This window comes from Streptomyces sp. NPDC031466 (assembly GCF_055581265.1).
Genome location: NZ_JBVIJT010000008.1, coordinates 421,468 through 477,806, shown reverse-complemented (window position 1 = coordinate 477,806; position 56,339 = coordinate 421,468). Strand labels below are relative to the sequence as shown.

The window sequence follows — 56,339 nt, the reverse complement described above, 5'->3', positions numbered from 1 at the left end:
GGGGACGGGCCGGGTCACGTGCACCAGTTCGTCGTCCACCAGGTCACCGATGAGCACGCGGATCACACCGACGGGCAGGTCCAGTTCGGCCGCCAGTTCGGCGACGGACTGCGGCGCGTCCCGGCACAGCTCCACGATGTCCACGTGCTCCGGGGACAGCCTCTGGTCCGCCTCCGGATCGGCCGCGGCCCGCTCCCCGGCCATGACGACCGCGATCAGGTCGAGGCGGTGCTGGGCGGGGCTCGTGGTGCGACCGCGCGTCATGGCGTACGGGCGTACGACGGGGCCGGCGTCGTCGTCGAACCAGCGGGGCGTCTCCGGTGGCCCCGGCGTCTCCCGGGGCGCCGCCTGCCGTGGTGCCGTGCCCCGGGGCCGGGGCAGCCCCGGCACCCCCGCTCGTCCGGGTATCCCGCGCAGTGCCTTCGTTCTCTGCGTCCCTCGACCGTCGTGGCTCATGCCCTCCCACTACCCTCCCGCGGGCAGGTCCGTGCGCGGTGCCGTACCCAGATGCACACCCACCCTCTTGACCAGCAGCGTCATTTCGTAGGCCACCAGGCCGACGTCGGAGTCGGCTTCCGCGAGGACGGCGAGGCAGCTGCCGTCGCCCGCGGCCGTGACGAAGAGGAACGCGTCGTCGAGCTCGACCACGGTCTGGCGGACCCTGCCCGCCTCGAAGTGACGGCCCACGCCCTTGGCGAGGCTGTGGAACCCGGAGGCGACGGCGGCGAGGTGCTCGCTGTCCTCCCTCGTCAGGTTCTTGGACACGCCGGTGGGCAGGCCGTCGCCGGAGAGGACGAGCGCCTTGCGGATGCCGGCGACGCGCTGCACCAGGTCGTCCAGGAGCCAGTTCAGCTCACCCGGCCCCCCGCTCGTGGTGGTGTGTACGTCGGCCTTCGGTGCGGTCATCGACCGTTCCCCTCAGATGTCGTTCCTGGTGCTGTGCCGTCCGCGGCGTCGTCCCCGGCGGCGTTCTCGTCGCGGCCGCGCTGCCAGCCCCTCTGGAGGGAGGCCATGCGGCTGCGTACCTCTTCCGCGTCGCGCTCCTCCGGCCGGGTCCCGGCGCGGTCGGAGCGGCGGTCGGGGCCGTCCTTCAACTGCGGGGCGAGGCTGGCCTGCCGGACGCGGCGGGGCAGTCCGCCCGGGTCGGTCGTGGGGGCGTCCTCCCGGGTGCCGCGGCCCGGGGCGGCACCGCCCTGCGGGCCGGTTCGACGGGAGCGCCGGGGCAGTTCGGGCGCCGGGCCGGCGGCGGTGACGTCCTGGTGCGGCGGTGACAGGTCGGGCCAGGTGGGCCGCTGCCGGGGCACCGGGGGCCGCGGGGCGTCGTCCTCGGCCGCGGGGGCCAGGGGCCGGCCGTTGTCCTGCGGCCGGGTGTGCGTCACGGGGCGCCCGTGCGAGCTGACCAGCTTCGGGGTCCTGCGGCGCGGCAGCGGCCGGGGCCCCGCAAAGAGGCCGTCCTCGGCGAAGCGGCCGTCGGCGAGGTCGTCGCCGGGGCGGGCCGAGGACTCGGGCCGGGCCGGGGTCAGGTCGCGGCGGGTCGGTTCGGGCCGGCCCGTCTCGTGGTCGTCACGGGCCTGCTGGTGCTGTTCGCCGGGTGCGTCCGCCACCCGGCGGCGGGGGCGGAAGAGGTCGCCGCGCTCGCTGTCGTCGTCGCCGAGTGCCCCGGGGAAGGGGTCGAGGTCTCCCATGCCGACGGGCGCCTCCAGTTCCACCGGCCCGTCCAGCACGGAGGCGGGCAGACCGGGGAGCCGCACGGGCACCTGGGCCAGCGCCGCCGCGCGGTCGGCCGCCTCGTCCGTACTGGGCACGGTCTCCCTGGTCCGGGACCGGTCGAGGCGGAAACCGGCGCCGGCGGTGTCGGGCACGTCGTCGGTGAGGAGGCCCTCGGGGATGAAGACGACGGCGGTCGTGCCGCCGTACGGAGAGGGCTGGAGGGAGACGCGGACCCGCTGGCGCTGCGCGAGCCGGCTGACGACGAAGAGGCCGAGCCGGTCGGTGTCCGACAGTTCGAACTCGGGGGTCTCGGCGAGGCGGAGGTTCGCGTCGAGGAGGGCGTCGGCGGCCATGCCGAGTCCCCGGTCGTGGATCTCCAGGGTGAAGCCGTTGGCCACGTGCTCGCCGAGGACCTGCACGGCGGTGTGCGGGGGCGAGAACACCGTGGCGTTCTCCAGGAGTTCGGCCAGCAGGTGCGTGAGGTCGGCCACGGCCGGGCCGGTGACCGCGATGCGGGGCAGGCGGCGCACTTCGATGCGCTCGTAGTCCTCGACCTCGGCGACGGCGGCGCGCACGACGTCCATGAGTTGGACGGGCTTGCGCCACTGCCGTGACGGGGCGGCTCCGGAGAGGATCACCAGGCCTTCGGCGTGGCGCCGCATGCGGGTGGTCAGGTGGTCGAGCCGGAAGAGGTCGGCCAGTTCGTCGGTGTCCTCGGTCCTGCGCTCCATGGCGTCCAGGAGCGTGAGCTGCTTGTGCAGCAGGACCTGGCTGCGGCGGGCGAGGTTGACGAAGACCTCCGAGACACCGCGCCGCAGGTCCGCCTGTTTGACGGTGGCCTCGACGGCGGCGCGCTGCAGGGTGTTGAGGGCCTGCCCGACCTGTCCGATCTCGTCCTTGTCGTACGTGAGCCGGGGCGCCTCGGTCTCCACGTCGACCTGTTCGCCGGCCGCCAGGCGGCGCAGTACGCCGGGCAGGCGGACGCCGGACGCCTCGTGGGCCTCCAGCCGCAGCCGGCGCAGGTCGCGGATGAGACCGCGTCCGATGCGTACGGACATGAAGAGCGAGACCAGCAGCGCGAGCAGGCCGAGGACGCCGGCGAGGACGACGCGCACGACCACCCAGACGGCGGCAGGCTCGACGCGTTCCTGGAAGCGGTCGCTCGCCTCGACGTCGCGCTTGGCGAGGTCCTTGAGGGTGCGGCCCGCCGTCTCGTCCCAGTGTGCGGACGTCACCGCGTGCGGGGTGCCCGGCGCGGACTCGATGACGTCTTTCTCGGCCTTGCGCAGCTGGGTGGTCTCGGCGCCGTTCCAGTAGCGCTCGTAGCGGGCGCGTTCGTCCTCGGGCAGCGGCGGGAGGTTCACCTCGTACAGGAGGGTGCGCTGTGCCCTCAGCTCGGCGACCTGGCGGATCTCGTCCCGGGTGACGCGGCCGGAGACGAGTGCCGACGCGAGCAGCGCGTCCTCTCGTGCGAGCAGTTCACGCGCGCGTGCGACACCGATCAGCGCGCGGCCCTGCTGATCGAGGCCGGCGTCGTCGAGGCCGTTGAGGGTGGTGAGCAGGCTGAAGCAGGGGTCGATCAGCTTGGCGTACATCTTCAGGGCGCCCGCGCGGGTGACCGTGCCCTCTTCGACGGTGCGGCGCAGCGACTCGATGCCGTCGAAGGCGTCGAGGAGCGAGGCGAGCCGCTGCTGGGAGTTGCCGTCGATGCTGTCGCGGACGTCCTCGTCCTCGGCGTTCGCGCGGACCTCGGCGATCATGTCGTCGGTCACGTCACGGCTGCGGCGCAGGGCCGCGAGGGCGTCGGAGGCGCGTGGGTCGGCGAGGTGGACGAGGGTCTGGCGGCGCTCCTGCTGGAGCACGCGGACCGTGTCCTCGATGGGGTAGCCGATCTTGTCGACGATGTTGGCCGAGTCGAGCAGGGCGCTCGCCTCGCGGCCGGTGATGACGGTGGCGAAACCCCAGATCGCGGTCAGGGAAACCAGCGGCACGAGCAGCAGTGCCACGATCTTCCGGCGGATGGACTTCCCGCGAAAGCGCATGGCCTCCCCCAGATCGGCCCCTGCGGCCGTTGCACGGGCCAGGGGCACACATGTGCGTCAACAAACGGCGCGAGCCTACTACTGACCTCCGAGCAACTCGAAGACACATCCGAACGCTTTTCGGCCGTGACGAGAAAGGAGCGTCCCTAGTTGTCCCCCCATTACGGGAGATTGCGTCCCAGCATGTGGGGCATCGCGCCGGGCCTCATCGGCCGTACGTGGTACGCCAGTTGGCCGGAACTCTTCGCTTCGCGGAACCGGAGCGGGAATCTTTCCGATCTCTCGTTCGTCGGTCAGGGAGAGACGGTGAAGAGTGGTCGGACCGCGGGTGGGCCGAGGGGCGGGCGGCATAAAGGGCAGTAAACCGGGCAGCCACAGGTGAGTTGGGTCGAAGAGCGTCCCCGGAGGGTTGTTCGTGAAGGACCGCGAAGCGGCGGGGGGAGTGACGAGATGACGGGCACGGCGGAGCGCCACAGGGCGTCTGGGAGCGACGAGGCGGCATGGGCCGCGGCGCGGGGCGCCTCCCGGCAGGGGGCCGGGAGACCGAGTTCCGCGCCGAGCGGGCGCAGTTCCACCGGGCAGGTACGGCAGACCGTTGCCACACCGGCGCGGGAGCGGTCGGCGCCGCGCCCACCGTTGTGGGTGGAAGAGCCCGCTCGCAGACGGCGGTTGCCGGACCCGGTGCGGACGGCTGCCGTACGGGCCGTGATCATCGTGGCGGTCACCCTCGTGCAGGCGATGGTGGCCTTCCTCGCCGCCCTCGCGGGGTCCTGGCTCTCCTTCCCCATGGTCCTGAGCAGTGTGGCCAGCACGGTCGTGGCCACCTGGGGCGTCCTGGACGTGTGGGTGACCCGCCAGGTGTGGAACCAACGACACGGGGTGGTGTCCGTGCCCAGCAGTACGGCACGGCAGCTGCGGCGCGAGCGGCGCCGGGCCCGCCGCCAGGAACGGGCCGCGGAGCGCGGCAAGGTGCCCATACGGGTGCGCGTGCGCAGGCGCCAAGGGGCGGGGCAGCTGTCGCACCCGTGAGGAGTGGGGCGGCGGTTACGGGGTGGGCTCGGGGTCCGCAAGGTGTGGACGCCGGTCAGGGCGGGACCGGGACCCGTGAGGCGCCGCGCTGACGTGCCGGTGGCGAGGACCACGCCGTCGCTCCCCAGCGTCCGGCCGCCCTCCAGGACGACCGCGCGGTCGGCGGACGCTCATACGGGGCCCGCGGGCGCTTGTACGGGTCCTGCGGGCGCTTGTACGTGCCCTCTGGAATTCGTGCGCGGCCCGCGGCGGTTCTCACGCGGCTGATCCTTCCTCGGCGGTGGCCAGCCGCACGCGGATCATGCCGTCCTCGACGTATACCTGGTGGGTACGGACGGGACGGCGCGCGGGCGGGCAGGTGGGGCGCCCGGTGCGGAGGTCGAATACCGCGGCATGCAGGGGGCATTCCACCAGGCAGCCCTCCAGCCACCCCTCCGACAGGGAAGCGTCCTGGTGGCTGCACGTGTCGTCGATGGCGAACAGCTCGCCGTCGGCGTTGAACACCGCGACGGGCGGTGTGGTGTCGAGGCGGACGGACTCGCCCGCGGGGAGGTCTTCGAGGCGGCAGACGGAAATCATGGGCCCCCCTCTGGTGTCGTTCGGCCCGGTCCTCGCCCCTTCGGGGGCCAAGGCCCTTCGATAGCATGACGTTTCACATGGCGCACGAAGGAGCGCTGTACGCAACAGAGTCCGGTCGGGATGCCCGTCGCGTCAAGGGCTTCCCGAAGACGCGGCCTCAAAGGGCCGCGAGGTGGTGAGAGTCGACAATGAGCGGCACAGGGAAGCAGCCGAAGGCGGCCGCCGGCTCGGTGCAGTCCGTGGACCGCGCCGTGAGCGTCCTGGAGATCCTCGCGCGGCACGGTGAGGCCGGAGTGACGGATATCGCCGATGAGTTGGGCGTCCACAAGTCGACGGCCTTCCGGCTCCTCGGGGTGCTGGAGAACCGCGGCCTGGTCGGCCAGGCCAAGGACCGCGGGAAGTACTTCCTGGGCGCGGGCGTACTGCGCCTCGCGGGGGCGGCGGCCGTGCGCATGGACATCTCCCAGGAGGGCGGCCCGGTCTGCCGCGAACTCGCGGACGAGCTGGGCGAGACCGTCAACATCGCGGTCCTGGACGACGACGCCGCCGTCAACATCATGCAGGCCCGCGGGCCCGCCTCGGTGACCGCGCAGAACTGGCTCGGCCGCCGCACCCCGCTGCACGCCACGTCCAGCGGCAAGGTGCTGCTCGCACACCTGCCGACGACGCTGCGCGAGGGCCTGATCGCCCGCACACTGCCCCGCATGACCGAGCACACGGTGACCGGCGCGGTGGCGCTGCGCGGCGAGCTGGAGGCCGTGGTCGGGCAGGGCTTCGCCGTCGCCGTCGAGGAGTTGGAGGTGGGCCTCGCCGCCGTCGCGGCGCCGGTGCGGGCACACGACGGCAAGGTCATCGGGGCGCTCAGCACGTCGGGGCCGGTGTACCGGCTGACCGAGGACCGCCTGACCGAACTGGCCAAGCGGACGGTCGCGGCGTCCGTGGAGCTGTCCCGGCGGATGGGGTACGGCTTCTGACACCTGGGGCACGGCTTCGGACAGATGGGGCGCCGCCCCCTTGACGGCCTCTCGGTGGCGTTCCCAGTATGTCTCTCATAGCGCAACCGGTCGTGCAGTACGCAACAGGATCTGCCTTCGTACGCATCCACGCCACCGAGCCGTGCGCAACAGCAGAGGAGCCTGGCCGTGCCCCACGAGGTCCGTGCCGTCGTCGCCGTCAAGAAGGGCGCACCCGTCGAGGTGCGGACGATCGTCGTGCCAGATCCCGGTCCCGGAGAGGTGCTCGTCTCCGTGCAGGCCTGCGGGGTCTGCCACACGGATCTGCACTACCGGGAGGGCGCGATCACCGACGACTTCCCGTTCCTGCTCGGCCATGAGGCGGCCGGCACCGTCGAGGCGGTGGGCGCGGACGTCGTCGGCCTCGCCGCCGGCGACTATGTGGTGATCGCCTGGCGCGCCCCCTGCGGAGCGTGCCGTTCCTGTCGGCGCGGGCGCCCCTGGTACTGCTTCGACTCCCGCAACGCCGCCCGGCCGATGACCCTCCGGGACGGCACGCCGCTGAGCCCCGCCCTCGGCATCGGCGCCTTCGCCGAGAAGACGCTGGTCGCCGCCGGTCAGGCGGTGCGGGTCGATCCGGCGGCGCGCCCCGAGGCGGCGTGCCTGATCGGCTGCGGCGTGATGGCGGGGTACGGGGCGGCCGTGCACACCGGTGGGGTGGGCCGCGGCGACACCGTCGCGGTCATCGGCTGCGGTGGTGTCGGCGACGCCGCGATCGCCGGGGCGTCCCTGGCCGGGGCCCGGCGCGTCATCGCCGTCGACATCGACGACGCGAAGCTGGACGCGGCGACCCGCTTCGGCGCGACGCACACCGTCAACTCCCGCGGCACCGACCCCGTCGCGGCCGTCCACGAGCTGACCGGCGGTCACGGGGTGGACGTCGCCATCGACGCGGTCGGCACCGCGTCGACGTACAAGCAGGCCTTCTACATGCGCGATCACGCCGGTGTGCTGGTCCAGGTGGGGGTGCCCGACGCGGAGATGAGGGTCGATCTGCCGCTGATCGATCTCTTCTCGCGCGGCGGCGCCCTCAAGTCGTCCTGGTACGGCGACTGCCTGCCCGCGCGGGACTTCCCGATCCTCGTGGACCAATACCTCAGCCGCCGTCTCGACCTGGGCGGGTTCGTCTCCGAGACGATCTCCCTGGACGAGGTGGAGGCGGCCTTCGACCGGATGCGGCGCGGTGAGGTACTGCGCTCGGTGGTGGTCCTGTGAGCCGCTCCGCGGGCCGGGGGCCTCGTGTGGTCGTCATCGGCGCCGGAATCGTCGGCTGCTCGCTCGCCGACGAGCTGACCGCCCGCGGCTGGACCGATGTCACCGTGCTCGACCAGGGGCCGCTGCCCGCGCCCGGCGGCTCCACCTCCCACGCCCCCGGGCTGGTCTTCCGGACCGGACCGTCCAGAACGCTGACCGCGTTCGCGACGTACACGGTGGAGAAGTTCACCTCCCTCGAAGTGGACGGCCTTCCGTGTTTCCACCCCGTGGGCGGCCTCGAACTGGCCACCACGCCCGAGCGCTGGGCCGAGCTGCACCGCAGGGCCGGTCTCGCCGCCTCCTGGGGCGTCCGCGCCGAACTCGTCGGGCCCGCGCGCTGCAAGGAGCTGTGGCCGCTGGTGGACGAGAGCCGGCTGTACGGCGGTCTGTACACGCCGGACGACGGCTTGGCCCGCGCCGTTCCCGCCTGCCGTGCGCAGATGGCGCGGGCACGCGCGCGTGGAGCACGTTTTCTGGACCGCCACACCGTGACCGGCATCGAGCAGGACGGCGGCCGGGTCTCCGCCGTCGTCACCGACCGCGGCACCTTCCCGGCCGACCACGTCGTCTCGGCGGCCGGCTTCTGGGGCCCGGTCATCGGGCGGATGGCGGGCGTCGACGTGCCGCTGCTGCCGCTCGCCCACCAGTACGCGACCACCCGGCCCCTGCCCGAGCTGGCCGGGGCCAACGACCCGCGCACCGAGGCGTCGCGGCCGATCCTGCGCTTCCAGGACCGCGATCTGTACTTCCGGGAGCACATCGACCGCATCGGCATCGGCTCCTACGCCCATCGGCCGCTGCCCGTCGACCCGTTCGGCGTCCCCGCGTACGACGACGCCGAGAGCATGCCGTCGTCGTACCCCTTCACCGAGGAGGACTTCGCGCCCAGTTGGCAGGACTGCCGGTGGCTGCTTCCCGCGCTGGGGCGGACCGAGATCGAGGAGGGCTTCAACGGCGTCTTCTCCTTCACCCCGGACGGCATGCCGGTGCTCGGCGAGTCCCGTGCGCCGCGCGGCTTCTGGCTGGCCGAGGCGGTGTGGGTGACGCACTCCGCGGGCGCCGCCAGAGCGGTCGCCGAGTGGATGGTCGACGGACGCCCCTCCCTCGACCTGCACGAATGCGAGCTGACCCGCTTCGAGGACGCCCAGCGCTCCCCCGCGTACGTCGCCGAGCGGGCCGCCCGGCAGTTCGTGGAGGTCTATGACGTCATCCACCCGCTCCAACCGCCGGACGAGCCGCGTCCCCTACGGGTCAGCCCCTTCCACGCCCGCCAGCGGGAGCTGGGCGCCGTCTTCCTGGAGGGCGGCGGCTGGGAGCGCCCGCACTGGTACGAGGCGAACGCCCCCCTGGCCGAAGGGATCACGCTGCCCGCGCGCGACGCCTGGGCGGCACGCCACTGGTCCCCGACCGTGGCGGCCGAGGCCCGTGCCACCCGCGAGGGGGTGGCCCTGTACGACATGACACCCCTGCGCCGTCTGGAGGTCACCGGTCCCGGTGCGCTCGCCTTTCTCCAGCGCATGACCAGCAACAACCTTGCCAGGAGGCCCGGCGCCGTCACCTACACCCTCCTTCTCGACGAGGCGGGCGGCATCCGCTCCGACCTGACGGTGGCACGCCTCGCACCCGACCGTTTCCAGGTGGGCGCCAACTCCCCCGCCGACCTGGACCGGCTCCTTCGCCACGCCCCGGCCGACGTCCACCTCAGGGACATCACCTCGGGGACCTGCTGCATCGGTGTCTGGGGTCCCGCGGCCCGCGCGCTGGTCCAGCCGCTCACCCGCGACGACTTCTCGCACCTGGGGTTCGGCTACTTCAGGGCCAAGGAGACCTGGGTCGGGCACGTCCCGGTGACCGCGATGCGCCTGAGCTACGTCGGTGAGCTGGGCTGGGAGCTGTACACCACCGCCGACCTGGGGCTGCGCCTGTGGGACACGCTGTGGGAGGCGGGGCGGGCGCACGGGGTGGTCGCGGCCGGGCGGTCCGCCTTCAACAGTCTGCGCCTGGAGAAGGGGTACCGCGCGTGGGGCCACGACATGACCGCCGAACACAACCCCTACGAGGCGGGCCTCGGCTTCGCGGTCCGCATGGACAAGGGGGACTTCGTGGGCCGCGCCGCCCTGCAAGCGCTGGGTGAGCCTGCGCGAAGGCTCACGCCCCTGCTCCTCGACGACCCGGCCGCCGTCGTCCTCGGCAAAGAGCCCGTGTACGTCGACGGCGCCCCCGCCGGGTACGTCACGAGCGCCGCGTACGGCTACACCCTGGGCCGCTGCGTCGCGTACGCCTGGCTGCCGCCCCTGAGGGCCGGTACCGGCGTCGACATCGAGTACTTCGGCGAGAAAGTTCCCGCGACGGTCGCCGAGGAGCCCCTGTTCGACCCGGAGATGACCCGCATCCGCCGTTAACCGCCAGGAGGCGCCCGGTGTCCCCCACCTACGATGTGATCGTGATCGGCCTCGGCGGCATGGGCAGCGCCGCCGCCCACCACCTGTCCGCGCGCGGCGCCCGCGTCCTCGGCCTGGAGCGGTTCGGCCCCGCGCACCGGCGCGGGTCCAGCCACGGCGGCTCCCGCGTCACCCGGCAGTCCTACTTCGAGGACCCCGCGTACGTCCCGCTGCTGCTGCGCGCGTACGAACTGTACGACCGCCTCGAACGGGACACGGGCCGCGAGATCGCCACGCTGTGCGGCGGCGTGATGCTCGGCCGGCCCGACAGCCGCCCGGTCGCCGGCTCGCTGCTCTCCGCCGAACGGTGGGACCTGCCCCACGAGATGCTCGACGCGAAAGAGATCCGCCGCCGGTTCCCGACCCTCACCCCGGACGACGACGAGGTGGCGCTGTACGAGGCACGGGCGGGCCTGGTCCGCCCCGAGAGCACGGTGGCCGCCCACCTGGAGCTCGCCACGCGCGACGGCGCCGACCTGCGCTTCGAGGAGCCCCTGACGCGCTGGGAGCCCTGCCGGGGCGGCGTGCGCGTCCACACCGCCGAAGGCACGTACACGGCGGGCCATCTGGTGGTCTGCCCCGGCGCGTGGGCGCCGGAGCTGCTCACCGACCTGGGCGTGCCGTTCCGCGTCGAGCGGCAGGTCATGTACTGGTTCCAACCGGCCGGCGGCGTACGGCCCTTCCTGCCGGACCGGCATCCGATCTACATCTGGGAGGACGCGCGGGGCGTACAGGTGTACGGCTTCCCCGCGATCGACGGGCCCGAGCTGGGGGCCAAGGTGGCCTTCTTCCGCAAGGGCACGCCCTGTACGCCGCGGACCATCGAGCGGACGGTCCACGACCACGAGATCGCGGCGATGGCCGAGCAGGTGAGCCGGCTGGTCCCCGCGCTCCCCGGCCGCTTCCTGACGGCCGCCACCTGCATGTACTCCAACACTCCCGACGAGCACTTCGTCATCGCGCGCCATCCGGCGCACCCCGGGTCGGTCACCGTCGCCGCCGGGTTCTCCGGGCACGGCTTCAAGTTCGTGCCCGTGGTCGGCGAGATCGTCGCCGACCTGGCGCTGGACGGCACCACCGGGCAGCCCATCGAGCTGTTCGACCCCGCCCGGTTCGCCGCCGCGCCCGCCCGAGGAGTTCGAGCGCCTTCTTGAGGAGGACGACAACCGTGACGACGACCCCTTTGCCGCCGAGTCTCATCGCGACCCTCCCCGGCCGCTACTACACCGATCCGGAGATCTTCCGGCAGGAGCAGGAACGCGTCTTCGAAGCGCTCTGGTTCTGCGCGGTGCGCGCCGCCGATCTCGACGAGCCGGGCGCCTTCCGCACGGTGCGGGTCGGGCGGGAGAGCGTCCTGGTCACCCGCTCGCGCACCGGCGAACCGCGCGCCTTCCTCAACGTGTGCCGGCACCGCGGCGCCCGCCTGTGCGCCGAGGAGTCCGGGCAGGTCCGCCGCGCCCTCCAATGCCCGTACCACGCCTGGACGTACGACCTCGACGGCAGACTGATCGCCGCGCCCAACCTGGTCAGGATGCCGGACGTGGACCGTTCCGCGTACGGCCTGGTGAAGGTGGCCCTGCGGGAGTGGCTCGGCTACCTCTGGCTGTGCCTGGCCGAGGAACCGCCCTCCTTCGAGGAGAGCGTCGTCGGCGCGGTGGTCGAGCGGCTGGGCGACGCGGCCTCCATCGAGCGCTACGGCACCGAACGGCTCGCGCTCGGCCGGCGCGTCACGTACGACGTGCGCGCCAACTGGAAGCTGATCGTGGAGAACTTCATGGAGTGCTACCACTGCGCGACCATCCATCCCGAACTCACCGACGTCCTGCCGGAGTTCGCTGAAGGCTTCGCCGCGCAGTACTACGTGGGGCACGGCGCCGCGTTCGGCGCGGAGGTCGGCGGTTTCACGGTCGACGGCAGCGCCGGCTTCGGCCGCCTTCCCGAGGTCGGCGACCAGCAGGACCGCCGCTACTACGCGGTGACCGTGAAACCGACCGTCTTCATCAACCTCGTCCCCGACCACGTGATCCTGCACCGCATGTACCCGATGGCCGAGGACCACACGCTCGTCGAGTGCGACTGGCTGTACGCACCTGACGTCGTCGCCTCCGGAGCCGACCTGTCGAAGTCCGTGGAACTCTTCCACCGGGTCAACGTCCAGGACTTCGCGGCCTGCGAGCGCACCCAGCCCGCGATGGCGTCACGCGCCTACCGCGGGGGCGGGGTACTGGTGCCGACCGAGCACCACATCGGGCTCTTCCACGAGTGGCTCACCAAACAGCTCGCTACGTAGTGGCCGAAGAAGACCGCGCCGGCGGGGACGACTGCGCCGTCGGGCGCTTGTACATCCGCGTGGCCGTGATCTCGCCGTGCACCGTCTCACCGTCCGGGTCCTGTTGCGGCAGGCCGGGCCGCAGGTGCTCCTCGACGCTGATGTACTTCAGTCCCGCCCGCAGGTCCGCGTCGTTGCGCAACCGGATGACCAGCGGGAACTCCGCGAGCGCCGTCGTGTCGAACAGGCCGGTCGTATAGAGCAGCTGCACACCGAGCGCGTCGGAGACGGCCCGCTGGAGCTCCAGGAGGTACGTCGCGTTGGCGCGGCCGATGGGGTTGTCGAGGAAGAGCGTGCCGGCGTGCCGGTGCTTGTCCCGGCCCCGGTCGTTGCTGCGCAGGGCGGCCATCGTGCAGTACAGGGCGATGGCGGCGGTGAGCAGCTGTCCTCCGGAGAAGACGTCGCCCATCTGTCCGACCGGGACGCGCTCGGCGCGCAGCACGGCGTCCGGCTTGAGGATCTCGACGGCGACGCCGCGCGGCTCCAGCGCGGCCTGGACGCCGCGCAGCAGCAGGGACATGCCGTCGCGCCGCAGGTCCGAGTTCTTCTTCACGGCCGCGCGGGTGGCCTCGTCGATGACCTCGCCGAGGCGCTCCACGAGGGTGGCCTGGTCGGGCTCCTCGAAGCGGACCCGCAGGAACTCCTGGCCCGACCACTCCCCCAGGCCCTCCGGCAGGCGGGACAGGCGCTGGGCGGACCTGAGCGTCGCGAGAGCCGACTCCACGAGACCGCGCAGGCGGTCCACGATGCTGTCGCGGTTGCGCTCCAGCTGCGCCAGTTCGTCGGTCAGCACCCGCAGCCGGGGCGCGAAGGCGTCGGCCCACTTCTTGGCGTGCTCGGGCAGCGCGGAGGCGGGCAGCTCGCGGATCTGCTGGCGGGCGGGCGTGCGGACCTGCTCGTAACGGGTGGAGTTGGCGTGCCGTACGAGGATGTCACTGGCCTCGCGGACGGCGGTGTCGGCGGCGGACAGGTCGGCGGCGCAGCCGCGCAGGGAACGGCGGGCCTCGGCGGCGGCCTGGCGGGCCTCCTCCAGGGTGCCGGGGTAGGGGTCGGGCTCCTCTTCGGGGTCTTCCTGGTGCTCGCGCAGGAGGTCGCGCAGGAGGGCGGCCGTCTCGTCGAAACCGCCCGCCGCGTCCTCCGTGGCGCGGTGCGCCTGGAGCAGCGCGGCATGGGCTTCCTTGGCGCGGCCCAGCGCCTCGGTGTGCGCGGCCAGTTCGCCGGTGGCGGTGCGCAGCAGCGCCTGGGCCTGCTCGGCGTCGGCGGGGACCAGCTCTTCGGGCAGCTCGGTGTGGGCCTCCCCGTCCTCGGGGGCGTGCCGCTCGGCCTCGCCGCGCAGCCGGCCGAGCTGCTCGCTGGCGGTGGCGGCGCGGGCCTCGATGAGCTGGACCTGGGCCTCGGCGCGGGCGGCGGCGGCCTGCCGGGAGGGGCCGTCGGAGCCGTCGGTGCCTTCGAGGAGCAGGGCGGCACGGGTGCGCACCTTGTTGCTGAGCCGGTCCAGCTCGGCGAGGGCGGCGCTCTCGTCGCTCTCGGCGCGGGCCTGTTCGGCGCGCAGGTCGGCGCCGACGCCCACCTTCTCGTAGAGCTGCGATGCCGCGCGGTAGGCCTCGCGGAGGGCGGGCAGCGACGTCTTGGGGGCGTCGGTGTCCTCGGGGATGTCCTCGGGGGCGCCGGCGATCTCGGCACGCTCGGCGCGCAGCGCGCGGGCGGTGCGGCGGGCGTCGTCGGCGGCGCGCTGGGCGGCGCGGCGGTCCTCGTCGGCGGCGCGGGCCCGGTCCAGGCAGGTCTGGGCACGGGCCTCGGACTCGGCGGCGTCGTCGGCCAGTTCGCGCAGCTTGGTCTGCCAGCCGGCCCGCTCGCGGAGCCGGAAGGCGAGGCCGGCGAGGGCGTCGGCGACGCGCCGGGCGCGCTGGGCGGCCTCTTGGCGTTCGTCACGCACGCGTGCCGCCTCGCTCGCGGCCTCGTCGGCCTCGGCGCGGGCGGCGCGGGCCTCGGCCAGCTCGGCCTCGGCCTCCTCGGCGAAGGCGCGGGCCTCCTGGGCGGCGGTGGCGAGTTCGGCGAGGCGGCCGCTGGGGCAGCCGGCACGCCAGGAGGTGAGCCGGGCGGCCAGCTCGCGGTCCTTGGCGAGCCGGGCGGCGAGGGAGCGGATCTCCTCGTCCCGCCGGGCGGCCCGCGCGCGCAGCGCCTGGCGCTCCTCGTCGGCGGCGTGCTCGTCGTGCATGGCCGGGTTCGGCGGTACGAGGAAGACGCCGCTGTCGGTGGCCTGCTCGCCGGGCGTGGGGGCCAGGAGGGCGGCGGCGGTGCCCACGGCGACGGCCGAGCGGGGCAAGAGGGCGGCGTCGGCGAGGGCTTCGCGGGCGCGGGCGTGGGTGTCCGGGTCGGTGATGACCACGCCGTCGACCAGCTCGGGGCGGGCGGCGAGCACGCGCGCGTGGTCGGCGGGGTCGACGGCCTGGGCGAGATAGCGCCAGCCGGGCAGCGCGGGGATGCCGTGCTCGCCGAGGAACTCGACGGTGGTGAGGACGTCGGGGCCGGGCGGCAGCAGCCCGCCCTCACCGAGGGCGCCGAGGATGCGGGAGTCGTCGGCGGCGGCGGTGCGCAGGTCGAAGAGCTGCCGTTCGGCGGAGGCGACGCCTTCTTCGAGGAGGGCGCGCAGCTCGTCGGCGGAGCGGTCGAGCTCCGCGACGGAGAGGGCACCGCCCGCCGGGGTGGGGGCGCTGCCGGCCTCGGCGCCGCGGGGCCGCGGGACGGCGCTCACGCCGGTCGGCAGGCTCAGCAGTTCGGCGAGCCGTTCGTCCCCGGCGATGGACTCGGCTGCGCGGCGCTCCGCGTCGTGGGCGGCCTCGGCGGCGGTCGCGGCGTCCGAGGCGCGGGCGGCGGTCAGTTCGGCGCGGGCCTCGGCGGCGGCCGCCTCCTTGGCGTGGTCGGCGGTCCGGCGGGCTGCCTCGCGGGCGGTGTCCCAGGCGGCGACGGCTGTCTTCTCCGCGTCGCTCGCGGCGAGGGCGGCACGCGCGGGGTCGGCGTCGGGCGCGGTGTCGTCGAGCCAGCCCGCGCGCACGGCCTCGGCGGTCTCCTGCTCGACCTCGGTGAGGCGCTGGCGCAGGTGACCGGCCTCGCTGCGGGCCCGCTGGGCCTCGGTGGCGGCGGCGGTGGCGTCGCGGTGCGCGCTCTCGCCGGTCTCCTGGAGCGCGGCGGAGCGCTCCTCCTCCTCGTTCGCGACGTCCTCGGCACCTTCGGCGGCGGTGTGCAGGGCGCGCACGAGGTCGGCGGCGGCCTTCGCGCGGGCGGCGAGGGCGGGCGCGGCGTCCCGCTCGGCCTCGCGGATCGCGGCGGCCACGCGCGCGGAGCGGTCGGCCGCCGCGCGGTGGCGCAGGACGGCCTCGGCGGCCTGCCAGGCGGCGTGCAGCGTGCGGGCGTCGGCGAGTTCGCGGCGCTGGGCGGCGGCGGCCTTCTCGGCGACGGTGAGCGCCAAGGACGCGTGGCGGTAGGCCAGTTCGGCGGAGATGAGGGCGCTCTTGCCGCGGGCCTGTTCGGCCTCGGTGACGGTGTGGGCGGCGGCGGTGACCTGTTCGGCCAGTGTCGCGGCGCGCCCCCGCTCCTCGACGGCGCGGGCGGACAGGCGGCGGGCCAGGGTGCGGGTCCTGCGCTCGGCGCCCGCGTGCACGTCACGCGCGCGTGCCCGGGTGCCCGCGGCCTCGACGATGCGCCCGAGCAGGTCGACGGAGCCGGCGGTGAAGTCCCGCTCGGCCATCAGTTCGGCCCGTCGGCCCAGCTTGTTGCCGAAGCCGTGGACGAGGTCGGCGAGGCCGTCGGTGTCGCGGGTGTCCGTGACGGCGCGCAGCAGCAGGTCGGTGAAGTCGGAGTCCTTCTTGACGGCGAAGAGACCCGCGGCCTCGCCCTCGTCGGCGTTCATCTCCCGCTGGTAGCGGAAGAGTTCGGGGTCGAGGCCGAGGTCGCCGAGGTGTTCGTTCCAGCGGTCGTGGATCTCTTCCCAGTGCACTTCGAGGTGGGGGTAGGCCTTGGTCGCCTCGGTCAGCGCGTCGCGGAAGCCCTTCATGGTGCGTCGGCGTCCCTGCGCGCCCGAAGCGCCCTCCACGGAGGGCCGTACGGCGGTGGACTCGGCGACCGGCAGCGAGTCCAGGCTCAGGCCGGGGCCGGGCCGGAAGGAGTACCAGGCCTCGGCGAACTTCCGCGGGTCGTTCGAGACCTGGCGTCCCCGCCATTCGCTGACCTTGCCCACGACCACGCACTCACCGGTGAGGGTGTGCTGCCACTCCAGGGCGACGTGTCCGCAGTCGTCGGCGAGCAGGAACTTGCGCAGTACGCCGGAGCTGGCGCCGCCGAGGGTGTTGCGGTGGCCCGGCAGCATCACCGAGAAGATCAGCTTGAGCAGGACGGACTTGCCGCCGCCGTTCTCCAGGAAGAGCACGCCAGCGGGGGCGGGGCGGCGCGGCGGTCCTGTCGGCTCGTCCTCGAAGAACTCCGCCTGCGTGGGCGCGGGGTCGGGCACCTCGGCGCCGACACCGCGCAGGTCGAGCACGGTGTCGGCGTAGCGCGCACCGGCCGGACCGATGGAGTAGAGGCGGATCCGGGACAGCTCGTACATGGCGGCGGACTCTCGTCGTAAGTCGTGGGAAACAGCGGGGAGGTGCGGGGCGGGGCGGCGGCGCCCCGGGGGTCGGGAGTGGCCGCGGGGTCAGGAGTGGAAGGGCAGCCCCGCGTCGGCGGCCAGCTCCAGGTCGTCGGTGTCCTCGGGGGGCAGCAGCGTCGCCGAGCCGTCCGTGACCGGTACGACGCCCAGGTCGAGGAGTTCGGCCATGGCCGCGCTGCCGGCCATGTCGCGGACCTGGAGCTGGTAGCGGGCCGTGGTGCGGTACGTCCCTCCGGAGTCGTCGCCCGTGCGCTGGAGGAAGCCGGACTCGGTGAGGAAGGCGACGGCCTTGCCGACGATGCCGGTGGTCGAACCGGCGAGGCGGCGGGCGTCCTTGGTGGCCCCGGTGGAGCTGCGCCGTGCCCAGATCCGCCAGGCGGCCTCGAGTCCGGGGGCGTCGGTGGCCGGGTCGGTGTTCTCGCCCTGCTCCTCGGCGCGCTCCTCCAGGCGGCGGCAGGCCTGGCGTACGAACGCGTCGACGCCGTTGACCGTGACCCGGCCGATGTATCCGTCGTCGGCGAGGTCCTCGGGGCGCGGGAAGGCCATGGCGGCGACCGCGAGGTGTGCGAGGCCGTGCAGGAAGCGGTCGGTGGAGTCCGTCGCCGCGCGGCGGGCGTAGTCGCCCATGCGGACGGCGAAGACGGAGTCCTCGGCGGCGGTCACGGCCATACCCGCGCGCGGGGAGACCTCCAGGACGACGAGCCCGAGCCCGGTCGCGACGGCGTCGGCGAGCCGCGCGAAGGGCGGGTCCTCGCGGTAGCGGCGGAGCAGTTCGCCGTACTCCTGGTCGCGGGCGGGCTGGAGCTTGGGCTGCAGGCCGAAGGAGACGAGGCGGGCCGCGTCGGCGGCGTCGGCCGGGGTGACGGCCGCGGGGGCGGCGGGCGCCGTGGCGGAGTCCGGCTCGCCCCACGCGGCGTGCTCTGCGGGGTGGTCGGTCACGGCGTGTGCTCCTTGGTCGGGTGGGGCGTGCGGGGGCCGGGGTGACGCATGAGGCGGCCAGGGGGATGCCCTGTGGTGCGGGAGGGGCACCTGCGTGTACGGGAGTTCACGACGCCTCCTTCCGGTCGGCCGCCATGCCGGCGGCGTCCAGGAGGGCCGTGCCGACGATGAGGTCGGCGCCGCCGAACTCCTCGTCGTCCAGTTCGGTGCCGTCGTCCACGGCGAAGAGCAGCTTCTCCTCGCCCTGGCGGTAGGCGGTGCCCACCGGCGGGCTGGCCGCGTGGACGGCGAGGAGGGCGACCAGGTAGGGCAGTTCGGGGTCGCGCAGGCGGGCTTCGGCGAGCAGACCGGAGAGGCGGCGCGGCGCGTCGGCGGGCAGCGCGAGCAACTCCATGGCGCTCGCCAGCTGCTCCTCGCTGAAGCGGCTGTCGTCCGGGGTGGCGATGAGGTCGGGCTCGGGCATCTCCGCGCCGAGGTGCTCGCGCTCCATCGGTGGGGTGAGCAGTATGTCGACGAGGTCGCCCACCCGTACGGACACGGGGGTGCGCAGGCCGGTACCGCGCGCGAAGAAGGCGTCCGTCACGCGGATCGCCCGCTCGGCGGGGAGCGGCAGGACGGGTGCGAGGAGCTGCCCGTACAGGTCGAGCCCCGCGCGCGCGGTGGGCGTCGCGAAGGCCTGCCGGTCCTGCTCGGCGCGGAACAGGGGGCCCGCTTCGAGGAGGCGGGACTGCAGCTGGGTGTGGCGGCGGATGCAGTCCTTGACGATGTCGACGAGCTCGGCGGCGCGGCGTTTTTGCTCGGGGTCCTCGGACTCGTCGCGGGCCTTGCGGATGTTGGTCAGGATGGCGTTCTCGTGGCGGTAGCGGTCGGCCACGTGGTCGAGCGCCTCGGCGATCATGTCGGGGACGGTCTTGAGCCAGTCCACCGCCCGGACGTTGCGCCGGGTGGCGTCGAGGGCCTTGCGGAGCGTCTCCGAATACTGCACGGTCCGGTAGCGGGCCTGCTCGGCGGCGAGCTGGGCGTCGGCGAGCCTGCCGCGGCTGATGAGGACCTCCAGCTTCACCTCGGCGGCGATCTGGGCGCTGGTGACGTCCGTGTCGAGGGCGCCCACCAGGACGTTGACCGCCTCGTCGGTCGTGCGCAGATAGACGCTGCCGCCGTACCCGGGGACCTCTTCGAGGAGCTTGAAGTCGTAGTCCCTGCGGACGTACGTCCCGTCGGGCGCGAAGGTGCCGTACACCGCGCGGAAGCCGCGGTCCACGCTGCCGACGTTGATCAGGTTCTCCAGGACCCAGCGGGCCACGCGCTCGTGCTCGGCGGCGGGGCGCTCGGGGGCCTGCGCGGTGACGCGCGGGAGCAGCCTGGCGACGACCTGCTCGTGGTCGGCGCCGGTGTCGAAGTCCATGGTGAGCGTGACGAGGTCGATGGCGGACAGGGCCACCTCGGCCATCGCGTAGACCGAGTACTCGCCCGCGAGGTTGGCCTTGCGCACGTCGAGGTCGTGCAGCGGAGCCGTGCAGGCCAGAGCGCGCAGGCGGCGCGCCAGGCCCTCGTCGGCGGCCGGGCCCGTGGCAGGCCTCGGCCCCGCGCTGAGCTGGGGCGGAGCGGTGTCCGTAACGGCAGGCGAAGTCACGGTGCACAGACTAGGTCCTCGGTCTGACAACGGTCGAAACGGCGCAGAAGCGACCGGCTCCACGGCCGGGTCCGCCGCACCGGAACGTCCGTCTCGACCGCCCGCGGACAGCGATTTTCAGCCGCCCTCGGCCACCCGTCGCCCGTACACCTCGACGAGGCCCGCGAGCGAGTCCTCCAGATAGGCGGCGAGCAGGAGTTCGGCCCGCGCGGCGTGGCCCGCCCGCAAGGTGTCCAGGATGCGCTGGTTGCGTTCGAGGTAGGGCTCGTGGAGGCGGCGCGGATCGGCCACCACGTGGAAGGCCAGGCGGAGTTCGGCGAAGACGCTGCGCATCAGCTCGTCGGTGCGCTCGCTGCCGGCGAGGGCGACGAGTTCCCGGTGGAAGTGGATGTTGGCCGTGGAGACGCCTTTCCAGTCCTTCCCGGCGGCGGCCCGCACGCCGTCGGCGACGGCTCCGGCCACCCCGTCGAGGGCGAAGGGGGGCTCGCCGAGGCCACGGACCACCGCGCACTCCACGAGGCGGCGCGTGCGGTAGATGTCCTGGACGTCCTCGACCGTGAGGACCCGCACGAAGACCCCCCGGTTGAGCCGGTGGACCAGCAGCCGCTCGTGCGTGAGCAGGCGGAACGCCTCCCGCAGGGTGTTGCGGGACACCCCGAGCGCCCCGCCGATGCTGTCCTCGGACAGTCGCGTGCCGGGCGGGAAGTACCCCTCGGCGATGCGGCTCCGAAGGATGTCCGCGACCCTCTCCGCCGTACTGGTGCGCCCCAGGAGCGCACGGTCGTCGGCCAGTTCGCCCACTCCAGCCATCCCCTCAGCCATGCCCGGATTCAATCGCAGATGCGAGAACGGAACAACACGGGTATTGAGGGATCGTTCAACGATCCTCTACCTTGTGGCACCAGATCCCCGCTCCAGCACCCTCCCCGTCCCTCTCCTGCGAGGTGCCCATGAGCACGACTCCTCCACCCCAGGCCACCCCGGCCGAGACGGGCGACGGCGTACCCGCCGACGTGCGTGACGAACAGGGCGGACTCCCCGACGACAGCGGAGCGTTCGGCTGGCTGCGGGCGCTCGGCCCGCGCGGCCGCCGAGCCTTCGCCGGCGCCTTCGGGGGCTACGCCCTGGACTCCTACGACTACTTCACGCTGCCGCTCAGCATGGTGGCGCTCGCCGCGTACTTCGGCCTGGACAGCGGCCAGACCGGGCTCTTCACCACCGTCACCCTCGTCGTCTCCGCCGTGGGCGGCGCCGTCGCCGGTGTGGTCGCCGACCGGATCGGGCGCGTGAAGGCGCTGATGATCACGGTGGTCACCTACGCGGTCTTCACCGTCGCCTGCGGCTTCGCGCCCGACTACGAGACGCTGCTGGTCTTCCGCGCCCTGCAGGGCCTCGGCTTCGGCGGTGAGTGGGCGGTCGGCGCGATCCTCGTCGCCGAGTACGCCACCGCCGAGAACCGGGGCCGCACCCTCGGCGCGATCCAGAGCGCCTGGGCCGTGGGCTGGGGGCTCGCCGCGATCGTGTACACCGTGGTCTTCCAGTTCCTGGACGACGACCTCGCCTGGCGCGTGATGTTCTGGACCGGCGCCCTGCCCGCCCTCCTGGTGATCTATGTGCGCCGCAACGTGCACGATGCCCCGGAGGCGGCCGCCGAACGCCGCGACAGCGCCCACAAGGGCTCCTTCCCGGCCATCTTCAAGCCGGGGCTGCTGCGCGTCACGTGCTTCGCGGTACTCCTGTCCACCGGGGTGCAGGGCGGTTACTACACGCTGGCCACCTGGGTCCCCACGTATCTGAAGACCGAGCGCGGCCTGACCGTCGTCGGCACCGGCGGCTATCTCGCCTTCTTGATCTCCGGTGCCTTCATCGGCTATCTGACCGGCGGCTACCTCACCGACAAGCTCGGCCGCAAACGGAACATCACGCTCTTCGCCTTCCTCTCCGCGGCCAGCATCCTCGCCTACACGAGCATCCCGGACGGGGCCAACGGCCTTCTCCTTGTGCTCGGCTTCCCGCTGGGCTTCTGTATGTCCGCGATCTTCAGTGGCTTCGGCTCCTTTCTCAGCGAGCTGTATCCGGCCGCCGTGCGCGGCACGGGCCAGGGCTTCACGTACAACACCGGCCGCGCGGTCGGTGCCGTGTTCCCCACCATGGTCGGCTTCCTCGCCGACAGCTGGGGCGTCGGCGGCGCGCTGATCTTCGGGGCGCTCGGCTACGGCCTCGCCGTCATCGCCCTGTTCGGCCTCCCGGAGACGCGAGGGAGGGAACTCCTGTGACCGCCGAAGAGACCAGCGCCGCCCTGGCGCGCGCCGCCTTCCGCGCCGGCGAGAGCAGCCCCACCGCGGGCCGGGCGCCGGGGTTCACCCAGGCCAACCTCGTCTCCGTCCCCGCCGACTGGGCGTACGACATGCTGCTGTTCTGTCAGCGCAACCCCAAGCCCTGCCCGGTGCTCGACGTCACGGACGCGGGCTCCTGGACCACTCCGCTCGCCCCGGGAGCCGATCTGCGCACGGATCTGCCCCGCTACCGCGTATGGGAGCACGGCGAGCTGACCGACGAGCCCACGGACGTCGTCGACCGCTGGCGCGGCGACCTGGTGTCGTTCCTCATCGGGTGCAGCTTCACCTTCGAGTGGGCACTGGCCGACGCCGGGGTGCCGCTGCGCCACGTCGAGCAGGGCCGCAACGTCCCGATGTACGTGACCGCGCGCCCCTGCCGCCCGGCGGGGCGCCTGCGCGGACCCATGGTGGTGTCGATGCGGCCGGTCCCGCCCGGCGCTCTCGCCGCCGCCATCAGGGAGAGCGCCCTGATGCCCGCGGTGCACGGTAGCCCGGTGCACTGCGGCGACCCGGCGGGGCTCGGCATCGAGGATCTCGGCCGGCCCGACTTCGGCGACCCGGTGACCGCCGGGCCGGACGACATCCCGGTGTTCTGGGCGTGCGGGGTGACACCACAGGCCGCCGTGATGGCGTCCAGGCCTCCCTTCGCGATCACCCACGCGCCGGGCAGGATGTTCCTCACGGACGCCCGGGACGAGCAGTACCGCGTGGCCTGAGAGCCGGGGCCCGCGGCACCGCCGTATCCGGGTGCCGAGAACCGCCTGACCGTCGACAACCGCCCGACCGGCGAGAATCCACTGGCCGCCGAGAACCAGGAGACCCGCGCCGATGAGCACCACCTCCATCGATCTGAACGCCGACCTCGGCGAGGGCTTCGGCCGCTGGCACCTGACGGACGACGAGGAACTGCTGTCCGTCGTCACCAGCGCCAATGTGGCCTGTGGCTTCCACGCCGGGGACGCCGTCACCATGCGCAGGGTGTGCGACCGGGCCGCCGAGCGCGGGGTCCGGATCGGCGCGCAGGTCTCCTACCGCGACCTGGCGGGCTTCGGGCGGCGCGCCATGGACGTGCCGGCGGCGGAACTGGCGGCCGAAGTGGCCTACCAGATCGGCGCCCTGGAGGTCTTCGCCCGGGCGGCCGGTACGCGCGTGTCGTACGTGAAGCCGCACGGCGCGCTCTACAACCGTGTCGTCCACGACGAGGAGCAGGCCCGCGCGGTCGTCGAGGGCGTGCTCCTCGCCGGCGGCTCGCTGCCGGTCCTCGGGCTGCCCGGGTCGCGCTTCCTGGAGTCGGCGGAGCGGGCCGGGCTCCCGACCGTCACCGAGGCGTTCGCGGACCGCGCCTACACCGAGGAGGGCACGCTCGTACCGAGGAACGGCGAGGGCGCCGTCATCACCGAGGCGGACGCCGTGGTCGAACGGTCCCTGGAAATGGCACGCTCCGGACGGGTCACCTCTCGCACGGGCCGTGAGATCGCGGTGCGCGCGCGGTCATTGTGCCTGCACGGCGACACGCCGGGCGCGGTGGACCTGGCCCGCCGGGTCCGGGCCCGCCTGGAGTCGGCGGGCGTACGCGTGGAGGCCTTCGCGTGAGGGTGTTGCCGGTGGGCGGGCGGGCCCTGCTCGTGGAACTCGCCGACGGCGCCGAGGCCCAGGCCCTCCACGCGGAACTGCTGCGCCGCCGCGCGGCCGGCTCCCTGCGGGTGGGCGAGATCGTCCCCGCGGCCCGCACGGTGCTCCTCGACGGCCTGGACGAGCCCGCCCGGGTCCGCGCCGAGCTGCCCGGGTGGGTCATTCCGCCGCTGCCCGCGCGCGCGGGGGCCGTGGTGGAGATCCCGGTCAGGTACAACGGTCCGGACCTCGCGGACGTCGCCGCGCACTGGGGCGTGGGCGTTCCCGAGGTGGCCCGGATCCACTCGGCGGCGCGGTTCCGCGTCGCCTTCTGCGGGTTCGCGCCCGGGTTCGGGTATCTGACGGGGCTGCCCGAGCGCTACGAGGTGCCGCGCCGGGCCACGCCCCGCACCTCGGTCCCCCCGGGCAGCGTCGCCCTCGCCGGGCCGTACACGGGGGTGTATCCCCGCGCGTCGCCCGGCGGCTGGCAGCTGATCGGCACGACGGACGCCGTGCTGTGGGACCACACACGCGTGCCCGCCGCGTTGCTCTCCCCCGGCATACGCGTCCGCTTCGTGCCGCATGGTCCGCCCCCGGCCGCGCCACCCACCGCGCCGGACGCCACCCGGGAGCGGCGATGACGGACCGGGCCTTCGCCGTCGCGCGGGCCGGCGCGCTGACCACCGTGCAGGACCTGGGGCGCCCCGGGTACGCGCACCTCGGGGTCCCGCGCTCCGGCGCCCTGGACCTCCCCGCCGCCCGCCTGGTCAACCGTCTGGTGGGCAACGCTGCCGACGCCGCCGTCCTGGAGACCACCCTGAACGGCTGCGCGGTGCGCCCCCGGCGCCCCGTGACGGTGGCCGTCGGCGGCGCGCCCTGCCCGGTGACCGTGGACGGCCGGCCCGCCGCCTGGGGAGCGCCCGTACGGGTGCCCGCGGGGGCGGTCCTGGACGTCGGTGGTGCCGTCTGTGGAGTGCGGTCCTACGTCGCCTTCGACGGGGGTGTGGCCGTCGAAGCGGTGCTCGGCAGCCGCTCGTCGGACCTGCTCTCCGGGCTCGGCCCTCCCCCGCTCGCGGACCGGGCGGTGCTACCGCTAGGCGCCCCGGCCGGGCCGCACGCACGCGTGGACAGCGCCCCGCAGCCCGCCCCGCCCCGGGAGCTGGTGCTGCGGGTGACGCTCGGCCCACGCGCCGACTGGTTCACGCGGGCGGCACTGGACACGCTCACCACGCGCGCGTACCGGGTGTCCTCGGCGAGCAACCGCATCGGACTGCGCACCGAAGGTCCGCCGCTGGAACGCGCGGTCCACGGGGAACTGCCCAGTGAGGGCATGGTGCTCGGCTCCGTACAAGTGCCGCCGGACGGCGGGCCCGTCGTCTTCCTCGCCGACCATCCGACCACCGGGGGCTATCCGGTGGTGGCGGTCGTCCGGGAGGCCGACCTGGCGGCGGCCGCCCAGGCAACGCCCGGCACACCGGTGCGCTTCGTGGGCACGGGCCGGCGTTGACCGGCCCGGCCGCAGGGCGTCCCGGGCGGCAGGGCGGGCGGGCGCTACACCGCGGGCGCGTCGGCGTCGGGGCCGATCCTGCTGCGTACCGCGGTCTGCACCTCGTCCTCCTCGGCGGGGTCCGCGGCGAGCCTGCGGAGCCGGTTGACGACACGGGCGTCACCGGTCTCGGCGTGCCGTGCGGCGACCCCACGGGTGGTCTCCTCGCAGTCCCACAGGCACTCGACGGCGAAGCCGGAGGCGAAGGTGGGGTCGGTGGCGGCGAGCGCGCGGGCGGCGCGGCCGCGCAGATGGGACGAGGCGGTCTCGCGGTAGACGTGGCGCAGCACGGGGGCCGCGCAGGCGATGCCGAGGCGTCCCGCGCCGTCGACGAGCGTCCACAGCGTGGGCGCGTCGGGCCCCTCGCCGCGGACCGCCTCGCGCAGCGCGGCGAGCACGAGCTTGCTGTCCTGCGCGCTGCCGCGGCAGGCGAGGACGCGACCGGCGGCGGCGCCCAGGGCGTCGGGGCGGTAGGCCCAGCGCCGGGCCCATTCGACGGCGGCGACGCTGCGCATCCGCTCGAAGGCCTCGGTCGCGGCCTCCACGACGGCCGGGGAGTGACTCGCCACGGCCCGCTCGATGAGGTCGAAGACCTCGGGGTCGTGGGCGTCGGCGAGATAGCGCAGGGCGGCGCCGCGGGCGCCGTCGGAGCCGGCACGGGCGGCCCGGAGGATCTCCGGGCGGTCCTCGGGTCCCGCGACGGCGCTCAGGCAGCGGGCGGCGGGCACATGCAGCACGGCGCCGCGCTCCAGGCCCTCCTGGGCCCAGTCGAAGACGGCCTGGACGCTCCACCCGGGGCGCGGTCCGGCGGGTCGCATCTGGCGCTGCCAGCGGTCGAAGGAGCCCTGTTCCCGCGCGGCCCGCACGCGGGCGCCGATCTCGGGGCGGGAGTCCTCCTCCCACAGCCGCCAGGGCCGTGGTTCATAGGCGTCGCGGACGGCGGCGGCCAGGTCGGCGTCGCCCTGTGCGTCGGCGGGGAACCTGGCGAGCACGGGCGCGGCGAGGGCGCGCAGGCCCGCGTCGTCGTCGCGCAGGGCCAGCTCGTCCAGGGCCCAGGCCCAGTTCGCGCCGTGGGCGGCGTACCGCCTCAGGAGCGCGAGGGCGTCGGGCCTGCCGTACGAGGCGAGGTGCCCGAGGACGGCGAGGGCGAGCCCGGTGCGCGAGTCGTCCGGGTCCAGGACGTCCTCGGCATCGAAGAGGTGCCGCTCGATCTCGCCGAGCCCGCCGTGCAGGTCGAGGTAGAGCCGGGCGTAGTACAGCGAGCGGTTCTCCACCTGCCAGTCGTGGCGTGGATCGTTGAGCACGCAGTGGTCGAGGGCGGCGAGCGCCTCGGACCGGGGTGCCGTGAGTGCGTGCAGCGTGCCGTCGCCGCGGCCCCGCTGCAGCAGGCCGAGCAGCGTACCGCTGGGCGCTATGACCGGATCGAACATGGGAAACAGCCTCACATCAAGCGTCGACGCAACCGGGAATCACGCATTACCTGGCCGCACGCCAACACGTCGGGCCGCCCGCCGTCTCTTGCTTGTCGAAGACCATCTTCCTCTGCCTCTCGTCCGTGGCCCTTAAGGGTTCCCGGACCGAGGTCCGGGGGCGGGCCGCTCACGGCCCACGCGGTTCGGCGCCTTCTGCCCCACCGTCGCGTCCGTGAATCACGTCGTCATGATGACCCGGCGGTCATGTCCGCCGCGACCACATTTCCAGCGCCCCCGTCACTGCTGCCCGGTTACCCGTTCAGAGCGCCCCGAACAGTTCCAGCAGCTCCGTCTTCTGGAACATCCGTGCGGTGTCCAGCGCCGACGGCGTCCCCGCGGCCGGGTCGGCCCCGCCGTCCAGGAGCGCGCGGATCACCGCGTGCTCGCCCTTGAAGACGGCTCCGGCGAGCGGCGTCTGGCCCCGGTCGTTGGCGCGGTTGGCGTCGCCGCCGCGCTCAAGGAGGGCCCGGACCGCGTCGGCGTGCCCGTGGTAGGCCGCCAGCATCACCAGGGAGTCTCCGCTGTCGTTGGTGAGGTTGGCCGGGACACCCGCGTCCACGTAGGCCGTGAGCGCCGCGGTGTCCCCCTGACGGGCCAGATCGAAGATCTTGGTCGCCAGCTCCACGACCTCGGGGTCGGGGGCTTCGCTCATGGGGTGTCCGCCTTTCCGGGATGCGCTGCGGGTGCAGCCGTACGAGTGAATCGACAGGGTACTGCCCGGGCGGGCACATGACGCGGCCCGGCCGAGGCAGAGATCACGGCACGCACGCAAGAGCCGCCGAACCGCTCTTCGACAGCCCCGACAAGACTCTGCCATTCGAGGGAAATTCCGGGAATTTCACCCTTTTGCACCTTTTGTCGTATGGATACATGCTGTGAACCTGGAACAACTCATGGTGACTGTCCCCACCACATCAGGAGAACCGTCATGGTCCTTTCCATCTCGGGCGTCGTACTGCTCGGAATCATCGTCTTCCTCTTCTTCCGCAAGGACGGCCTCAAGGCCTCCCACGCCCTGGTCTGCGCCCTCTTCGGCTTCTTCCTGGCGGGCACCGCCATCGCCCCGAGCATCAAGGCCGGCAGCGCGAGCCTCGCGAGCCTCCTCGGCGGCATCAAGTTCTGAGGCTCCTTTCCTTCGTCCGCACTTCCAGGAGACTGACGTGGCCAGGCCCCCACTCCCCCGCATCCTGAGCAACGGCACCGCGTCCCTGGCGCGCAGCCGGGAGCTGGCACGGTCGGCCGCCGACAGCGCCACCGACGTCCTCCACCCGCTGATCACGATCGCTCGTGGACTGCGCCGGCTGGCTGCCGCCGGGCGGCGCAGATGGGCCGAGACCCCCAAGGACAAGCGCGGACCGCTGCTGTTCCTGGTGGCCTCCGTGATCTTGGTGGTGGCCCTCGTCCCCTACGGGCCCCTGCTCGCCGGGATCTCCCTGATGGGGGCCTGCGCGTGGACCGGCCGGGAGCGCACCCCACCCGCCCCGGACGGCCCGGACGAGGCACAGGCACAGCGGCTGCAGTCGCTCTACGAAGCGCTCGTCCCCTACTTCTCCGTCCCGGAGGACCCCGACCCGCTCTTCGCCCACGGCGGCGCGTGGGACAAGGCCTTCCCCTCCTACATGTTCGACGACACCGGACGGATCTCCCGGCTCGTCGTGCACTACCCCGCGTACTTCACGGACGGCGAGGCCGAGTCCCGCGCGCGGATCGAACAACTGCTGCACGCCAAGTCGGGCCGTGGACGCGAATACCACTTCGCGTGGGACGAGGAGGGCAACGAACTGACGGTCAGCGTGCTCCCCCCGCTCCCCACCGACATCGCGGCCCAGCGCTTCGTCACCGCCCCAGGGGAGACCGTCCTCGGCTTCACCGACGAGACGGACGTGCGGCGCACCCTGCCGGTCACGGACGGCGAGCAGTGCCGCGACGTGCCCCCCGTCATCTGGCGCACCGGCGTCCGCTCCACCGAGCCCCATCTGCTCATCGCCGGCCAGCCCGGCAGTGGCACCACCACACTGTTGCGCTCGATCGCCCTCCAGGCGCTCCAGTACGGCGACGTCCTCGTCGTCGAGGGCACCGGCACCGGTGACTACGCCTGCCTGACGGGCCGCGAGGGCGTCCTCGCCATCGAATGCGGGGTCGCCGGAGCGCTCGCGAGCCTCGAATGGGCGGCCCATGAGACCGAGCGCCGGCTCATCGCCGCCAACCGCGCTCGGCAGGCGGGCCACTCGGCGCCCGAGGACATCAAGCGCCCCCTGTGGATCCTCCTGGACCGGCCGAGCGCCCTCGGCCACCTCGCGGCCGCCGACGGGCGCGACGACCCCCAGTCGCTGCTCCAGGTCCCGCTGCGGCACGGCAGGGCGGCGAACGTGACGGTGGCCGTGGCGGACCAGCTGGACTGCCTGGACGCCCTCAGCGACGCCGTACGCCAGCACACCCGCGCGCGCGTGGTGCTCGGGCCCGCCGGCGCCCGCCGGCTGGAGGAGGTCCTCGGGACGCCGCCCCACACGACGCCCACGTCCGAGGTCCCGCCCGGGCGGGGCTACGCCCGGCTCGGCACCGGTCCGGTGCACCGCCTCCAGGTGCCCGCGACGCCCGACCCGTACGACGACGCGACCAGCGAGGCGCACCGGCGCGCGGTCCTGGACCTGCTGCCGGAGCGGAGCACCGCCCCGCAGGCGGGACCCACCGAGCAGATCGCCGAGCAGCGGGCCGAGGAGATCCAGGAGGTCACCGAGGCGGAGCCGGTCCCCGCGGAGAGCTGAAACCGGCGGCAGCCGGATCCGGCGCAGAGCCGAGCCCGGCGGGGTGCGGCGGCGGGGCCGTCCTCAGGCCACGAAGGGATGCGCGACCTCCGCGCCCGTGCCGGCGCCCGTCTCCACGAGGCGGGCCGCTGCGGCCAGGCGCGCCGCCGCCTCGTCGGCCACCGCGCCGCCCACGGTGAACGGCAGCCGCACATACCCCTCGAAGGCCCCGTCGACACCGAACCGCGGCCCGGACGGAACCCTGACCCCCACGCGCTCGCCCACCTCGGCGAGCCGCGAGCCCGACAGGCCACCGGTGCGCACCCACAGCGTGAGGCCGCCGCGCGGCACCTCGAACTCCCAGCCGGGTAGCTCGCGGCGCACGGCGGTGACCAGCGCGTCGCGGTTCTCCCTGGCCTGCTCCCTGCGCAGGTCCACGGCGGCCTGCCAGCCCTCGGTGTTCAGGAGCCAGTTCACGGCGAGCTGTTCCAGGACGGGGGTGCCCAGATCGGCGTACGCGCGTGCCGCGACGAGACTGCGGATCACGTCGGGAGCGGCGCGCACCCAGCCGATGCGCATGCCCGCCCAGAACGCCTTGCTCGCCGAGCCGACGGTGATGACGGTGGAGCCCGCGGGGTCGAAGCCGCAGACCGGCCGCGGCATGTCGAGGTCCGGGTCGAGTCCCAGCTCGCTCATCGTCTCGTCGACGACGAGGACCGTGCCCGCCGAGCGGGCGGCCTCGACGAGTTGCCGGCGCTGGTCCTCGCTCGCGAGCGCACCCGTGGGGTTGTGGAAGTCCGCGACGACGTACGCGAGCCGGGGAGCGGCGTCCCGCAGCACCTGCCGCCAGCGGTCCATGTCCCAGCCCCGGAGGCCCTCGGCCATGGCGACGGGGACGAGGCGGGCGCCCGCCTCGCGCATCAGCTGGAGGATGTTGGCGTAGGAGGGGGACTCGACGGCGATGCGCTCGCCGCGGCCCGCGAAGAGGTGGCAGATCGCGTCGATGGCGCCCATCGCGCCGGTGGTGACCATGATCTGCTCGGGCATGGTCGGGATGCCGCGCGCGGTGTAGCGCTCGGCGAGCATCTCGCGCAGGGCGGGCAGCCCCGCGGGGTAGTCGCCGTGCGTGTGGGCGTACGGCGGCAGCGCTTCGAGGGCGCCCTGCACGGAGCGGGTGAGCCAGGGTTCGGGCGCGGGCAGCGCGGCGCAGCCCAGGTCGATCATGGAGCCGAGCGCCTCGGGCGGCAGCGGTTCGAGCCCGCGCGCGGGCAGCGGGTTCCCGGCGGGGACGGCGGTCCAGCTGCCGGCGCCCCTGCGGGACTCCAGGAAGCCCTCGGTGCGCAGCGCCTCGTAGGCGGCGGCCACGGTGGTGCGGCTGACGGCGAGTGCCACCGCGAGTTCGCGTTCGGCGGGCAGGCGCGCGGCGACCGGGACGCGGCCTTCGAGCACGAGCAGCCGGATGCCGTCGGCCAGGGCGCGGTAGGCGGGCGGGCGGCGGGTGCCCGTGCCGCCCGGGCGTGCCTGTTGGGAGGCGAGGAGCCGGGCCAGCTGGGTCGAGCCCATCGCCGAAGTCCACTGAGCCATGATTCCCAGTCCACCTTCCCCGAATTGGCCATGGTCGCGGTCTGCTTCCAAGCCACAGGGTGACACGCGTCAGGCCACTATCACCAGCGGGGAGCACCACTTGTCCAGGACGAAGCCACAGTTCGTACGTCGGTTGGCGCGGTTGTACGTGGGACTGACGCTGTACGGCGCCAGCTCCGCGCTGATGGTGGCCGCGGGGCTCGGCCCCGAGCCGTGGAACGTGCTCAACGAGGGCCTGTCCGAGCTGACGGGCCTGTCGATCGGTGTGGTCTCCATCGTCGTGGGCGCGGCGGTGCTGCTGCTGTGGATTCCGTTGCGCCAGCGGCCGGGGCTCGGCACGATCTCGAACGTCTTCGTCTGCGGCCTGTCGATGGACGCCACGCTGGCGCTGCTGCCGCAGGCGCAAACCCTGGCCGTCCGTGTCCTCCTGCTGCTGACCGGTGTCGTCCTCAACGGCGCGGCGACCGGTCTGTACATCACCGCCGCGTTCGGCCCGGGACCGCGTGACGGCCTGATGACGGGCCTGCACCGGCGCACGGGCCGCTCGATCCGCCTGATGCGCACGCTCATCGAGGTGACGGTCGTGGCCACCGGCTTCGCGTTCGGCGGCACGGTCGGCCCGGGCACCGTCCTGTACGCGCTCGCCATCGGCCCGCTCGCCCAGTTCTTCCTGCGCCGTTTCGCCCCGTCCGTACCCTTGTCCACGGCGGAATCCGGGCGGTCGGCCGCCGCTTCGTGCACGACGCGGGGGAACCTCGCACCGAGAGGATTTAGCAACTGAGGGCAAAGGGCGGTAGTGTACGCGTTTGGCCTGCCAGGCGGACCGTTACTGCGATCTGGAGCGTCAGAAACGCTGGGTGACATCTGCTATCAGATGTGACAAACCGGGCGCTGGTGGGTACAACAAGGGGCGGCATACGACGGCGACGCATGACCCTGAACGGGAATCTTTACCGCCGACCGGACGTTGACCGGATGACGACGACAGCGACACCTGTCCTGTGGGCGACAAGCCCGGGAGGCACGATTCATGAGTGAGCGAGCTCTTCGCGGCACGCGTCTCGTGGTGACAAGCTACGAGACCGACCGCGGCATCGACCTGGCTCCGCGCCAGGCCGTGGAGTACGCATGCCAGAACGGACATCGTTTCGAGATGCCGTTCTCGGTCGAGGCGGAGATCCCGCCGGAGTGGGAGTGCAAGGTCTGCGGGGCCCAGGCACTCCTGGTAGACGGCGACGGACCTGAGGAGAAGAAGGGCAAGCCGGCGCGTACGCACTGGGACATGCTCATGGAGCGCCGTACTCGAGAGGAACTCGAAGAGGTCCTGGAGGAGCGCCTTGCGGTCCTTCGGTCCGGCGCCATGAACATCGCGGTGCATCCGCGGGACAGCCGCAAGTCCGCCTGACGACGGACGCGGCGCACCACCGCACAGCACAGCACAGCAAGAAACACGAGGGCCGGGGCCACTGCTCAGCAGTGGCCCCGGCCCTCGTGCGTGCCACGGCCCCTCGTGCGTTCAGCGGCCCCCGTGTTTTCGTGCGTTCAGCGGCCCTCGTGTTTGCGTCGCTGAGCTGGCCGGGACCGCGCGCGAGCGGCCCCGGGGCACGTCAGCGCGGCAGTTGGGGGTCGTCCGGACGGGAGCCCCGGGCCGCGGGCTCGTCCCTGATGACCTCGCCCTGGACGACCTTGCCGTCCGGGTGGTGCGTGCGCGCCTGCCGCAAGGCGTCCTCGAAACCGACCGGCGCCGCCTCACGCACCTTGCGCTCGAAGGTCCGCTCGGCATACCGCCCGACGGCCTTGCGCACCGGCGGCACCAGCAGGAGCAGCCCCAGCGCGTCCGAGATCAGCCCGGGCAGGATGATCAGCAGGCCGCCCAGCATCGTCAGGGCCCCGCCGCCGCTCCCGGACTCCGGCTCGGGCGGCACGCCGCTCTGCTGCCGCTGCACCGCCTCGCTGAGCCTGCGGAAGGCCCTGCGTCCCGCGCGCTTGATCACCGCGGAGCCGAGCAGGAGGCCGCCCACCAGGAGCAGGAAGACCACGAAACCGCTCGTGGCGCCCGCCACGACCGTGAGCAGCCAGATCTCCAGGACGAGCCACGCGGCGACGCCGAGCGGCAAGAACCTCAGGGGCCCGGAGCGCCGGGGTCGGGCGGGGCGGATGGGAGGCGGTGCGCCAGTCGTCATGTGTCCAGTGTGCCTGGGTCCGCCTCAGGCCGGGATAAGGGGGATGATCAAGAGGCGGGGTCCTGCGGGCGTCCGGCGGGCTTGCGGCCGACGACCCGTCCGACCCGCTCCCCCACGCCCCAGGCGGTGACCCGCCACAGCGCCTCGACCACGATGTTCTGGCTCATCTTGCTGTCCCCGAGTTCGCGCTCGACGAACGTGATGGGCACCTCGACCACGTGGTAGCCGGCCTTGACGGCGCGGCGCGCGAGGTCGACCTGGAAGCAGTAGCCCTGCGACTCGACCTCGCCGAGGCCGAGGCCTTCCAGGGTCTCGCGGCGGAAGGCGCGGTAGCCGCCCGTCACGTCCCGGATGGGCACATCGAGCAGGAGGCGCGAGTAGGTGCTGCCGCCGCGGGAGATGAACTCGCGGTGCTTGGGCCAGTTGACGACCCGGCCGCCCGGCACCCAGCGCGAGCCGAGCACGAGGTCGGCGCCCTTGAGCGCGGTGAGCAGCCGGGGCAGCTCCTCGGGCTGGTGCGAGCCGTCGGCGTCCATCTCGACGAGCACGCCGTAGTCGTGGTCGAGGCCCCAGCGGAAGCCCGCGAGATAGGCGGCCCCGAGGCCTTCCTTGCCCTTGCGGTGCAGGACGTGGACCTGCTCGTCCTCGGCCGCGAGCTCGTCGGCGATCTTGCCGGTGCCGTCGGGGCTGTTGTCGTCGGCGACCAGGACGTGCGCGTCCGGGACCGCGGCCCGTACCCGGCCGACGATGGCCTGGATGTTCTCCGCCTCGTTGTAGGTCGGAATGATCACCAAGGCCGTGCCGAGCGAGCCGAACTGCCTCCCCTGGTCCCCCGCTTCGGAGACCCGACCGCCGTCGTTCACTACTGCCCCTTCGTTCGTACGCAGAGGACCACCATAGTGGCCCCGGCCTGCGCCGCAGCGGCGGCACTGGAGTAGGGGCGGTCCGCACTGCGGATCGGGGCCCGGCGCCCTTCGGGCCGACCTGGGACCCGCTGGCTGCGGGTCGACCGAAAGCCGTTGTCTACTGAGCGTCCGGGCCCCACCCGGGTCACACCTGCCGATCGGCTGATACGTTCCCTCGCCTCCGCGTCGCCGGCGCTGGACCTGGCTCCCAGTGGTGGTGCGCCGGTGCGGCACACCGCCCATGACCCAGCGGCGTTCGACGACTGCGTGGAGGTTCACCGGTCGGACGTCCTGTGGTGGACCCGGCCGAACCTACCGGCCCACGGCGGCTGTCTGTCAATACCCCTGTGAGCTGCGGTGATGGCAAAGACCACCAGGTCAGTGCCGAGGATTCCCAGGTCGTCGGGAACCGCGGCGGGCCGCGACGGGCGCCGCGCACCGCCGGGACATCACTCGTCCGGCCCCACATGGACCGACCGGCCGCCCACCACGGTGCGCAGGCAGACGGGCAGTTCGGCGCCGGGCGACAGGTCGGGCAGGCCGGGCGTGCCCGAGCGGGGGTCGGTCGACCAGCGGGCGACGCGGTCGTCGGGGGCCTGCACCACCAGATCGGAGGTGCGCCACACGGCGTAGTCGGCGGGCGCGCCCGGCACGAGCACGCCCGCGTCATCCCGGCCGACGGCCCGCCAGCCGCCCCGGGTGTGGGCGGTGAAGGCGGCGCGCACGGAGACGCGGTGCTCGGGCGTGCGGTGGAAGGCGGCGGCGCGGACCGTGCCCCAGGGGTCGAGCGGGGTGACGGGACTGTCGGAGCCGAAGGCGAGGGGCACGCCGGCGCGCAGCAGAGCCGCGTACGGGTTGAGGGTGCGGGCCCGGTCGGCGCCCAGGCGCCGGGCGTACATGCCGTCCTCGCCGCCCCACAGGGCGTCGAAGGCGGGCTGGACGGACGCGGTGAGCCCGAACTCGGCGAACGCCGCGATGGTCTCGGGGCTCAGCATCTCGGCGTGCTCGACACGGTGCCGCGCGGCGCGCAGACGGGCCGGGCCGACCTTCTCCGCGGCCAGCCGCAGCCCGTCGGTCACGGAGCCCACCGCGGCGTCCCCGATGGCGTGGAAGCCCGCCTGGAGGCCCGCCTCGGTGCATGCCACGACGTGGGCGGCGACGGCGGCGGCGTCCAGGTGGGCCGTGCCGGTGTGGGCGGCGTCGGCGTACGGCTCGTGGAGGCAGGCGGTGTGGGAGCCGAGGGCGCCGTCCACGAAGAGGTCACCGGCGGCGCCGGCCGCGCCCAACTCCCGGGCGCGCGCCACGCCTTCCTCGCCCCACTGGGCCCAGTAGCCGATGACGCGGGGCCCCGGCTCCTCGGCGTCGAGCCGCAGCAGCCCGGTGAAGTCGGCCTCGTCGGAGATCTCGGGGCCCGCGCACTCGTGCACGGAGCCGATGCCGAGCGAGGCGGCGCGGCGCAGGGCCGCCCGTTGGGCCTCGGTGCGCTGCCCGGGTGTGATCGCGCCGAGGGCGGTGGCACGCACTCCGTGGTGGGCGTCCCCGGTGAGCGGGGCGTCGGGGTGGTAGCCGGCGCGCCCGGTGATGCCGGGCACCAGGTCCAGCAGCGCGGTGGAGGCGACCGCCGAGTGGACGTCGATGCGGGAGAGGTAGAGGGGGCGGCCGCCGGTGGCCTCGTCGAGCTCCACGCGCGTGGGCGGTCGGCCGCCGGGCCAGCGGGCGGCGTCCCAGCCGTGGCCGAGCAGGACGGCGTCGTGCGGCCGGGCGGCGGCGTGTTCGCGTACGGAGACGAGCGCCTCGTCCAGCGAGCGGGCAGCGGACAGGTCGAGGCCCGTCAGGGCGAGGCCGGTGGCCGTGGTGTGCACGTGGGCGTCGGTGAACGCCGGGGTGACCAGGGCACCTTCGAGGTGGACGACCTCGTCCACGCCGTCCGCGAAGGCGTCGGCGGCGCCCTCGGAGCCGACCCAGGCGACATGGCCGCGCTCGACGACCATCGCGGTGGCGAACGGATCGGCGGGGCTGTGGACGTCGCCGCCGCGCAGCAGCACGGTGCGGTGGCTCTGGGGGTCCCGGGCGTCGTCGGGGGCGGTGCGCTGGCTCATGGGTACCAGTCTCACCCCTACGGGCGGGCGCTTCGCGCGCGGGTCACACCTGGGGTGGGCGCGCTTCGTAGGGGGTGGAGAGCACGACGGTCGTCCGCGTGGAGACACCCGCGAGGGCGCGCAGCCGGCTCAGCAGGTGTTCCAGCTCCAGCGGGGTGGCGACCCGCACCTTGAGGATGTAGTTCTCGTCGCCCGCGACGCTGTGGCACGCCTCGATCTCCGGGACGCCCGCGAGGCGTTCGGCGATGTCGTCGGGCGCGCTGGGGTCGAACGGCTTCACCGAGATGAAAGCCGTCAGCGGCAGCCCCACGGCCTCGGGGTCGACGACCGCGGCGTAGCCACGGATGACGCCCCGCTGTTCCAGGCGGCGCACCCGCTGGTGCACGGCCGACGTGGACAGGCCCGTGGCCTTGCCCAGGTCGGTGTAGCTCATCCGCCCGTCCTTGACGAGCAGCTGCACGATCTGTCGGTCCAGCTCCTCCATGCGGCGAACCTACAGGGCTCTTGATCCTCGCGGATACCCGAGCGCGGGTAGCGGGCCCCGGCGGGGCACCCCCGCGACATAGGTTATGTGACGAACGCCACACCGCTGTGCCCGTGTCCGAAGGGATGCCACGATTACCTCTACGACGGGACGGGAAGTGCTTGCTGTGGTCGAGGCCGCAGTGCCTTGTCGGCCCACCCAAGGGGGAGAGTCCCATGCAGAATCTGAAGCGCCCCGGCAGGTCCACCCGCAGCAAGCAGCAGCAGGTGGCAGAGCCCGAGCCGGAGGGCGTCGAACCGGCTGACGCCCTTCTCGACGCGTACGACACCTTTGAGATGTACCGCGTGAACTGCCCCGACTGCGGGCAGCCGATCGCGCTCCTCGCCGACGAGGACGTCCTGCCCGAGCACGCGCTGTGCCCCACTCCGTGGAACCCGTTCGGGCTCACGGTCTGCGCCGGCACCGGCCGCGCCGCCACGGACGCCACGCCCGCCGACGAGTCGATGGAGGTCCAGGAGCAGGACACCGCCCTGCTGTTGACGCTCCCGCAGGGACTCGACTGGCGCAAACAGCCGTTCTCGCACGTGGGCGGGCCGGGCTCGCGCCCCATCCGGGTGCCCCGACAGCAGCGGCCCGCCGCCTGACTCACCCGTAGCCGATTCCGCGCCACGGCTGCGAGGTTGCCGTGGTGCGGAATCGGTGCGTCCGCGCCCTCGGGGCGCCGGGCGGCGCGGCCTCGCCGAAGGCGGCATCGTGCGGCACTGCCGCGGCATGTCGCAGGCGGGATGGACGGTGTACGCCGCCGGGTCGGCCGCCAGGCCCAACGCGCGGGCGGACAGCGGGGGTTCGGGGTGTTGCGGCCGCGCGTCGAGTCGTCGCACCGGGCGGAGCCGCCTGCCCTGGAGGGGCCGCGGGACGCTCCGGCGTACGCCGCCCCGACACGCGGATGCCGTGAACTGACGCCCTAATCCGCCAGGCGGTGACCAAGGTGCCGCGGTCTCCGTTGGCCTGGCATGACCCCCACGGACATGGGCCCCACACACGTTCCCAGTGGCCGCCGACGGCGCACCCTGGTGACGGTGCCCGCCTCCGCAGAATCGGTTCCCCAGCGGCCCCAGCAGGTCGACCCGCGCCGGCAGCCCTACCCGCAGCCGCTCCCCCAGCAGGCGTACCAGCAGCCCCGTCGACCCCAGCCGCATCAGCCGCCCCGGCAGCAGCCGTTCGAGCAGTCGGCGTACGAACAGTCGGCGTACGAGCCGCAGACGTACCAGCAGCCCTTCCAGCAGCAGACGTTCCAGCCTCACGCCCCACAGCAGTCCCACCTGCCGCAGCCACCCCACCAGGACCCGCCAATCTACCGCGCCCTGCTGCGCCACTGGTCCGACCGCGGCCGGACCCTGCCCGGGCGTCACGACCCGGAGTGGGCCCGGCTCGTGACGCCGGCCGTCGCCCTGGGGCAGCTCAGCGGGACTCGGGACCCGCGAGGTGACGGGCGATGACCATGCGCTGGATCTGATTGGTGCCCTCGACGATCTGCAGCACCTTGGCCTCGCGCATGAAGCGCTCCACGGGGAAGTCCGCGGTGTAGCCGTAGCCGCCGAGCACCTGCACGGCGTCCGTGGTCACCTTCATCGCGGCGTCCGTGCACAGCAGCTTCGCCATGGCCGCCTGCTTGGCGAACGGCCGGCCCGCGTCGCGCAGCCGGGCCGCCGACAGATACAGCGCCCGGCCCGCCTCGATCTGCGTCGCCATGTCCGCGAGCATGAAGCGAAGTCCCTGGAAGTCCGCGATCGCCCGGCCGAACTGGCGCCGCTGCGTGGCGTACGCGAGCGCCTCGTCCAGTGCCGCCTGGGCCACGCCGATGGCGCAGGCCGCGATGCCGAGCCGCCCCGAGTCGAGCGCGGAGAGGGCGATGGCGAAGCCCTGCCCCTCGTCCCCGATCCGGCGGGCGTCCGGGACGCGTACGCCGTCGAAGTGGATCTGGGCCGTGGGCGAGCCCTTCATGCCCATCTTCTTCTCGGGCGCCGCCGCGTTCAGCCCCTCGGCGTCGCCCGGCACCAGGAAGGCCGTGACGCCCCGCGCGCCCTCGCCGCCGGTGCGGGCGAGCACGGTGTAGAAATCGGCGACCCCGCCGTGCGTGATCCAGGCCTTGGTGCCGTCGATGACCCAGTGGTCGCCGTCGCGCACGGCCTTCGTGCGCAGGGACGCGGCGTCCGAACCGGACGCGGGCTCCGAGAGGCAGTACGCGCCGAGGAGGCCGCCGCCGAGCATGGCGGGCAGGTGCTCGGCCTGCTGCTCCTTGGTGCCGTACCCGGCCAGGGCGTGGCAGGACAGGGAGTGGACGCTGACACCGAGGCCGACGGTCAGGCGCGCGGCGGCCAGTTCCTCCAGGACCTGGAGGTAGACCTCGTAGGGCTGGTCACCGCCGCCGAATGCGCAGTCGTAGGCGAGTCCGAGCAGGCCGGCCTCGGAGAGCAGGGTGAAGACCTCGCGCGGGAAGCGCCCGGCCTCCTCTTCCTCGGCCGCCCTCGGGGCGATCTCGCGCTGGACGATGTCCCGGACGAGCGAGAGCAGATCCCTGGCCTCATCCGTCGGAAGTTGGCGGTCCACCGGCTGCGGGGCGTGGTCGGGCATGACGCTCTCCTCCCTGTGGGGCTACGGCGGACGCCCGCGAAGGGTGAGGCGGCGGCGCCGGAAACGATGCCGTGAGCCAGGGTCTCCTTTCGGGTCACGAAAGCGGCTGACCAGCGGCTGCGGCGCGTTGAGTATGCCCGATCGGCGGCACCCAGTCACTAGTTAACGACCGCTTACTCGAAAGATGTCTCTCGATCGTCACCCGCCGCCGGATTGGTACGAACCATTGACCGTACTGGTCTAGTCCTCCTACTGTTCCCGGCAACGCCTCACCGCGTTCATGCCAAGTGCTTCCCCGCACACCAGCAGGTCCACGGCACCACTTACCCCTCCCTGTTTCCCCCCACAAGGAGACACGATGCTCAGACCGCACTCCCCCCGCGCCGGCCTCCGGGCCGCCCTCGCCACCGCCTGTTGCGCCGCTCTCGGCGCGGGTCTGCTCACGGGCGCCGGCAGCGCCGCCGCCGAGCCGGACAGGGCCCCGGCCGCGGAGGCGGCCGCCGGTTCCAAGGTCGTCGGATACTTCACCGAGTGGGGTGTCTACGACCGCAACTACCACGTCAAGAACATCGAGACGTCCGGCTCCGCGGACAAGCTCACGCACATCAACTACGCCTTCGGCAACGTCCAGGGCGGCAAGTGCGCGATGGGCGACGCCTACGCGGCCACCGACAAGGCGTACCCCGCCGACCAGTCGGTGGACGGCGTGGCCGACACCTGGGACCAGCCGCTGCGCGGCAACTTCAACCAGCTGCGCAAGCTGAAGAAGAAGCACCCGAACCTCAAGGTGCTGTGGTCCTTCGGCGGTTGGACCTGGTCCGGCGGCTTCACCGAGGCCGCGAAGAACCCCGAGGCCTTCGCCAAGTCCTGCTACGACCTGGTGGAGAACTCGAAGTGGGCCGATGTCTTCGACGGCATCGACATCGACTGGGAGTACCCGAACGCCTGCGGTCTGAGCTGTGACACCAGCGGGCGCGCCGCGTACAAGAACCTGATGTCGGCGGTCCGTTCGAAGTTCGGCAGCGGCAACCTCGTGACCGCGGCGATCCCGGCCGACGCCTCGGCGGGCGGCAAGCTCGACGCCGCCGACTACGCGGGCGCCGCCCAGTACGTCGACTGGTACAACCCGATGACGTACGACTACTTCGGCGCCTGGGACGCGAAGGGCCCGACCGCCCCGCACTCGCCGCTGACCTCCTACAGCGGCATCCCGAAGGCCTCGTACCACTCCGACGCCACCATCAAGAAGCTGAAGGGCCTCGGCATCCCCTCGCAGAAGCTGCTGCTCGGCATCGGCTTCTACGGCCGCGGCTGGACGGGCGTCACCCAGAAGGCGCCCGGCGGCACCGCCACCGGCCCCGCCGCGGGCAAGTACGAGCAGGGCATCGACGACTACAAGGTCCTCAAGACCAAGTGCCCGGCCAACGGCACGGTCGGCGGGACCGCGTACGCGTACTGCGGGAACAACTGGTGGAGCTACGACACCCCGGCGACCATCGCGGGGAAGATGAACTACAAGAACCAGGCGGGCCTCGGCGGCACGTTCTTCTGGGAGCTCAGCGGCGACACGGCCGGCGGTGAGCTGATCAAGGCCATCAACTGACGTTGCCCAGGAACGCGTCAGGGGCGGGGGCCGGCCGGCTCCCGCCCCTGACGCGTGCGCGGCCTCAGGGCCGCCGCGCCGGCGCCGGGTACGACGGCTCGAAGTCCTCGATGACGCGCAGCGTGTCCCCGAGGGTGCGCACGAGCAGCGAGCAGACCGTCGCGCGCGGCAGGCCCCGGCGGCCGATCCAGTCGAGGGTGATGCCCTCGACACTGCACAGCCAGCCGAGCAGAGCGGTGCGGACGAGGCACGGGATGTCCTTGTGGCCGTACGTCCCCTCGGTGATCGTCCCGATCATCGCCTCGCGCACACCGTCCCGTATCGCGTGCACCTCGGCGTCGAAGCCGACGCCCCCGCTGATGATCGCGCGGTAGGCCGCCTGGTGGTGCTCGGCGTAGCGCAGATAGCCGTCGACGGTGCGCTGTACGCGCTCGACGGGCGGCAGGTCGTCGTGCCGCGCCGCGCGCGCGACGAGGTCGCCGACGGAGTCCTCGATGATCGCGAGGTAGTACCCGCGCTTGGACTTGAAGTAGTAGTAGATCAACCCCTTGGCGACGCCCGCGTGTCGGGCGATGTCGTCCATCGACAGGGCGTCGTAGGACGTGTCGGCGAACAACTTCCGGCCGATGGTGATGAGTTCGGCGCGCCGTGCCGCGGAGCGGTCGCCGCCACGCTGTTGACTATTATTCAATTGCGGCCCTAGTCTCCAACTGCCGTGGGATGTCCGCAGTATGGCAGAGCGGCACCCGCTGCCCACCGGCTCCCGACGGCGCTTCACGCACTCCTCTTGCGCACCCGTGCGCAGCCTTGCGCACTCCTACGCACGCTCGACGACGCGGAACGACGTACGGGAGGAAGACAGTGAGCGCAGCACGCGACGCGTTACGCGAGGGCAGGACCTCCTGGAAGAAGACGGCCGTGGTGGCCCTGCCGGCCGTCCTGGCCGTCGGTGCACTGGCCACCGTGATGGCCGAGGGCGCGCTCGCCGCGTCCTTCGCCGTGTCGGGCACCAGCTTCCAGGTCTCCTCGGGCAAGCTGACCAGCGAGGGCCTGTCCTCGTACGTCCAGACGGACCGGGACATCGACGGCAAGGGGCACCCGGTGGCGCTCCTCGGGATCGGTGACGCCACCCTGTCCGACATCTGCCAGGCCGCCGAGGTGAAGACCCCGGTCGGCACGGTCGTCTTCAAGCTGACCGCGGGCGGCGACGCGGGCGAGGTCACCGCGAGCAATCTGATCATCGACGGCGAGGACCTGGTGGGCGACGCCCGCTTCGGCACCGCGGAGATCGGCCGGGACGCCTCGACGCTCGACGAGGTGGCCGGGGTCAAGGGCGGCAAGGGCAAGTTCGGGCTCCAGGCCGGGGACATCACGGTCTCCGGGGTGAAGTCGCACGCCTGGTCGGCGACCGGCGGCAACTTCCGGCTCAAGGGCATGCGGGTCGACGTCAGCCTCGGCGGCAAGAAGTGCTTCTGACCGGCGGCTCCTCAGGCGTCCGGGGCCCCCGCAAGGACGGCGGCGGCCGGCTCGACCGGCTGCTGCCCTGGCCCGAGCAGCGGCGGGCCGTCCGCCGCTGGCGGCGCACCCGGCCCTTCTGGGGCGGACTGCTGCTGGTCCTCGGCGGCGCCGAACTGCTGCTCGTGCCGCTGTCGCCGGTGACGGTCCTGGTGAGCCTCGGTCTCGGCGGGCTCGCGGCGCTCGGCATCGGGATCGCGCTGGTGGTGGCCGGTCTCTTCCTGTGGTTCCTGCCGCACACGCACCACTACGTGAGCCTCAACGCCCTGCTTCTCTCGGTGCTGTCCTTCGCGGCCACCAACCTCGGCGGATTCCTCGTCGGCATGCTCCTCGGCATCGCCGGCAGCGCCATGGGCTTCGGCTGGACGCCGGTGCCCGAGGACGCCGAGGAGGACCCCGCCCGGCCCAAGGCGCGGGACGGGCAGAGCACGCGGACGCTCGCCGTGCTGCTGCCGGTGGTGATCGTCGCGGGGATCGTGAACGGGAACCCGGCGAAGGCCGCCCCGGCCGGCGCGCGGCCCGCCGCGCCGTCGACCGTGGCGGCGCGGACCCCGCCGACCATCACCACGGCGCTCTTCGCACCCCAGGGCTTCATCGTGGCGGGCGTCACCGAGGTCCCGACCGCCGACGGACCGCTGAAGGTCATGGTGCTGCGGATGAGGGCGGCCTCGCTCACCGACTACCGGCTCAAGACGCGGGACGGTGGCGGGGAACTCGCCCTCGCCGCCGACAGGCTGGACCTCAGCGGCTCGGTCACGCTCTACCTCACCAAGTTCAAGGGGTGCGTCGAAGGCCTGCTGTGTCTGACCTTCACCCCCGACAGGCTGCCGGTGCCGCCCCTCGTACCGCCGTTCGTCTTCATGACGGACGTGAGCGCCGAACAGGCTCTGGTCAGCTCCGACTCGATCGTGGCCGGCGGGCTCTCCCTCAAGGCCTCGGCGTGAGGGGCGGGGCGTGGCGGGCGCGGCGTGAGGGGCGCGGCCGGGTCACAGCAGACCGGTCTGGGTGACGAGCATCGCGAGGACGACGACGAGGGTCCAGCCCGCGAGGTGCTCGAAGAGGGTCGGCCCGTCTTCCTCGGGGCCGCCGGTGCGGGCTCCGACGCGAACGGCGGTGGCAGAGAACGCGGTCATGTTCTTCTCACTGATTCTTCTGGCAGTGGTGTCCCCCCACGGAACCCCTCCACCATGCCAGCACTAAACCCGTTTGTGAGAGAGAGCTTGGTCACGCCCCGGGCCGGCCCCCGCAACTCGGACGGAACGCCGCGCGTCTAGGACGGAACACGGCGCGTGTACGCGCAGTATCCGACCGAGAGGTTCCCGATGAGCACCGACCGGACGACCCACCGCGGAGCGCGGCTCGCCCTCGCCGCCGCGATCACCGCGGCGGCCGCCCTCACCGCACCCGCCTCCCAGGCCGCCCCGGCCTCAGCCTCCACCTCCACCGAGAAGCCATCGCCGGGCGCGCCCGGTATCGGGGACCCCCTGTTCCCGCTGGACGGGAACGGCGGGTACCGGGTGGACCGCTACTACCTGGACTTCGACTGGCAGGCGCCGAAGACGCCGTTCGCGGCGACGACGACGATCAGGGCCACCTCCACGCAGGCCCTGTCGCGCTTCAACCTCGACTTCGCGGGCAACACCCTGCACGCCGTGACCGTCGACGGCGCGAAGGCCGGCGCCTCCCGCGAGGGCGACGAGCTGACCGTCACGCCCAAGTCCCCGATACGCGACGGCAGTTCGTTCACGGTGAAGGTCACCTACACCGCCGACCCCACCCAGACCCGGCACCGCGACGACGCGATCGAGGACTACGGCTGGATACCCACGCCCGACGGCACGGTGGTCTACCCCCAGCCGAACGGCGCCCGGTTGATCTTCCCGGCCGACGACCACCCCAGCCGACGGGCCCCCGTCACCTTCCGCATCACCACGCCGAGCGACCGCACGGCCGTCGCCAACGGCAGACTGGTCTCGCGCACCAAGGTGCCCGGCGACCGGGTGCGCTGGACGTATGACTCCGAGCAGCCGCTCTCCACCCAGCTGGTGCAGCTGGCGGTCGGCAGGTTCCGGCTGGTCGACGGCGAGGGGCCCGGCGGCCTCCCGCTGCGGGACGTCGTCCCCGAGACCCTGGTCGAGCCGACGGCCGAGTACCGCAAGCTCACCCCCGACCACTTGAAGTGGCTGGAGGAGAGGCTCGGCCCCTACCCCTTCAATCGGTACGGCATCCTCGTCGGCGACACCGACCTCGGTGTGGCCCTGGAGACCCAGACGCTCTCCCTCGTCCCCAAGGCCGACCTGCTCGGCACGAAGGTCGACGCCGAGCGGAACATGGTGCATGAGCTGACCCACCAGTGGTTCGGTGACAGCGTCGCCCTCAAGAGCTGGTCCGATCTGTGGGTGAGCGAGGGGCACGCCCGGTTCTACGAGCGGCTGTACTCCGAGGCACACGGCGGCGACAGCTTCGAGGCGGCGATGAAGACCGCGTACGCGGCGCACGACCAGTGGCGCAAGGACTACGGCGCCCCCGCCGAACCCACCGAGCCGAACCTCTTCAAGCGCATGCGGTACGACGGCTCGGCCCTCGTCCTGTACGCGCTGCGCGAGCGGGTCGGCGACGCGACGTTCCAGAAGATCGAGCGCGCCTGGCTCGGCGGCTTCAAGGGCCGCGCGGCGGGCACCGAGGACTTCGTCGCCCTGGCGTCGAAGGTCGCGGGCGAGGACCTGGAGGGCTTCCTCCACCCGTGGCTGTACGGCTCCAAGACCCCGCCGATGCCGGGGCACCCGGACTGGGTGGTGAACCCGGTGCCGTCGCTGCGGCGGGGCTGATCACAGGAGACGGCGCGGGCCCCTGCCCCCTGCCTGTCGGCGGGGCGCCTTCTCGGCGGGGGCCCGCGGCCTCTCAGCGGATCCCCACCGCCGCCAGCGCCTCGCGGCGGCGCGCCGAGAGCTTGGTGGGGAAGTACAGGTAGCAGACGCCACCGGTGCCGGAGACGACCTTGCCGGTGGCGTTGTAGCGCTTGGTGCGCAGCCAGATGTTCTCGAACTCACGGCGCTTGTAGACGCGGCGCACCGCGAGGTCGGTGGGCGAGGCCGGGTCGTTGGCGATCACATCGCCGTCCGCCGTGAAGCCGATGACCGTCATCAGGTGCCCCGCCGTGCCGTACCCGGCGCCCGTCAGCTCCTCCTTGAGGAACGACTGGGACGTGATGGCCGGGATGCCCGCGGCGATCAGCGTCTCCAGCTCGGTCAGCGAGGCGAGGCGGGTCACGACGCCCTGGAGATCCTTGTACGTCGCCGCGTAGGCCGCGTTGAAGGGCCAGTTGCCGCAGCCGTTGTACTGGTAGTCGAACGTGAAGCGGGCCGCGTGGCACACCTGCGGGTCGGCATAGGAGGGATCGACCCAGGCGAGGTCGCCCGGGGTCGGCTCGCGGCCCCAGTACTCGATGATCATCTGCGAGGAGGTGGGGCTGCACCAGGCCTCGCCGCCGTTGTCGTACTGCGGGTACTGGCCCTTGTGGATCTCCTGGGAGTAGCGCGGGACCGTCAGCTCCTCGGCGAGGCCCGGTTGCGAGGCGGGGACCGTGAAGCGGTCGGGAACGGCCGAGGCCATCGCGCCGAGCCGCCACACCGTGGGGGTCGCGGCACTGCCCGGCCTGCGGTGGAGCGTCAGGCGCAGCTCGTACGAGACGACGCGCGGCCCCGCGTCCGTGTCGTCCAGGGAGAGCGTGTCCGTCCACACCGTCGACCTGCCGTCGGTCTGGTCGTCGACGGAGGTCCGCCGGATGTCGGTCTCCTCGTCGTCGCCCGAGGCCCAGCGGCCCATCACGTACCAGGGGCTCTGCGTGCCGTCCGCGTAGGTGCCCCGCAGCTCGACCTGGATCCAGGTGCCGGCGGGCGTGCGGGCGTTCCAGGAGGCGATCAGCTCCGTCGCGGGGACGGTGGTGCGGTGCGTGGGCGAGGTCCAGCGGGCGTACTCCCACTCGGCGGTCCTGCCGGTGTGCGGGTCGGTGTACTCGGTGCGGCCCGCGGGCTTCCCGATCCGCAGCCCGGGGCGGACCCCGGCGACGGCTACCGCGCCCTCGGCGGTACCGGCGCGCCAGTGCGCGTACGAGGTCCAGAAGTGGTTGTCCACCGGACGGTCGGCGCGCGGCGGCCGGCGCGCCGGCGACGGCCCGCCCGAGGCCAGGGCGGGGCCGGCGGCCGCCGCGAGGGCCGCCACCGCGGCGGTCGCGGCGAGCACGTTTCTGCGGGACATGGCGCCCGGGGCGGGCAGGCCGTCCCGGTGCGGGGCGGCCCCTTCGCGGGGGGCGTCGTCAGCTCGGTCGAAGCGGTCAGCTCGGTCCATGGGGACCCCCAGTCGACGTGGTTTCCGGCGGGATCCGGAAGGATGTCGGGTCGGATGCACGGAAGTGGGCCAACTATGGCCGGTCCCCGCCGACTTCTGCCAGCGCTTCGGACACCGCCGTGCGCACCAATATTGGCCTCCACCACTGGCATGACCGGCGGCGGCGCGCGGAACACCCGCTTCCGCGGTCGTACGCTGGCCGTGATGACCCCTGACGCGCACACCTCGCCCACCCCGCTCCCCCGCGTCGCGGCCGCCCTGCGGCGCCTGCCGCCGTCCTGCGGCCCGGTGCGGCTGATCGCCGTGGACGGGCACGCCGGCTCGGGGAAGTCGACGTTCGCCCACCGCCTGGCCGGGGTGCTCGGCGGGGCACCGGTGCTGCGGCTCGACGACCTCGCGAGCCATGGCGAGCTGTTCGGCTGGACGGAGCGGGTGCTGCGGCTCGTGGCACCGCTCTCGCGCGGCGAGAGCGCGCGCTATGCGGCGTACGACTGGCACGAGCGCCGCTTCGGCGCAGCACAGGAGGTCCTGCCGGCCGCGCCCGTGGTGATCGTCGAGGGGGTCGGCGCGGGCCGCCGCGCGCTGCGGGCGCACCTCGCGGCCGCGCTGTGGATGGACGTGCCGCGTGCGACGGCGTGGCGGCGCGGGCGCGAGCGGGACGGAGCGGCCCAGCGGGACTTCTGGGACGGATGGGAACCGGCGGAACGCGAGCACTTCACCGAGGACCCTTCCCGGCCCTTCGCCGACCTTCTGGTACGACAGTGCCCCACGGGATACGTGGTGGAGCCGGGACCCAGTGGGACACCGGTCGGATCGGAATTCATCACTCAGGGTGACGGGTCGTCGGCGGTCCGCTGAACCTTCCGGAGGCCGCTTCCGCATGGCCCCGCCAGTTTCCATGAGTGCCCCAACTCCGCTTGACCCAGGGGCCTTACAGGACTTACGTTCTGGATGTGCGGCCTCACCAGGCCGCCCGCAGACGCGAAGCCCCCGGTTGTTCCCCCGTGATCGGGGGCTTCGTTCTGCCCTCCGGGCCCTCTTTTCGGCCGCTGCGAGCCGCCATTCGCTCACCCTCGGTCACCATCGCTCGCGCTCCCCGACGGCCTTTTCCGGCCGATCCGGCGGTGCGGCACCCTACGGCCGACCGCTCCTGCGCAGGTACGATGCCTATCGGTGCGCCTTTTCGGACGGCTGCTCTGCGCGCCTGATCAACTCCCGTCCACAGCACGGCGGTTCAGCGCAGTGGCCGACGGGCACCGGCCCGGTGGTTCGCAAACGGGGGCACGGTTTGTGGGGGACGTGATGGACTTCGACGCGGTGGGCTCACCCGCACCGGCCGACCTCGCCTGGCTGCGGGGCGTCGACGCCTACACGATGGGCGCCTACCCCCAGGCCGAGGAGGAGTTCCGCACGGCGGTGCGGATGGATCCGGGGATGGCCGACGGCTGGCTCGGCCTGCACGCGCTGCGCGTCGACACGACGACGGCGCTGCTGCGGATGTTCCAGCACCGGGACAGGTTCGGGGAGCAGCGCACACGGCACACCCGCACCCTCAACTCCTGGTACTGGCTGGGCTGGTGGGTCCAGCCGGTGCTGGAGAGCGCGCGGGACCTGCTGCTCGCGCACGCCTCGCACTGGCTGGACGGCCGGCACGTCCCCGAGCTGGACCGGGCGCTCGCGGGGCTGCCGCCCGTCGACGCGGATCCGCAGGTGCGCTTCCTGCACGCCTGCCGCGCCTATCTGGTCAAGGACTGGGAGCAACTGGTGCGGCACACCGACCCGCTGATCGACGACCCGATGCTCGGCATCGAGGCCGGCCTCTTCGGCGGCATGGCCCGGGTGCGCCTGGAGATGTACGGGCAGGCCGAGCCGCTGCTGTCCGCCGCCCTGATGCGCTGCCGCAGCGAGCAGCCCCAGCGCAAGGAGCTGCGGTACTGGCTGGCCCGGGCCCACGAGGGCACCGGCCGCTCGGCCGCCGCCCTGCCCCTGTACCGGGCCGTGCACCGGGTCGACTCCTCCTTCATGGACACCTCGGCGCGGCTGGCGGCGATCTCCGAGGGCGACGGCTACGACGAGGCGGCCGATCTGGCCGCCGCGATCAGCCTGGCGGGCGGCGGCCAGGACGCGCTGGAGGGCCCCGACGGCATCGACGTCCTCTTCGGCACCGAGGGCCGCGACGTGAAGGTCACCGACCCCGAGCCGTCCCCGGGAGGCGGCCCGCCGGGACCCGGCGGACCGGCGGGGCAGAACAACGGACCGGTGGGACCGAACGGCCCCGGCCGGTCCGAGGCCGACGCCGTCCGCGAGAAGGCGATCATCCCGATCACGCCCGGCCCCGCGCAGCCGGCCCCGGGCACCACCGATCCGGCGCTCCTCGAGGCCGCCCTGTCCGAGCTGGAGGGCATGGTCGGCCTGGAGCCGGTCAAGCGCCAGGTCAAGGCGCTCTCGGCGCAGTTGAACATGGCGCGGCTACGGGCCGCGCAGGGCCTGCCGGTCCAGCCGCCGAAACGGCACTTCGTCTTCTCCGGCCCCTCGGGCACCGGCAAGACCACCGTGGCCCGCATCCTCGGCCGGGTCTTCTACGCGCTGGGGCTGCTCGGCGGCGACCACCTGGTGGAGGCGCAGCGCGCCGACCTCGTCGGCGAGTACCTGGGGCAGACCGCCGTGAAGGCCAATGAGCTGATCGACTCGGCGATCGGCGGCGTCCTCTTCGTCGACGAGGCCTACTCCCTGTCCAACTCCGGCTACGGCAAGGGCGACGCGTACGGCGACGAGGCCCTCCAGGTCCTCCTCAAGCGGGCCGAGGACAACCGCGATCACCTCGTCGTGATCCTCGCGGGCTATCCCGAGGGCATGGACCGGCTGCTCGCCGTCAACCCGGGTCTGTCCTCGCGCTTCACGACCCGCGTCGACTTCCCCTCGTACCGCCCCCTGGAGCTGACCGCCATCGGCGAGGTGCTGGCCGCCGACAACGGCGACAAGTGGGACGAGGAGGCGCTCGAAGAGCTGCGCTCCATCAGCGGGCACGTCGTCGACCAGGCCTGGATCGACGAGCTGGGCAACGGCCGCTTCCTGCGCACCCTCTACGAGAAGAGCTGCGCCTACCGCGATCTGCGGCTCTCCGGCTATCCCGGCGAGCCGGACCGCGAGGACCTGTCGACGCTGCGGCTCCCCGATCTGATGCAGGCCTACGGAGAGGTGCTGTCGGGGCGGGGGCCGCGGGACGCGCCGGGGATGTGAGCCCCGGGCGCGGCCCGCCGCCCACCGGTGAGCCGGGTCAGCCGACGAGGGCGCCGTCGAGCTTCTCGCGGGCCCCCTTGGTGTCCTTGGCCCTGCGGGGCACGGTGACGCGGTGCGCGGGGTCGCGGACCTTGCCGACCAGGAGTTCCAGGACGTCCTCCAGGGCGACCAGGCCGAGCACCTTGCCCGAGGCGTCGGCGACCTGCGCCAGATGGGTCGCGGCGCGGCGCATCACGGTCAGGGCGTCGTCCAGCGGCAGTTCCGCCCGCAGCGTGGTCATCGGGCGCCAGACCTGCTGCGGCACCGCCCGGTCGGTCTCCTCCAGGTCCAGTACGTCCTTGACGTGGAGGTAGCCCATGAACGCGCCGTTCTGCGCCTGGATCGGGAAGCGGGAGTACCCGGTGCGCCCGGTGAGGTCGATGACCTGGCCCGGGGTGACCGAGGCGTCGACGCTCACCAGGGAGGCACGGTCGAGCAGGACGTCCGTCACCGGGCGCGAGCCCAGTTCCAGGGCGTCCTCCAGGCGCTCCTGCTCCTCGGGGTCGAGCAGGCCCGCCTGGCCGGAGTCCTCCACGAGGCGGTTGAGCTGCTCGCTGGTGAAGACCGCCTCGACCTCGTCCCTGGGCTCCACCCGGAAGAGCCTCAGGACGAGGCGCGCGCACGCCCCGAGGGCCGCCGTCACCGGCCGGCACAGCCGGGCGAAGGCGACCAGGCCCGGGCTGAACCAGAGCGCGGTCTTCTCGGGCGCCGCCATCGCGAGGTTCTTCGGGAGCATCTCGCCGACGACGAGGTGCAGGAAGACGACGACCGCGAGCGCGATCACATAGCCCAGGGGATGGACCATGCCCTCGGGCAGGTGGACCGCGTGGAAGAGCGGCTCCAGGAGGTGCGCGACGGTCGGCTCGGCGACGGCGCCGAGCGTCAGGGAGCAGACGGTGATGCCGAACTGCGCGGCCGCCATCATCTGCGGCAGGTGTTCGAGGCCGTGCAGGACCTGGCGGGACCGCTTGGTCCCCAGGGGCTCGATCTGACTGCGGCGCACGGACACCAGCGCGAACTCGGCGCCGACGAAGAAGCCGTTGGTGAGCACCAGGAGCACGGCGAAGAGGAGTTGCAGCAGGCTCATCGGCTCGCCTCCGCGGCGCTCGCGGCGAGCGGGGCGTCCGCCGTCACGGCGATCCTGACCCGCTCGGCCCGGTTGTGCCCGACCTGGCGCACCGAGAGCCGCCAGCCCGGGAGTTCGGCGCGGTCACCGGGGGCCGGGATGCGTCCGAGCAGGTCGGCGACGAGGCCCGCGACGGTTTCGTAGGGCCCCTCGGGCACGTCGAGGCCTATGCGCTGCAAGGTGTCGACACGGCAGCCGCCGTCGGCGTCCCACGCGGGTCTGCCGTCCTCGGGCGGCGCCGCGCACAGCTCGGGCAGGTCGTGCAGGTCGTGCTCGTCGCGCACCTCGCCGACCAGCTCCTCGACGATGTCCTCCAGGGTGACCACCCCGGCCGTGCCGCCGTACTCGTCGACGACGACCGCGATGGGCTGCTCGCTGCGCAGCCGTCCCAAAAGGGGCTGCACGGGGAGGGTCTGGGGGACCAGGAGCGGGGACTGGGCGATGCGGCTCACCGGAGTGCGCAGCCTCTCGTGCGCGGGCACCGCGAGGGCGTCCTTGAGGTGCACCATGCCGACGATCTCGTCGATCCGCTCGCGGTAGACGGGGAAGCGGGACAGGCCGGTGGCGCGTGTCAGGTTGACCACGTCCTCGGCGGTCGCCGACGACTGGAGCGCGCTGACCTTCACGCGCGGCGTCATGACGTGCTGCGCGGTCAGCTCGCCGAGGGAGAGGGTGCGTACGAACAGGTCGGCGGTGTCCTGCTCCAGGGCGCCGGCCCGGGCCGAGTGGCGGGCCAGGGAGACCAGTTCGCCGGGGGTGCGGGCCGAGGCGAGTTCATCGGCGGGTTCGACGCCGAGGGCGCGCACCAGCCGGTTGGCCACGGCGTTCAGGAGGGCGATCACGGGCCGGAAGAGCCGCGAGAAGGCGTGCTGCGGGCCCGCGACGAACCGCGCGACCTGCAGCGGCCTGGAGACCGCCCAGTTCTTGGGCACCAGTTCGCCGACGACCATCTGCACGGCGGAGGCGAGCAGCATGCCGACGATCACGGAGACCCCGCCGACGGCGCCCGCGGGGACGCCTAGCGCCGTGAACGGGCCCGCGAGCAGGTGGGCGAGGGCCGGTTCGGCGAGCATGCCGACGACGAGCGAGGTGATGGTGATGCCGAGCTGGGTGCCGGAGAGCTGGAAGGACAGCTCCTTGAGGGCACTGACGACCGTGCGGGCCCGGCGGTCGCCGTCGGCCGCGGCCTTCTCCGCGTCGGGCCGCTCGACGGTGACGAGACCGAACTCGGCCGCCACGAAGAAGCCGTTGGCGAGAATCAGCAGGAATGCCGCCGCGAGGAGGAGCAAGGGGACTGTCATGCCGCCGCCCCTCCGGTCGTTCGGTTCCCGGTGTGTCGGGAGAGGGCGGCGCAGGTACTACAGGACGATCCGTCCATCGCCGGAGGGTGTCACTCCTCGGGTAGCAGGAGCCCCTGGGGCCGAGGCGGGCCCGGCAGGGGCGGGGCGGCATACCTTGCGTGCCCCGCCACCAGATTAATCAGAACGTCAAGACACTGCGCGCGATGTCAGTCGCCCGGCGGTGTGCGGGCGTCCACGAGCGCGCGCAGGGCCCGGGAGTCGGCGATGGCCTGCTGCCTGGCGATGCCGGGCTGGATGCCCAGGGCGGGCAGGCTGGTGCCGTCGCTGAGGTTCAAGAACACCCAGGGGTCGCCGGGGCGCAGGGTGACCTGGATGATCTCGGCCCAGGCCAGGCGCCTGCTGGTCGCGATGTTGACGACGGTCACGCCGGACTCGTCGGCGACCACCTTGGGCCTGCTGAGCAGCATGAGCACGCCGAAGAGCAGCGCGCCGGTGAACACGAAGCTGGTCCGCTCCCCCGCGCTGAGGTGGGGCAGCAGCAGGGCGATCACCGTGAGGACCACGAACATCGCGGCCCCGGCGGTGAGCATGACGACCCGGGTCCGCTTGGGGCGGAAGGTGACGGGCAGGGCGGGAAGGTCGGACATGAGGTGCGGGCTCCGGCCGGTTCAGAGACGGCAGGCGTGGATGGCGGTGGTCAGGATGGCCCGCGCGCCGAGGGCGTACAGGTCGTCCATGACGCGCTGCGCCTCCTTGGCGGGGACCATGGAGCGCACGGCCACCCAGCCCTCGTTGTGCAGCGGGGAGATCGTCGGCGATTCGAGGCCCGGGGTGAGGGCGACGGCCCGCTCCAGGTGCTCGGCGCGGCAGTCGTAGTCCATCATCACGTACGACCGGGCGACCAGGACGCCCTGGAGGCGGCGCAGGAACTGCTGCACCTTGTCGTCGTCGCCGTCGGCGCCGGCGCGCCGGATGACGACCGCCTCGGACTTCATGATCGGCTCGCCGAAGACCTCCAGGCCGGCGTTGCGCAGGGAGGTGCCGGTTTCCACGACGTCCGCGATGACCTGGGCGACGCCCAGTTCGATGGCGGTCTCGACGGCGCCGTCGAGGTGGACGACGGAGGCGTCGACGCCGTGGTCCGCGAGGTGCTTGGCGACGATGCCCTCGTAGGAGGTGGCGACGGTCTTGCCGGCGAGGTCCTCGATGCCGTGGGCGGTGCCCGGCTTGGCGGCGAAGCGGAAGGTGGAGCGGGCGAAGCCGAGCGGCAGGATCACCTCGGCGTTCGCCCCGGAGTCGACCAGCAGGTCCTGGCCGGTGATGCCGATGTCCAGCCTGCCCGCCGAGACGTAGATCGCGATGTCCTTGGGCCGGAGGTAGAAGAACTCGACCTCGTTCTCGGGGTCGACGAGGACGAGTTCCTTCGACTCCTTGCGCTGCTGGTAGCCGGCCTCATGGAGCATCGCCGACGCAGGTCCGGACAGTGAACCCTTGTTGGGGACGGCGATGCGCAGCATGAGGTCGGATTCCTTTGCGTGAAGGGGTGTTGAGCCGGCTCGGATGACGTGCGGCTCAGAGGTGGGCGTAGACGTCGTCGAGGGAGATGCCGCGGGCGACCATCATCACCTGGACGTGGTAGAGCAGCTGCGAGATCTCCTCGGCGGCGGCTTCCTTGCCCTCGTGCTCGGCGGCCATCCAGACCTCGGCGGCCTCCTCGACGACCTTTTTGCCGATGGCATGGACGCCCTTGTCGACCAGCTCGGCGGTGCGGGAGGTCGCGGGGTCGCCGTTGGCGGCCTTGTGCTGGAGCTCGGCGAAGAGCTCCTCGAAAGTCTTCTTGGACATGATGCCGTTCACTCTACGCGCCCGGGGGGCGCCCCTCAGCGCCAGGGCTCGGAGACGGTGCGCAGCGTGGTCGCGGTGGCCACGGCCGCGGTGACCGCTTCGTGCCCCTTGTCCTCGCGGGAGCCCTCGATGCCCGCGCGGTCGAGGGCCTGCTCCTCGGTGTCGCAGGTCAGCACGCCGAAGCCGATGGGGACGCCGGTGTCCACGCAGACCTGGGTGAGGCCCTGGGTGACGCCCTGGCACACGTACTCGAAGTGCGGGGTGCCGCCGCGGATGACGACGCCGAGCGCCACGATCGCGTCGTAGCCGCGTCCGGCGAGGACCTTCGCGACGACCGGCAGCTCGAAGCTGCCCGGCACGCGCAGGACGGTCGGCTCGCTGATGCCCAGCTCGCCGAGGGCGCGCAGGGCGCCGTTCACGAGGCCGTCCATGACCTTCTCGTGCCACTGCGCGGCGATCACCGCGACCCGCAGGTCTCCGCAGTTCTTCACACTCAGTTCGGGTGCGCCCTTGCCGCTCACGTGCTTCTCCTTCGGGTCCGTTGACAGCAGTCGTGGAAAGTAGGGGTGCTTACTGGTTGCCGCAGGGCGAGACGCCGGGGGTGTCCAGCCAGGGCAGGTCGTGGCCCATCCGGTCCCGCTTGGTGCGCAGGTAGCGGAGGTTGTGCTCGCCGGCCGTGACGGGCATCGGCTCCCGTGCGGTGATCCGCAGGCCGTGCCGCAGGACGGCGTCGGTCTTGTCGGGGTTGTTGGTCATCAGGCGGACGCTGCGCACCCCGAGGTCGTCCAGGATCCGCGCGCCCGCGCCGTAGTCCCGGGCGTCGGCGGGCAGACCCAGCTCCAAATTGGCGTCGAGGGTGTCGCTGCCGCGCTCCTGGAGTTCGTAGGCCCGCAGTTTGGAGAGCAGGCCGATGCCGCGCCCCTCGTGGCCGCGGAGGTAGACGAGGACGCCGCGTCCTTCCTCGGTGATGCGCCGCATGGACTCCTCCAGCTGCGGGCCGCAGTCGCAGCGCAGGGAGTGGAAGACGTCGCCGGTCAGGCACTCGGAGTGGAGCCGGGCCAGGACGTCCTCGCCCTCGCCGAGCTCGCCGTGCACGAGGGCGACGTGCTCGACGCCGTCGACGGTGGAGCGGTAGCCGTAGGCGGTGAAGTCGCCGAAGGCGGTGGGCAGCTTGACCTCGGCCTCGCGGCGGACGGTGGGCTCGCTGGAGCGGCGGTAGGCGATCAGGTCCGCGATGGAGATGATCGTCAGTCCGTGCTTGCGGGCGAAGGGGATCAGCTCCGGCAGGCGGAGCATCTTGCCGTCCTCGCCCGCGATCTCCACGATGGCGCCGGCGGGGCGCAGGCCCGCGAGGCGGGCGAGGTCGACGGCGGCCTCGGTGTGGCCGTCGCGGGCGAGCACGCCGCCGGAGCGGGCGCGCAGCGGGAAGATGTGGCCGGGCCGCACGAAGTCGTCGGCGGCGGCCGTCCCGCGGGCGAGCAGTTGGAGGGTGGTGGCGCGGTCGGCGGCGGAGATGCCGGTGCTCACGCCGTGGGCGGCGGAGGCGTCGACGGAGACGGTGAAGGCCGTGCTCATCGACTCGGTGTTGTTCTCGACCATCTGCGGCAGGCGCAGCCGGTCGAGTTCCTCGGCCTCCATGGGCGCGCAGATCAGGCCACGGCACTCGCTCATCATGAAGGCGACGATCTCGGGGGTCGCCATCTCGGCGGCGACGACGAGGTCGCCCTCGTTCTCGCGGTCCTCGTCGTCGACGACGACGACGGGGCGGCCCGCGGCGATGTCGCGGATGGCCTGCTCGACGGGGTCGAGGGACAGGTCCTCGACGTCGTCCGTGCTGTACCGGACAGGTGCCGTGGTCATGCCGGGGCTCCTTCGATGACGTGCTGGGAGGCCGCCGCGCGGGAGCGCAGCCACCAGTCGCGCATGCCCCACAGGACGAGGGCGAGGTAGACGACGTAGACGAGGCCGGAGAAGGCCAGGCCGCTGCTGAAGGCGAGGGGCACGCCCACGACGTCCACGAGCAGCCAGGCGAACCAGAACTCGACGAGGCCGCGTGCCTGGGCGACCATCGCGGCGAGCGTGCCGACGAAGATGTAGGCGTCCGG

At 73.0% G+C, this 56,339-nt stretch carries 50 protein-coding genes (2 of these 50 only partly in view); 23 read left to right on the top strand and 27 right to left on the bottom strand.

Features of this window, described 5'->3' with window-relative positions; genetic code table 11:
• From ACZ5GP_RS22470 to ACZ5GP_RS22460, 3 genes are all read right to left on the bottom strand, one after another.
• On the bottom strand, positions 1–381 hold the 5' portion of the coding sequence (locus ACZ5GP_RS22470; RefSeq protein ID WP_468752550.1) for a DUF742 domain-containing protein. It extends 63 nt beyond the left edge of the window; 381 of the gene's 444 nt are visible here — the first part of the coding sequence; the start codon lies at positions 379–381; its stop codon lies off the left edge, out of view.
• Between the two features lie 84 nt (positions 382–465).
• Positions 466–906 (bottom strand): roadblock/LC7 domain-containing protein, encoded by a 441-nt coding sequence (locus tag ACZ5GP_RS22465; protein WP_468752508.1) that lies wholly within the window; start codon positions 904–906, stop codon positions 466–468.
• Entirely contained in the window at positions 903–3,752 is a 2,850-nt protein-coding gene (locus ACZ5GP_RS22460; RefSeq protein WP_468752507.1) for a nitrate- and nitrite sensing domain-containing protein, read from the bottom strand. The genes ACZ5GP_RS22465 and ACZ5GP_RS22460 overlap by 4 nt, the downstream gene beginning before the upstream one ends.
• Before the next feature lie 450 nt (positions 3,753–4,202).
• On the opposite strand from ACZ5GP_RS22460, the gene ACZ5GP_RS22455 reads away from it, so the two are divergent.
• Entirely contained in the window at positions 4,203–4,781 is a 579-nt protein-coding gene (locus ACZ5GP_RS22455; RefSeq protein WP_468752506.1) for a hypothetical protein, read from the top strand.
• A gap of 255 nt (positions 4,782–5,036) precedes the next feature.
• On the opposite strand, the gene ACZ5GP_RS22450 is transcribed toward ACZ5GP_RS22455, so the two are convergent.
• Positions 5,037–5,360, bottom strand: a complete 324-nt coding sequence (locus ACZ5GP_RS22450; protein ID WP_468752505.1) for a bifunctional 3-phenylpropionate/cinnamic acid dioxygenase ferredoxin subunit — start codon at positions 5,358–5,360, stop codon at positions 5,037–5,039.
• Between the two features lie 188 nt (positions 5,361–5,548).
• On the opposite strand from ACZ5GP_RS22450, the gene ACZ5GP_RS22445 reads away from it, so the two are divergent.
• The 5 genes from ACZ5GP_RS22445 to ACZ5GP_RS22425 all read left to right on the top strand — a co-directional run bounded on the left by ACZ5GP_RS22445 (position 5,549) and on the right by ACZ5GP_RS22425 (position 12,358).
• Positions 5,549–6,334 (top strand): IclR family transcriptional regulator, encoded by a 786-nt coding sequence (locus ACZ5GP_RS22445; protein ID WP_468752504.1) that lies wholly within the window; start codon positions 5,549–5,551, stop codon positions 6,332–6,334.
• A 168-nt stretch (positions 6,335–6,502) separates the two neighbouring features.
• Positions 6,503–7,588 (top strand): S-(hydroxymethyl)mycothiol dehydrogenase, encoded by a 1,086-nt coding sequence (locus ACZ5GP_RS22440; RefSeq protein WP_468752503.1) that lies wholly within the window; start codon positions 6,503–6,505, stop codon positions 7,586–7,588.
• Positions 7,585–10,029, top strand: coding sequence for a GcvT family protein (locus tag ACZ5GP_RS22435; RefSeq protein ID WP_468752502.1), 2,445 nt, complete (start codon positions 7,585–7,587; stop codon positions 10,027–10,029). The genes ACZ5GP_RS22440 and ACZ5GP_RS22435 overlap by 4 nt, the downstream gene beginning before the upstream one ends.
• 17 nt (positions 10,030–10,046) lie before the next feature.
• Entirely contained in the window at positions 10,047–11,222 is a 1,176-nt protein-coding gene (gene solA / locus ACZ5GP_RS22430; RefSeq protein ID WP_468752501.1) for an N-methyl-L-tryptophan oxidase, read from the top strand.
• Between the two features lie 14 nt (positions 11,223–11,236).
• The gene (locus tag ACZ5GP_RS22425) at positions 11,237–12,358 is read left to right on the top strand and encodes an aromatic ring-hydroxylating oxygenase subunit alpha (RefSeq protein WP_468752500.1); all 1,122 of its coding nucleotides are present in this window, start codon (positions 11,237–11,239) and stop codon (positions 12,356–12,358) included.
• On the opposite strand, the gene ACZ5GP_RS22420 is transcribed toward ACZ5GP_RS22425, so the two are convergent.
• The 4 genes from ACZ5GP_RS22420 to ACZ5GP_RS22405 all read right to left on the bottom strand — a co-directional run bounded on the left by ACZ5GP_RS22420 (position 12,351) and on the right by ACZ5GP_RS22405 (position 20,439).
• Complete coding sequence (locus tag ACZ5GP_RS22420) at positions 12,351–17,000, bottom strand: hypothetical protein (RefSeq protein ID WP_468752499.1); 4,650 nt, start codon at positions 16,998–17,000, stop codon at positions 12,351–12,353. The two genes, ACZ5GP_RS22425 and ACZ5GP_RS22420, sit on opposite strands and share 8 nt — an antisense overlap.
• Positions 17,001–17,090: 90 nt before the next feature.
• Entirely contained in the window at positions 17,091–17,984 is an 894-nt protein-coding gene (locus ACZ5GP_RS22415) for a hypothetical protein (protein WP_468752498.1), read from the bottom strand.
• 106 nt (positions 17,985–18,090) lie between these two features.
• Complete coding sequence (locus ACZ5GP_RS22410; protein WP_468752497.1) at positions 18,091–19,617, bottom strand: hypothetical protein; 1,527 nt, start codon at positions 19,615–19,617, stop codon at positions 18,091–18,093.
• 117 nt (positions 19,618–19,734) lie between these two features.
• Positions 19,735–20,439: a GntR family transcriptional regulator gene (locus ACZ5GP_RS22405; protein WP_468752496.1), complete on the bottom strand. Its 705-nt coding sequence runs from the start codon at positions 20,437–20,439 to the stop codon at positions 19,735–19,737.
• Positions 20,440–20,567: 128 nt separating this feature from the next.
• Here ACZ5GP_RS22405 and ACZ5GP_RS22400 point away from each other — a divergent pair, with 128 nt between their 5' ends.
• From ACZ5GP_RS22400 to ACZ5GP_RS22380, 5 genes are all read left to right on the top strand, one after another.
• Positions 20,568–21,893, top strand: coding sequence for an MFS transporter (locus tag ACZ5GP_RS22400; protein WP_468752495.1), 1,326 nt, complete (start codon positions 20,568–20,570; stop codon positions 21,891–21,893).
• Positions 21,890–22,672, top strand: a complete 783-nt coding sequence (locus tag ACZ5GP_RS22395; RefSeq protein WP_468752494.1) for a putative hydro-lyase — start codon at positions 21,890–21,892, stop codon at positions 22,670–22,672. Before ACZ5GP_RS22400 ends, ACZ5GP_RS22395 begins: the two co-directional genes overlap by 4 nt.
• Before the next feature lie 112 nt (positions 22,673–22,784).
• Positions 22,785–23,549, top strand: coding sequence for a LamB/YcsF family protein (locus tag ACZ5GP_RS22390; protein WP_468752493.1), 765 nt, complete (start codon positions 22,785–22,787; stop codon positions 23,547–23,549).
• Positions 23,546–24,208 (top strand): 5-oxoprolinase subunit B family protein, encoded by a 663-nt coding sequence (locus ACZ5GP_RS22385; RefSeq protein ID WP_468752492.1) that lies wholly within the window; start codon positions 23,546–23,548, stop codon positions 24,206–24,208. Before ACZ5GP_RS22390 ends, ACZ5GP_RS22385 begins: the two co-directional genes overlap by 4 nt.
• Entirely contained in the window at positions 24,205–25,074 is an 870-nt protein-coding gene (locus ACZ5GP_RS22380; protein ID WP_468752491.1) for a 5-oxoprolinase subunit C family protein, read from the top strand. Before ACZ5GP_RS22385 ends, ACZ5GP_RS22380 begins: the two co-directional genes overlap by 4 nt.
• Positions 25,075–25,118: 44 nt before the next feature.
• Here ACZ5GP_RS22380 and ACZ5GP_RS22375 read toward each other — a convergent pair whose 3' ends face one another.
• Positions 25,119–26,543, bottom strand: a complete 1,425-nt coding sequence (locus ACZ5GP_RS22375; RefSeq protein ID WP_468752490.1) for a HEAT repeat domain-containing protein — start codon at positions 26,541–26,543, stop codon at positions 25,119–25,121.
• A gap of 301 nt (positions 26,544–26,844) precedes the next feature.
• Entirely contained in the window at positions 26,845–27,237 is a 393-nt protein-coding gene (locus tag ACZ5GP_RS22370; protein ID WP_358588072.1) for an ankyrin repeat domain-containing protein, read from the bottom strand.
• Positions 27,238–27,513: 276 nt separating this feature from the next.
• Here ACZ5GP_RS22370 and ACZ5GP_RS22365 point away from each other — a divergent pair, with 276 nt between their 5' ends.
• A complete protein-coding gene (locus ACZ5GP_RS22365; RefSeq protein WP_030560547.1) occupies positions 27,514–27,708 on the top strand; it encodes a hypothetical protein in 195 nt (64 codons plus the stop codon).
• A gap of 37 nt (positions 27,709–27,745) precedes the next feature.
• Positions 27,746–29,350, top strand: a complete 1,605-nt coding sequence (locus tag ACZ5GP_RS22360; RefSeq protein ID WP_468752489.1) for a hypothetical protein — start codon at positions 27,746–27,748, stop codon at positions 29,348–29,350.
• A 63-nt stretch (positions 29,351–29,413) separates the two neighbouring features.
• Here the strand turns inward: ACZ5GP_RS22360 and ACZ5GP_RS22355 are convergent, their stop codons facing one another.
• On the bottom strand, positions 29,414–30,913 hold the full coding sequence (locus ACZ5GP_RS22355) for an SCO1417 family PLP biosynthesis transcription factor (RefSeq protein ID WP_468752488.1): 1,500 nt from the start codon (positions 30,911–30,913) through the stop codon (positions 29,414–29,416).
• A 100-nt stretch (positions 30,914–31,013) separates the two neighbouring features.
• On the opposite strand from ACZ5GP_RS22355, the gene yczE reads away from it, so the two are divergent.
• Both yczE and ACZ5GP_RS22345 read left to right on the top strand, forming a co-directional pair.
• A complete protein-coding gene (gene yczE / locus ACZ5GP_RS22350; protein WP_468752487.1) occupies positions 31,014–31,694 on the top strand; it encodes a membrane protein YczE in 681 nt (226 codons plus the stop codon).
• Between the two features lie 249 nt (positions 31,695–31,943).
• A complete protein-coding gene (locus ACZ5GP_RS22345; protein WP_030360404.1) occupies positions 31,944–32,318 on the top strand; it encodes an RNA polymerase-binding protein RbpA in 375 nt (124 codons plus the stop codon).
• A gap of 202 nt (positions 32,319–32,520) precedes the next feature.
• Here ACZ5GP_RS22345 and fxsA read toward each other — a convergent pair whose 3' ends face one another.
• The 4 genes from fxsA to ACZ5GP_RS22325 form a co-directional block, all read right to left on the bottom strand.
• Positions 32,521–33,096: an FxsA family membrane protein gene (fxsA, locus tag ACZ5GP_RS22340; RefSeq protein ID WP_468752486.1), complete on the bottom strand. Its 576-nt coding sequence runs from the start codon at positions 33,094–33,096 to the stop codon at positions 32,521–32,523.
• Between the two features lie 47 nt (positions 33,097–33,143).
• Positions 33,144–33,959 (bottom strand): polyprenol monophosphomannose synthase, encoded by an 816-nt coding sequence (locus ACZ5GP_RS22335; protein WP_361078492.1) that lies wholly within the window; start codon positions 33,957–33,959, stop codon positions 33,144–33,146.
• A gap of 491 nt (positions 33,960–34,450) precedes the next feature.
• Positions 34,451–36,100 carry an amidohydrolase gene (locus ACZ5GP_RS22330; RefSeq protein WP_468752485.1) on the bottom strand — a complete coding sequence of 550 codons (1,650 nt, stop codon included), beginning with the start codon at positions 36,098–36,100 and terminating at the stop codon, positions 34,451–34,453.
• A 43-nt stretch (positions 36,101–36,143) separates the two neighbouring features.
• Entirely contained in the window at positions 36,144–36,584 is a 441-nt protein-coding gene (locus ACZ5GP_RS22325) for an Lrp/AsnC family transcriptional regulator (protein WP_030789227.1), read from the bottom strand.
• 215 nt (positions 36,585–36,799) lie between these two features.
• Between ACZ5GP_RS22325 and ACZ5GP_RS22320 the strand changes: the two genes are divergently transcribed.
• Both ACZ5GP_RS22320 and ACZ5GP_RS22315 read left to right on the top strand, forming a co-directional pair.
• On the top strand, positions 36,800–37,228 hold the full coding sequence (locus tag ACZ5GP_RS22320) for a hypothetical protein (RefSeq protein ID WP_468752484.1): 429 nt from the start codon (positions 36,800–36,802) through the stop codon (positions 37,226–37,228).
• 369 nt (positions 37,229–37,597) lie between these two features.
• Positions 37,598–38,083, top strand: a complete 486-nt coding sequence (locus ACZ5GP_RS22315) for a hypothetical protein (RefSeq protein ID WP_468752483.1) — start codon at positions 37,598–37,600, stop codon at positions 38,081–38,083.
• On the opposite strand, the gene ACZ5GP_RS22310 is transcribed toward ACZ5GP_RS22315, so the two are convergent.
• On the bottom strand, positions 38,046–39,218 hold the full coding sequence (locus tag ACZ5GP_RS22310) for an acyl-CoA dehydrogenase family protein (protein ID WP_468752482.1): 1,173 nt from the start codon (positions 39,216–39,218) through the stop codon (positions 38,046–38,048). The two genes, ACZ5GP_RS22315 and ACZ5GP_RS22310, sit on opposite strands and share 38 nt — an antisense overlap.
• Positions 39,219–39,576: 358 nt before the next feature.
• Here ACZ5GP_RS22310 and ACZ5GP_RS22305 point away from each other — a divergent pair, with 358 nt between their 5' ends.
• Positions 39,577–40,821, top strand: a complete 1,245-nt coding sequence (locus ACZ5GP_RS22305) for a glycoside hydrolase family 18 protein (RefSeq protein ID WP_468752481.1) — start codon at positions 39,577–39,579, stop codon at positions 40,819–40,821.
• Between the two features lie 64 nt (positions 40,822–40,885).
• Here ACZ5GP_RS22305 and ACZ5GP_RS22300 read toward each other — a convergent pair whose 3' ends face one another.
• Positions 40,886–41,512 (bottom strand): TetR/AcrR family transcriptional regulator, encoded by a 627-nt coding sequence (locus ACZ5GP_RS22300; protein ID WP_468752480.1) that lies wholly within the window; start codon positions 41,510–41,512, stop codon positions 40,886–40,888.
• Between the two features lie 170 nt (positions 41,513–41,682).
• On the opposite strand from ACZ5GP_RS22300, the gene ACZ5GP_RS22295 reads away from it, so the two are divergent.
• The gene (locus ACZ5GP_RS22295) at positions 41,683–42,297 is read left to right on the top strand and encodes a DUF6230 family protein (RefSeq protein WP_468752479.1); all 615 of its coding nucleotides are present in this window, start codon (positions 41,683–41,685) and stop codon (positions 42,295–42,297) included.
• Positions 42,288–43,280, top strand: a complete 993-nt coding sequence (locus ACZ5GP_RS22290) for a DUF6114 domain-containing protein (RefSeq protein WP_468752478.1) — start codon at positions 42,288–42,290, stop codon at positions 43,278–43,280. The genes ACZ5GP_RS22295 and ACZ5GP_RS22290 overlap by 10 nt, the downstream gene beginning before the upstream one ends.
• A gap of 42 nt (positions 43,281–43,322) precedes the next feature.
• Here ACZ5GP_RS22290 and ACZ5GP_RS22285 read toward each other — a convergent pair whose 3' ends face one another.
• Entirely contained in the window at positions 43,323–43,469 is a 147-nt protein-coding gene (locus tag ACZ5GP_RS22285; RefSeq protein ID WP_358582290.1) for an SCO1431 family membrane protein, read from the bottom strand.
• A 189-nt stretch (positions 43,470–43,658) separates the two neighbouring features.
• Between ACZ5GP_RS22285 and ACZ5GP_RS22280 the strand changes: the two genes are divergently transcribed.
• Positions 43,659–45,164: a M1 family metallopeptidase gene (locus ACZ5GP_RS22280; protein ID WP_468752477.1), complete on the top strand. Its 1,506-nt coding sequence runs from the start codon at positions 43,659–43,661 to the stop codon at positions 45,162–45,164.
• Between the two features lie 73 nt (positions 45,165–45,237).
• On the opposite strand, the gene ACZ5GP_RS22275 is transcribed toward ACZ5GP_RS22280, so the two are convergent.
• Entirely contained in the window at positions 45,238–46,593 is a 1,356-nt protein-coding gene (locus tag ACZ5GP_RS22275; protein ID WP_468752549.1) for a peptidase C39 family protein, read from the bottom strand.
• Between the two features lie 294 nt (positions 46,594–46,887).
• Between ACZ5GP_RS22275 and ACZ5GP_RS22270 the strand changes: the two genes are divergently transcribed.
• Together ACZ5GP_RS22270 and ACZ5GP_RS22265 are read left to right on the top strand one after the other, a co-directional pair.
• A complete protein-coding gene (locus tag ACZ5GP_RS22270) occupies positions 46,888–47,541 on the top strand; it encodes a uridine kinase family protein (protein ID WP_468752476.1) in 654 nt (217 codons plus the stop codon).
• 444 nt (positions 47,542–47,985) lie between these two features.
• Complete coding sequence (locus ACZ5GP_RS22265; RefSeq protein ID WP_468752475.1) at positions 47,986–49,923, top strand: AAA family ATPase; 1,938 nt, start codon at positions 47,986–47,988, stop codon at positions 49,921–49,923.
• Between the two features lie 37 nt (positions 49,924–49,960).
• On the opposite strand, the gene ACZ5GP_RS22260 is transcribed toward ACZ5GP_RS22265, so the two are convergent.
• From ACZ5GP_RS22260 to ACZ5GP_RS22225, 8 genes are all read right to left on the bottom strand, one after another.
• Complete coding sequence (locus ACZ5GP_RS22260) at positions 49,961–51,049, bottom strand: hemolysin family protein (RefSeq protein ID WP_468752474.1); 1,089 nt, start codon at positions 51,047–51,049, stop codon at positions 49,961–49,963.
• Positions 51,046–52,389: a hemolysin family protein gene (locus ACZ5GP_RS22255; RefSeq protein WP_468752473.1), complete on the bottom strand. Its 1,344-nt coding sequence runs from the start codon at positions 52,387–52,389 to the stop codon at positions 51,046–51,048. Before ACZ5GP_RS22255 ends, ACZ5GP_RS22260 begins: the two co-directional genes overlap by 4 nt.
• A gap of 206 nt (positions 52,390–52,595) precedes the next feature.
• Positions 52,596–53,036, bottom strand: coding sequence for a PH domain-containing protein (locus ACZ5GP_RS22250; RefSeq protein ID WP_468752472.1), 441 nt, complete (start codon positions 53,034–53,036; stop codon positions 52,596–52,598).
• 21 nt (positions 53,037–53,057) lie between these two features.
• Complete coding sequence (gene hisG / locus ACZ5GP_RS22245; protein WP_358582275.1) at positions 53,058–53,906, bottom strand: ATP phosphoribosyltransferase; 849 nt, start codon at positions 53,904–53,906, stop codon at positions 53,058–53,060.
• A 55-nt stretch (positions 53,907–53,961) separates the two neighbouring features.
• Positions 53,962–54,234: a phosphoribosyl-ATP diphosphatase gene (locus tag ACZ5GP_RS22240; RefSeq protein WP_135330016.1), complete on the bottom strand. Its 273-nt coding sequence runs from the start codon at positions 54,232–54,234 to the stop codon at positions 53,962–53,964.
• Positions 54,235–54,269: 35 nt separating this feature from the next.
• Complete coding sequence (gene ribH, locus ACZ5GP_RS22235; RefSeq protein WP_358582272.1) at positions 54,270–54,755, bottom strand: 6,7-dimethyl-8-ribityllumazine synthase; 486 nt, start codon at positions 54,753–54,755, stop codon at positions 54,270–54,272.
• Between the two features lie 49 nt (positions 54,756–54,804).
• Entirely contained in the window at positions 54,805–56,094 is a 1,290-nt protein-coding gene (locus tag ACZ5GP_RS22230) for a bifunctional 3,4-dihydroxy-2-butanone-4-phosphate synthase/GTP cyclohydrolase II (RefSeq protein WP_468752471.1), read from the bottom strand.
• Positions 56,091–56,339: the 3' end of a nicotinamide mononucleotide transporter family protein gene (locus ACZ5GP_RS22225; RefSeq protein ID WP_468752548.1), read on the bottom strand. Its footprint extends 351 nt past the window's final position; 249 of the gene's 600 nt are visible here — the last part of the coding sequence; its start codon lies off the right edge, out of view; its stop codon occupies positions 56,091–56,093. The genes ACZ5GP_RS22230 and ACZ5GP_RS22225 overlap by 4 nt, the downstream gene beginning before the upstream one ends.

Bases quoted from the DNA above. Each gene is read 5' to 3' on its own strand.
- ACZ5GP_RS22465 (WP_468752508.1), bottom strand. From the start codon at position 906: ATGACCGCACCGAAGGCCGACGTACACACCACCACGAGCGGGGGGCCG.
- ACZ5GP_RS22460 (WP_468752507.1), bottom strand. From the start codon at position 3,752: ATGCGCTTTCGCGGGAAGTCCATCCGCCGGAAGATCGTGGCACTGCTG.
- ACZ5GP_RS22455 (WP_468752506.1), top strand. From the start codon at position 4,203: ATGACGGGCACGGCGGAGCGCCACAGGGCGTCTGGGAGCGACGAGGCG.
- ACZ5GP_RS22450 (WP_468752505.1), bottom strand. From the start codon at position 5,360: ATGATTTCCGTCTGCCGCCTCGAAGACCTCCCCGCGGGCGAGTCCGTC.
- ACZ5GP_RS22445 (WP_468752504.1), top strand. From the start codon at position 5,549: ATGAGCGGCACAGGGAAGCAGCCGAAGGCGGCCGCCGGCTCGGTGCAG.
- ACZ5GP_RS22420 (WP_468752499.1), bottom strand. From the start codon at position 17,000: ATGTACGAGCTGTCCCGGATCCGCCTCTACTCCATCGGTCCGGCCGGT.
- ACZ5GP_RS22405 (WP_468752496.1), bottom strand. From the start codon at position 20,439: ATGGCTGAGGGGATGGCTGGAGTGGGCGAACTGGCCGACGACCGTGCG.
- ACZ5GP_RS22400 (WP_468752495.1), top strand. From the start codon at position 20,568: ATGAGCACGACTCCTCCACCCCAGGCCACCCCGGCCGAGACGGGCGAC.
- ACZ5GP_RS22390 (WP_468752493.1), top strand. From the start codon at position 22,785: ATGAGCACCACCTCCATCGATCTGAACGCCGACCTCGGCGAGGGCTTC.
- ACZ5GP_RS22380 (WP_468752491.1), top strand. From the start codon at position 24,205: ATGACGGACCGGGCCTTCGCCGTCGCGCGGGCCGGCGCGCTGACCACC.
- ACZ5GP_RS22375 (WP_468752490.1), bottom strand. From the start codon at position 26,543: ATGTTCGATCCGGTCATAGCGCCCAGCGGTACGCTGCTCGGCCTGCTG.
- ACZ5GP_RS22370 (WP_358588072.1), bottom strand. From the start codon at position 27,237: ATGAGCGAAGCCCCCGACCCCGAGGTCGTGGAGCTGGCGACCAAGATC.
- ACZ5GP_RS22365 (WP_030560547.1), top strand. From the start codon at position 27,514: ATGGTCCTTTCCATCTCGGGCGTCGTACTGCTCGGAATCATCGTCTTC.
- ACZ5GP_RS22355 (WP_468752488.1), bottom strand. From the start codon at position 30,913: ATGGCTCAGTGGACTTCGGCGATGGGCTCGACCCAGCTGGCCCGGCTC.
- ACZ5GP_RS22345 (WP_030360404.1), top strand. From the start codon at position 31,944: ATGAGTGAGCGAGCTCTTCGCGGCACGCGTCTCGTGGTGACAAGCTAC.
- fxsA (WP_468752486.1), bottom strand. From the start codon at position 33,096: ATGACGACTGGCGCACCGCCTCCCATCCGCCCCGCCCGACCCCGGCGC.
- ACZ5GP_RS22330 (WP_468752485.1), bottom strand. From the start codon at position 36,100: ATGAGCCAGCGCACCGCCCCCGACGACGCCCGGGACCCCCAGAGCCAC.
- ACZ5GP_RS22325 (WP_030789227.1), bottom strand. From the start codon at position 36,584: ATGGAGGAGCTGGACCGACAGATCGTGCAGCTGCTCGTCAAGGACGGG.
- ACZ5GP_RS22320 (WP_468752484.1), top strand. From the start codon at position 36,800: ATGCAGAATCTGAAGCGCCCCGGCAGGTCCACCCGCAGCAAGCAGCAG.
- ACZ5GP_RS22315 (WP_468752483.1), top strand. From the start codon at position 37,598: ATGACCCCCACGGACATGGGCCCCACACACGTTCCCAGTGGCCGCCGA.
- ACZ5GP_RS22310 (WP_468752482.1), bottom strand. From the start codon at position 39,218: ATGCCCGACCACGCCCCGCAGCCGGTGGACCGCCAACTTCCGACGGAT.
- ACZ5GP_RS22305 (WP_468752481.1), top strand. From the start codon at position 39,577: ATGCTCAGACCGCACTCCCCCCGCGCCGGCCTCCGGGCCGCCCTCGCC.
- ACZ5GP_RS22285 (WP_358582290.1), bottom strand. From the start codon at position 43,469: ATGACCGCGTTCTCTGCCACCGCCGTTCGCGTCGGAGCCCGCACCGGC.
- ACZ5GP_RS22280 (WP_468752477.1), top strand. From the start codon at position 43,659: ATGAGCACCGACCGGACGACCCACCGCGGAGCGCGGCTCGCCCTCGCC.
- ACZ5GP_RS22275 (WP_468752549.1), bottom strand. From the start codon at position 46,593: ATGTCCCGCAGAAACGTGCTCGCCGCGACCGCCGCGGTGGCGGCCCTC.
- ACZ5GP_RS22270 (WP_468752476.1), top strand. From the start codon at position 46,888: ATGACCCCTGACGCGCACACCTCGCCCACCCCGCTCCCCCGCGTCGCG.
- ACZ5GP_RS22265 (WP_468752475.1), top strand. From the start codon at position 47,986: ATGGACTTCGACGCGGTGGGCTCACCCGCACCGGCCGACCTCGCCTGG.
- ACZ5GP_RS22260 (WP_468752474.1), bottom strand. From the start codon at position 51,049: ATGAGCCTGCTGCAACTCCTCTTCGCCGTGCTCCTGGTGCTCACCAAC.
- ACZ5GP_RS22255 (WP_468752473.1), bottom strand. From the start codon at position 52,389: ATGACAGTCCCCTTGCTCCTCCTCGCGGCGGCATTCCTGCTGATTCTC.
- ACZ5GP_RS22250 (WP_468752472.1), bottom strand. From the start codon at position 53,036: ATGTCCGACCTTCCCGCCCTGCCCGTCACCTTCCGCCCCAAGCGGACC.
- hisG (WP_358582275.1), bottom strand. From the start codon at position 53,906: ATGCTGCGCATCGCCGTCCCCAACAAGGGTTCACTGTCCGGACCTGCG.
- ACZ5GP_RS22240 (WP_135330016.1), bottom strand. From the start codon at position 54,234: ATGTCCAAGAAGACTTTCGAGGAGCTCTTCGCCGAGCTCCAGCACAAG.
- ACZ5GP_RS22230 (WP_468752471.1), bottom strand. From the start codon at position 56,094: ATGACCACGGCACCTGTCCGGTACAGCACGGACGACGTCGAGGACCTG.